Here is a 57,671-nt window from a genome sequence, read left to right on the forward strand (position 1 = left end):
AGTTATCAGTTATCAGTTATCAGTTATCAGTTATCAGTTATCAGTTATCAGTTATCAGTTATCAGTTATCAGTTATCAGTTATCTAAATGTATTCTTAAAAAAGAGTTTATTAAAGTAATTATTCTTAATTGTTCTTGATTCTCGTTGTTCTTAATATTGAAAATAGAATCTTTCCTATCTCATCGGCCTTATCAAACAAATTTTTAAAACTGATAATATCTAAATCACCGCTGTCTTTTAATAGTGATAACCAATATTTGGTTTCTAAACACTCTTTATATGCAATTGACATTTTTGACGAAAAATCTGCTTTTGAAATTGCTCCATTTGCCTCAACTATATTTGCTCCAACCGATGTTCCGCTTCTTAATAATTGTTTTGATAATATAAATTCTTTTTTATCACTCATTAATCTCCTACTCAACTTTACTATTAACAAAGCAAAATCATAAGACTTATTTTGTAATGGATTATTCTCTAATTTCATAGCTATTATTCTTTATTTCTTTTACATTTTTATCATTGTCAACTGATTACTGATAATTATTCATTGAAAAAATCAATTATTGATTTTTTTAGGATTCTGTTTTACAAAGGCCGCCCAACCAGTGTAGTTCTTTCCTCCTACTTTGGTTCCTGAATTATAATAATGACAAACCGCTGCCGCTAAACCATCAGTTGCATCTAAATTCTTCGGAAGTTCTTTTAGATTCAATAAAGATTTTAGCATTAAAGCTACTTGCTCTTTGCTAGAAGTTCCTTTTCCTGTAATCGCCATTTTTATTTTCTTAGGCGCGTATTCCGTAACTGGAATTTGTCTCGACAATCCTGCTGCCATGGCTACTCCTTGCGCACGACCCAATTTTAACATCGATTGTACATTTTTTCCATAAAACGGCGCTTCTAAAGCAATTTCATCTGGATTATACGTATCAATCAATTCAATGGTTCTTTCAAAAATGATTTTTAGCTTTAAATAATGATCATCGTATTTTTTTAGAAGTAGCTCATTCATTTGAACAAATTCCATTTTTTTTCCAATGATCTTAATAATTCCAAACCCCATAATAGCGGTTCCTGGGTCAATACCTAATATGATTTTTTCTGTCTTCAAATTTTCGTACTTTGTACAAACACAAAACTAATCATTTAAATTGTTTATGGGCGTTTTTGGTTTACGAACATCTAATCCGGCTTTTAACCGATACTTCTGGAAAAAATCGAGGTACTACTCAAAAATCAAAATGTCGATTGGAGGTATTTTACTAAAATCTCTTTGTATGCTCAGTTTGGTTGCTTTAACTGCAAGTTATACTTGGCATTTATTTTTTAGTGGTGTAAATACCAAATGGTATACGGCTATTGGTGGATTTATAGCCATTACTTGTAGCCTGTTTATCTCCTTTAAACACAGTGCTGCTAAATATGTATTACCCATATATGCTTTGGCCAAAGGCTTTTTCTTAGGAGGCATTAGTGCTATTGCTCATCAACGTTTTCCAAATCTACCCTTTCAAGCTATTGGAGTAACCATTATTACTTTTTTTGTTATGCTTAGCTTATATAAATGGCGAGTAATTAAAGTTACCAAAGAATTTAGAGCCATTATTATTACAGCAACCATAAGTATTTTTATGTTTTATTTTATTGGGTGGATTTTATGGTTCTTAAAAATCGAGGTTCCGTATTTATGGGGTACTTCTTGGTTTGCCATTGCTTTTAATGTGATTGCAGCTTTGGTTGCTTCGTTTAGCTTACTATTAGATTTTTATTATATCGACAAACAAGTTGGTCGTTACCCTAAAGAACGTGAATGGCTAGCGACTTGGGGGTTATTAATTACCTTAATTTGGTTGTATGTAGAAGTGTTGCGTTTATTAAAGAAATTAGCCATTCGTTTTTAGGTTTATTTTTTCTTGTTATATTTAAGACCAATTTAAAATTATAAGTTATGAAAAAATTAGAAAACACATTAGACAAACTTGCTAAAAAATCTCTTACGAAATCGCAACTTCTTAAAATAAATGGAGGAGATAAATGTGCAGAAACCACGTCAAGAGGCACTGAAAATATTATCGAAGGATGCCCGGACAATTCAGGAGGAGGAGTTGAAGGACCGGGTGTAAAAACTTCCAGAGGCACTGAAGTAGTTATTGATTAATAGAAAAAATAAAAACACTCTAAAATATTTTAGAGTGTTTTTATTTTAATCTTATTCCACAAATACCTGCTCTTGTTCCATTTATTTTCATTCTTATTCATAAATTAATACCTAGCTGTTTTTTATTTACTACTTTTCGGTTGTCTAATCATTCAAAAAACAGTAATACTATGAGTACACTAAAAAAAATTGACGGGATTACAGTAACAAAAGGAGCTACAAAAGCAGCCCCTGAAGATTTTCCAGATAATAATTATTTAATTCCTCCCAAGAATGTTGTTTTCATCTATGATAGTCATGACACTTTAAGCGTATCTATTGATGTTGAAATTGATTCTAATTCAACTACTCCACCTACTTTAAATACTATTAATAATGAATTTAAATATATTCAATATTTTGTTGAATATGATTATCCGTATGAAAAACCTAAAAATGTAACTACTTGGACCCTGACAGGACAATTTAGTACCTTTCCTTCTCCATCTCCTATAGCTACTAATACTGTAGAAGTATTTACAAGAGATGAAAATAATGACATTATTGGTGATACAGATGATCCAAAAACTTCAAGAGGAACTAAAGTAGCAGTTAAATCTGGAACTGGAGAAATTTAGTTCTACAATTTAAAAAAACGCTTAACTTAAAGTTTAAGCGTTTTTTTTTAATTTGCAATCTAATCACTGATTGTAAATTATGAAATCTTTTCCTCTGTTCTTTTTAGCCTTTTTCATTTTACATAACTTATTCTCTCAAACTAAATCAAAGGATGATTTATTAAAAATTGAGATTCAAAAAAAAATATCTCCTTTTTTAAAAAACTCTAACCTTTTAAAAGCTTCTAAATTCTATTTTGAGAAAAACTGGGATTCAACAATTGTATATACAGATAAAGTTTTAAATTTATCAAAAGGCAATTCTCATTTAAACAATTACACACATTTTTTTAGAGGACATAGTTTTAAAAATAAAAAGTTAAACAACGAGGCGGAAATTCAATTCAAACAAATCTCTAAAGACTTTGAATTCTACTATATTGTAAAAATGTACTTAGGAGAATTAGCTCTAATAAATAAAGACTACGAAAAAGCAATTTCAATTCTAAAGGAACTCACTAAACTATCTAATGAGAAATACTCTTATATTAAAAGAAAAAATATTCTTAATAACATAGGAATCTCCTATTTATTACTTAAAAACTTCAAAGATGCCGAAATCTATTTTAAAGAGAGTATTAAAAATGAAAAAGACACCATTGAATTAATCGGTAATTATATAAATATTGCTAATCTATATTACGAACGTTATATAGATAATATTGCCATCAAACACTTTAACAGAGCTTATAATTTATCTAAAGCAGTTAAACTATTAAGCAATGTATCAAACACGTATGATTATCAGAAAAATAAAGATATTTTAACCGAAAAAGAAAGGACTGCTTTTAATATGTCAGTAGTAGAAGAAAATCGCAAAGACTTTGAAAAAGCTTTGATGTATATGAAAGAAGCTCAACAATGGAAAGACTCTTTAAACGACCAAAATAAAATTTATGCTGTTGCTCAAAAAGAAAAAGAATTTGCGGTACAACAAAAACAAAACGAGGTTGATATTTTACAGGTACAAAATGAATTGAAAGAAACCCAACGAAATATCTTTTTATATTCTGCTCTTGGATTGTTCATTCTATTGGGTATTGCAGTTTATTTTTATAGAGAAAAGGTAAAATCAAACAAAATTATCGCTTCTCAAAAAGAAACTTTAGATGAACTCAACACAACCAAAGACAAACTTTTTTCTATTGTAAGTCATGATTTACGTTCTTCTGTAAATGCTTTAAAATCGAGTAACAAAGTACTTATTGATAATTTAGAGTCTAAAAACCTAACTGCCCTAGAAAACTTACTTCAAAAAAATAGTAGTATTGTAAATGGTGCCTATGGTTTGTTAGATAATCTTTTAAACTGGGCTTTACTACAAACCGAACAACAGTATTTTTATATAGATAAACATCGTTTGTTTATTATCGCAGAGCATGTGTCTTATAACTATCAGCCTTTACTATTAGAAAAAGAGTTGTCTTTTGAAAATACGGTTTCTAAAAAAGAGGTCATCTACGCCGATCAAGAGTCTCTTAAAATTGTATTGAGAAATTTGTTAGACAACGCCATTAAATTTTCTAAACCCAACGGGAGTATTAAAATATATTCTAGAAACTCTTCTGAAGATTATTGCGATTTGGTTATTGAAGATACCGGATTAGGAATGAGCGAAGAAACCCGTTTAAAATTATTAGAAGATTCTGTTCTTTTAAATAAAAAGGAACATGAAGATGTGATTGGAACTGGTTTAGGATTGCAATTATGTAAATCGATGATTAAAAAGAATCACGGAAAATTTGATATTGAGAGTGAATTAGGAAAAGGTACCAAAATGATTGTATCTTTACCTAAAACACCTCTTAATGGATAATGTAAATATTTTAATCATTGAGGACACTCCTCAAGAAAGCGATCGATTAGTTAAAGTACTTGCAGACAATAACTATACGGTATCTGGGATTGCCCGTAATTTTAAAGATGCTTTGGCTTTATTTTATAAAGTAAAAGTAGATATTGTGATTATTGATATCTTCCTAGACGGAGTACCCGACGGAATTACCTTTGCAGAAACCATTAATACCGTACCAGAAGCTTCGAAACCTTTTGTGTTTTTAACTAGTAGTACCGATCGTAAAATATTTGAACGCGCCAAGCTTACCCAACCTTTTAGCTTTTTAATGAAGCCTTTTAATGAGTTAGAGGTTTTGTATGCCATAGAAATGGCTGTGGAGAAGTTTTACGAGCAAGAAGATGTATTTATTACGGATGAAGAGGATACTGTTATTAGCAACGATTACCTATTTATTAAAAAAGGAAAATCCTTAAAAAAAGTACTACTTTCTGACATTATTTATATTGAGGTAGAAGAAAAGTATTGCAATATTATTACCTCTAATGAGAAGTTTGTTATTTTAATTTCTTTGAAAAAGATTTTGCAGTTGTTGGACAATACCAAATTCTCTAGAACTCACAGAAACTTCATTGTAAACATTGAAAAGATTACCGAGATTGTTCCTACCGATAATTTAATTGTACTACAAGAAAACCATACGGTAACCCTTAGCGAACGTTATAAAGATATCATCAAACGATTCCGTACTTTAAAGTAATACGTACGTCATTGCGAGGAGGCACGACGAAGCAATCTGCTCTTTGACTACTAAAAACAAACTCTGAACGCATATCTAAAAGATTACCTCACTCCTCCTTGTTGCATTCGTAATGACCTTATCTGTAAGTTCGAGTGGTTTTCCTGAATGCAACGAAGAAAAATTATATCGAGAACCATTCTTACTTTCTTTCTTCTCGATACTAAATTATATTCCGCCCCGCTTCCTATAATTTCACTCGGAGTGACATTGAAAACTAACTTGTCTTTGAAAAGATTACCGCACTCCACTTTGTTCCGTTCGTAATGACTCAGCACCGTCATAGCGAGGAGGTACGACGAAGCAATCTGCCTCTTGACTACTAAAAACAAACCCTAAACTCCTATTCAAAAGATTACTTCACTCTGCTTTGTTTCATTCGTAATGACCTTATCTGTCAGTTCGAGTGATTTTTCTGAATACAGTGAAGGAAAAATTGTATCGAGAACCTTTTCTACTAAATCTCTTATCGATACTAAATTACAATGCGCCCCGCTTCCTATAATTTCACTCGGAGTGACATTGAAAACTAACTTGTCTTTGAAAAGATTACCGCACTCCACTTTGTTTCGTTCGTAATGACATAGCACCGTCATTGCGAGAAGGCACGACGAAGCAATCTGTCTTTTGGCTACTAAAAACAAACCCTGAACGCATATCTAAAAGATTACTTCACCCCACTTGGTTTTGTTCGTAATGACGCTGTATTCTCATTATATATTAAATTCTCACAACTAATAACTAAACTACCATATTCCAACAATTCCCTTTTTTATGGAAAAGAAATCCGCTCTTATTCCATTTTAAACTTTTCACCTCCCATTCTACTGTAGTTTTACATCAGAAATAACAACCAATTATTATTTCTTTTAAAACACTATTAACCAACCTAAACCTTAGAAATTATGTCAAATTCTATCAACATTACAAAGTGCGATAATCAATTAATTTTAGTTGCAGTAAACAACGACAACACAAACGAAACTGTTGAAATCTGTAACATCGTAAGTGGAAACAACAATACTGTAAACGTTACCATTGAAATCGAAGAAGGAACTTCTGCTGAAACAGTTAGATTAAATGGTCTTCAACAAGATTTATCAGGAACACATAAAATCCAAGTTCCAAAAGGAAACTACTCTTTAGTTTACTCAGGAATTAACTGGGGAGGACCATACAACTTCCAATTCAGTGTAAATGGAGGACAGCCTTATCAGTTATTAAACAAAGCGGACAAACCTTTAAATGGAGCAATTTGGTCTTTAGGAAACTTAGATACTATTAAGTTTGACGTAAAAACTCCAGCAACTGTATAATCAATAAAATACTAACCAAACTTTAAAACAAATTTATTATGGCTACAAAAGCAAACACAACAACACAAACGGTTTATTTCAAAGGAACTATGGGAGAAGTCGCAAATCCTTTATCACCATTATTAACGTTCTCTCTTTTAATTCACCCAGAAGAAAATACAGTTGATGGAACAGTAAAACTAACTATAAGCAATGGAGACGAGGAAGTATACTCTGGTCAAGTAACAGGAGTTACTCATGCTACTGGGCTTAATGACGTTGTTAGGTTGATCAGTATTAGAGGAAACTTTCCTCCACAAAACAAACTTAGCACAATAGTACTTCCTTTTGAAGCTCATATGGCTTTAAATTCAGATTGGAAAGGTTCAGGTGGAATCACTTTTAGAGGTAAAAACTATGAAAATCTTCCAATAAACGGAGATACTTTTAACCTATAAACTCAACTAAATCAATAAGCTCTTTGCTTATCACAAAGAGCTTATTTCTCTCAACTAATTTAACTAACCAAACTACTACATACTATGAGCGTTTTAACTATAAAATTTAACAAAGGAGAAGTAACCGAAGAAAACATTTACATCGGTTTTGTTTCTGGAAGTACAGATGATGCGTTTAACATCAGTTATAAAGCTGGAGAATTTGAACCTCTTGAAGTTGATATTAAACCATTAAACACCGAAGCTGGTGATGGAAATTGGTATTCTTACGAAGAACTAAAAGAAGGTGTTCAAGTAACGAACTTTAGTGGAAGAATTTATGTTTGTTACGGACAAGCTTGGACCGTACAAAATGCCTACTATGAACCTGCACAAAACATTACCGATCCTAATTTCTTTTTAAGATACGACAAAATGGAACTTACGTTTAATGGAGCTGCTACTGATGTGGCTGATTTAACAAGTATCGATTATTGGAGTATTCCTATGAAGTTAGAAACTTCATTAGATGGTTTAATTCCTGTACAAACCGATTATGGTTTAGAACCTGGCGTTACTTCAAGCCAAGTGTACAACGCTCTAAATGGGTTAACACAGACTCCAAAGTCTGGATTAGCCAACGCAAAACCTGCTTTAGTCCCAGGAGATTTTACGCAACACTCAAATCAACCAGGATCTGGATTTGCAAGAATTATTGGTCCATCTTCATATCCACCAATTGGCGGAGTACCTATTACACCATATCATTTGTTTGAATCGTATTTAACGTATTTAAACGACAATTTCGGAACATCTCCTAAAGCAGGAGCAGTTAGTATTAACGGTTTAGGAAAAGGTACTATTGCAACTATTGCAGGACATTTTAATGGTGTAGGGCCTAACGTACCAACATCAGGTCCACAAAGCGCTCAAGATTACAACTTAACGGCTTCTATTGATGATAGTTTAGATATTACCTTAAGTGGAACTGTTGGAGGAAGTACTGTAACTATGGTATATAAAAAAGGTGATTTAATTAATCCTGATGGAATCTATGGTGCCAATGCTATGTTCTCTTTAAATGGAGCTGCTAAACAAAGTCCAGCAAATGATGTATACGGATGGATTACTGGCGATTTATTAGCTGGTTTTAATATTGGAGCAATTGGTTCTACAACTTCTATTAGTGGTACGGCAGCAGGTGCTATGAAAAGTAGTGATTGGTTTAGTAAAATACCAAACATAGAACTATTTGGAAATTTACAGAGTAACGATGCCTACTATAATGAGTACGCAGCTACTTTACAAACATTATCGCAAGCATATAACTTTGCATATTCAGATCGTTTCTCTGCGGTGCAGGTTTCTTTAAACCCTGCAAAAGTAAATACACTGGAAGTATCATTTTTTGATGTAGCTACTTTAGCATAACACATACCAAAAAACAATTCAATAATAACTAAAACAGATTCAAAATGTCAAACAATACAGCAACATCACCAATTAAAGGTATTAAAAGAATGGGAGGTCTTGAAATCTCTTACAATATCGATACCACAACTAATATCATTACCACTTCATCAAATTTTGATGGATTAGAATTAGGAAAGGGAACTATGAATCCTGAAAACCCTAAACAAACTTTATGGAAAAATACAGGGATACAACAATTTAGTGGAGAGCTTACTACCAACTACTTCAATTCTTCAATAGAATGTACATTTGAAATTACCGAGTATGGTCAAGTTGTTTATAAAAACAAAGAAACTGTTGTTAAGTGGTAACTATTTATAAACCTAAAATAAAACTAATCTTATGAAAACTTTAGACAAAAAAGAAGTCTCTGTTGATTATGAAGTAATCGTATCGGAGCCAAAAACAACAGAAGAATTTGTTGAATTTTTAAGAAGCCAAGGCTTTAAAGGAAATGTAGGTGTGAATCCTAATTATCCTCAAAAAGTTTGGTTAGGACCTAACCCAAATATTAAATAGGTTACTATATTCTAAGTGAATATGAGTTTATATAGTATGCGCTTCTTTTAGTTAAGAAGCGCATATTTCATATATTAAAACCATTATTTTACTTCAACAGAAGTAAACTGAAATGTACTTCCGTTAAATAATCCTTTGTCTGATAACTTTAATGCTGGTATTACCAATAGTGCCATAAAAGACAAGGTCATATAAGGCGCTCTTAAAGAACTACCCATAGCTTTCGCCATCGCATCCAATTCAGCATATGCCTTTCCTATTTCTTCTGCTGGTTTATCACTCATAATTCCTGCTACAGGTAAAGCAACCACTTTTTCTTCTGTATTAGAAACAGCACAAATTCCACCTTTGTTTTCAATTAACAAGTTTACTGCTTTGCAAATTGCTTCATCTGAAACTCCAACAGCAATGATATTATGAGAATCATGTCCTACAGAACTTGCAATAGCTCCTTCTTTTAATCCGAAGTTTTTTATAAATGCTATAGAAGGCTCTGCATTTTTATAACGGTTTACCACCGTCATTTTTAACACATCGTTTTCAGTATTTGAAACTAGGTTTCCATCTTTAATTAAAGAATCTACTTCAATTTCATTGGTTACCAACTCTCCATCTAAAGCTTCAATTACTCTGATTTTTTCTGATGCTGAATGAAATTCAAAATCACTTACCTCCTTTTTATCTGTATCAAAATTATTTAATACTTCAAAATCTACATGCTTTACAAACGATTTTCCATTCTCAGCAACCAACTCTCCATCGATATAGGTTTTGATTACGTTGAATTTTTCTAAGTCTTCCACTACAATAAAATCAGCCTCGTCTCCTTCTTTTAATAACCCTACATCTAAATTATAATGTTTTACAGGATTTATACAAGCTGCCTGCAATACTTTGAATACATCCATTCCTTTGGCTACCGCTCTTTCACAAAGTTGATTTAAATGGCCTACTAACAAATCATCTGGATGCTTATCATCAGAGCAGAACATCATATTTTCATAGTGTTCTGGAAGTAGATCAATCAATGCTTCAAAATTCTTAGCTGCACTTCCTTCACGAACAATTACCTTCATTCCTTTTTGTAGCTTTTCTAAAGCCTCCTCATAAGTAAAACATTCGTGATCGGTATAAATACCAGCAGCAATATATTTGTCTAAATCTTCTCCTCTAACTCCCGGTGCATGTCCATCTACAGGCTTGTTGTAATGTTTCGCCCAAGCTATCTTTTTTAATACTTCTTCATCTTGATAAATAACTCCAGGGTAATTCATCATCTCTGCCAAATACTTAATATCTGGGTTCTCCATCATTTTTTTGATGTCATCAGAATCAATTACAGCTCCTGCACTTTCAAAAGAAGTTGCTGGTACGCAAGAAGGCGCTCCAAAATTAAATTTTAACGGTACCTTCTTTCCGTTTTCTATCATAAAATCAACTCCTTTTACACCTAATACATTGGCAATTTCATGCGGATCTGAAACTGTAGCTACTGTACCATGTGTTACCGCTATTTTAGCAAATTCTGAAGGTACCAACATAGAACTTTCTATGTGAATATGTGCATCTACGAAACCAGGTAATATATAATTCTCTATAGAATGATCTGTTTCTTTAACAGCCACTATTTTCCCATTGGCTACCTCAACTTCTCCTTTAAAAATTCGTTTGTTTTCTATATCAACTATATTTCCTTGTATTTTCATATGATTCAAAATTAAGACTGCTAAAATAGGTAGTATTTCTGCATAAAAAAAGCATCCAATTGGATGCTTTTTATTTTATCTATTATTTAGCGCTTGGTGGCCCTCCTGCTAAAATCTCTTCGTTTGCATATTCTTCAAACTTCTTAAAGTTTTCTCTAAATGAATCTGCTAACTTATGAGCTGTTTTATAATATTCTTCGTCATTATTCCAAGCTTGACGTTGGCTTAATAATTCTGAAGGTATTCCAGGACATTGTCTTGGTTGTGCTAACCCAAATACAGAGTGAATGTGGTAATTCTCATGAGTAATCTCTTGAGGTAACCCACCAGTTAACGCTGCATTAATCATAGCACGTGTGTACTTTAATTTCATTCTATCTCCTACTCCGTAAGGTCCTGCAAACCATCCTGTGTTTACTAACCATACGTTTACACCAGTTTCTTTCATCTTCTCACTTAACATTTCTGCATAACGAGTTGGGTGTAATGGCATAAATGGTGCTCCAAAACAAGCTGAGAAACTTGGTTGTGGCTCCGTAACTCCTGCCTCAGTACCTGCTACTTTTGCAGTATAACCTGAAATAAAGTGATATGCTGCTTGCCCAGGTGTTAATCTTGAGATCGGAGGTAATACTCCAAATGCATCTGCTGTTAAGAAGAAAATATTCTTTGGATTCTTTCCTATAGATGGTGTTTGAATATTCTCAATATGGTAAATAGGATAACTTACACGTGTATTTTGAGTAATAGATGTATCGTTGAAATCTACTTTCTTCTCTCCATCCATTACAATATTCTCTAAAATTGCTCCTCTCTTGATAGCACCATAAATTTCTGGCTCTTTTTCTTGAGATAAGTCAATTACTTTTGCATAACAACCTCCTTCGAAGTTGAATACTGAATTCTCAGAAGTCCAACCATGCTCGTCATCTCCAATTAAACTACGGTTTGGATCTGTAGATAAAGTAGTTTTTCCTGTTCCTGATAATCCGAAGAAAATAGCAGTATCTCCTTCTTTACCAACATTTGCAGAACAGTGCATTGGTAAAGTATTTTTGAATACTGGTAAGATAAAGTTTAACGCAGAGAAAATTCCTTTTTTGATTTCTCCTGTATATCCAGTACCACCAATTAACGCTACTTTTTTACTAAAGTTTAAGATAGCAAAGTTATGCTGACGTGTTCCATCAACTGCTGGATCAGCCATAAAACCTGGAGCATTAACTACAGTCCATTCTGGAGAAAAATCTTTTAATTCTTCTGCTGTTGGACGTAAAAACATGTTATAAGCAAACATGTTACTCCATGGATATTCGTTTACTACTCTAATGTTTAATTTATAGTCTTCATCTGCACATGCATAACTATCACGTACAAAAACCTCCTTACCAGAAAGGTAAGCAGTTACTTTATCGTATAATTTATCAAATTTGTCTGAATCAAATGGAATGTTGATATCTCCCCACCAAATTTCATCCTTCGTGATATCATCTTTAACGATGAAACGGTCCATGGGAGAACGTCCTGTAAACTCTCCAGTTTTAACAGCTATCGCTCCAAAACTAGATTCTTCTCCTTGTCCTTTTTCAATTGTAATATCATGTAACTCGTCTGAAGTCAATTGATAACGCACGGTAGCATCTGTTATACCAAGATTGTCTATCGAAATCGTTTTCGCATCAAGATTTGTCATCTTAAAATATTTTAGTTGTGTTTTATTTTCGACAAAAATAGTTCTTTTTGTCTAAACTCATTAATCATAGAAAAATTTTATCAACTATTCTTTTTTGATAACTTTTTCGACGAAACGTAAACAAAGTAAAATCCACCCTACAATTAACAAAACTCCTCCTAAAGGTGTTATAAACCAAATACTTTTGGCAGGCACTCCTCCAAGGTAAATAGTATAAATAGAACCTGAAAACAATAGAATACCCCCTATCAAAAATGTACTTATGGTTCTTTTTTGTTTTTCTGAAAAACCTGCAAACATGTTTACAAAAAGCAAGAGTAACACATGAAAAAACTGGTATCTCACCGCTGTTTCAAAACTTTGCATAGCTTCTGGACTTAATTTTGATTTTAATGCATGCGCTCCAAAGGCTCCTAGAATTACTGCGATTACTCCTAAAACGGATGCTATTGTTAAATTTTTATACATTTTATCTATTTTTGTTTAATTTTAAACTTTTTTAGCGATATTGTCGCCTCAAACATTAGATAACAAAAGTACATTATAAATGAGAAAAATATTAATTATAGGTGCAGGTAGATCGAGCTCTTCTCTAATAAAATACTTACTAGATAAGTCGTCAAACGAAAACTTACATATTACTATTGGTGATGTTTCTGTTGAAAACGCACAAGCAAAAATTAACAACCACCCAAATGCAACTGCTGTTCAATTAGATGTTTTTAATGAAGAACAACGTGTTGAAGCTATCCAAAATGCAGATATTGTGATATCAATGTTACCAGCTCGTTTTCATATTGAAGTTGCTAAAGATTGTGTTACCTATGATAAACACATGGTAACTGCTTCTTATATTTCTAAGGAGATGCAAGCTTTAGATGAAGCTGCAAAAGAAAAAGGATTAGTATTTATGAACGAGATTGGTTTAGACCCAGGTATTGATCATATGAGTGCTATGCAAATTATAGATAGAATTCATGATCATGGTGCTAAAATGTTATTATTCGAATCTTTTTGTGGTGGTTTAGTAGCTCCAGAAAGTGATACCAATTTATGGAACTATAAGTTTACTTGGAATCCAAGAAATGTGGTTTTAGCAGGGCAAGGTGGAGCTGCCATGTTTAGACAAGAAAACACATATAAATACATTCCATATCACAAGTTATTTAGAAGAACTGAGTTTTTAGATATTGAAGGACATGGAAAATTTGAAGCGTATGCTAACCGTGATTCTTTATCATATACAAACGTTTATGGTTTAGATGATATTCCAACCATGTATCGTGGAACGATTAGAAAAGTTGGCTTTTCTAGAGCTTGGAACGCTTTTGTTCAATTAGGAATGACAGATGATACTTATACGATTGAAGATTCTGAAAATATGAGCTATCGTGATTTCACCAATCTTTTCTTAGCGTATTCTCCATCTGATTCAGTAGAATTAAAGTTCCGTTCGTATTTAAAAATTGATCAGGATGATATTATGTGGGATAAGTTCTTAGAGTTAGATTTATTTGATCCTACTAAAAGAGTGGAATTAAAGAATGCTACTCCTGCTCAGATTTTACAGAAAATTTTATCTGAAAAGTGGACTTTAGAAGCAGATGATAAAGATATGATTGTAATGCATCATAAATTCGGATACCAGTATAAAGAAGAAAAACGCCAGATAGAAAGTAGTATGGTTATTAAAGGTGATGATCAAACCTATACTGCTATGGCAAAAACCGTTGGTTTACCAGTTGCAATGGCTGCTGTACGTATTTTAAATGGAGAAATTACTACTCCTGGAGTACAATTACCAATTACTAAAGAGGTATACGAACCAATCTTAAAAGAATTAGAAGATTACGGAATTACTTTTGTGGAGAAAAAAGTTCCTTATTTAGGATATAATCCAGAAAGTGTAAAAGGATAGTTTCCCCTAAAAAACTATATTAATTCCTCAAATTTATTAGTAAATTTGGGGAATTATTTTTATCAAAAAAAAGCATTGAAAAAACACACATTGATTATGAAAAAAACAAAAAACTCATTCGTATTTTCTAAAACAAACTTTATTCATTCCTTATTATTGGTATGCATATTTTTAGTACTAAGCAGTTGTTCAAGCAACACTGAAAATGCAAATAGTTCAGGTGGTGGTTCAGTTACTATAAAACCAACAAATATTGTACATGAAGGAAGTATTGTTCTTAAAAATCAACAACAACTTAACGCTTTTGCACAAAAAGGCTATACCAGTGTTAATGGAACCTTAACAATTGGAGAATTCCCTAAGTGTGACATAACTTCATTAGAAGGATTAAAAAGTTTAACCAAAATTAATGGCTGCCTAATTATTATAGGTACGATTGATTTAAACTCTCTTCAAGGATTAAACAATATCACATCGACTGAATGTATATCTATTACAGATGCAAAAAAACTAACAAATATTGACCCATTAAAAAACTTAAAATCAATTATTGATAATGATTTAACCGATGGAGTTTGGATGTCTATAATATCTGGAAACGATAATCTAATTGATATAGATGGGTTAAGTGGTATTGAAAACTATGTAGGCGCATTACAAATATTCAATAACAAAGCCCTACTTAACCTTGATGGATTAAAAAATATAAACTCATTTAATACTTTTAGCGTGGCAATAAGACAAAATGAAAGTCTTAATAACCTTAATGGGCTATCAGCTGTTAATTCTATAGATAATGTTTTAGAAATTTCTGATAACGAAAATTTAAAAAGCCTTGATGGTTTAAATAATTTAAATTCTGTAAAAAGGTTTTGTCATATAACAGGGAATAGTAAATTAAAAAACCTATGTGCAATAAAAGGTTTAGCTAATAATGGAGAAAATTTCACTTTAGATATTCGCAGTAATGGATACAATCCTACTCGACAAGATCTAATTAATGGAGACTGCCTTCAATAATTACTTCCAACAACAATTAAGTTTAAAGTAAATTAAACGATAAACACTCAAAACTATTCACGAAGACAACTATTCTTGCAAGGAAAACTTCCTTATTTTAAGGATGAAATCTTGAAAGAATTAAAAGATAATTTATTTAGAATATTAAAACTATTTTAAATCAATTCCAATTTCAAACTATCAAATTCATATTTTTTTTTATCACAAATGAACAGTTCTAAACTTATAAAAGGTCTTGCACTATATTTTTTCGTAACAATTATAATTTCTTGTTCGAGCAATGAAATATCTCCTAAGATAATGATTGAAAAGATATCACCTCAATCTGCTGGTATTGGAGATGAAATTACCATTCAATTTTCTGGATTACCAAAAAATACTCAAATAGATCATTCTTCAGTAAAGTTTAATGATATTGAAAGTGAAATTACAAACATCTCAAATAATGAAATAAAATGTATAGTCCCGCCTCATGCAAAGGATGGAGAAATTTCGATAAAAGTCAATAATTATTCAACGACTTCTTCTGAAAAATTTTCAGTAAAATTTAAGAAATACCCTCAAATACACTACTTCTCTAAAGGGAGTTTTGCCTATGGAGGGTTTAGTTTACGAAAGTTAAATTATAATAAAGATGAAAACACTTATGACGAACAACTTATTTCTCGTTCTCCAAAGTTTTCAGATCGAATAAAAAAAATAGTCTATAACAAAGAACATAAACAGTTTATAATTTACATAGGGCAATGTCCAGGAGCATATTTTACCTATAATTTAAATACCAAAAGGTGGAATTACTATAATATTTATTCTTCTTGTTCTTCTTCACATGCAAATGGCGTAATAACAATATTTATAGATTCTAATCAAAATAAAACATATTCTTTTATGGATAAAAGTTTTGATAGAAACTTATACCTCTCTGAAATAGATAATGAAGGTAAAGTAATAAACATTAAAAAACTTGGAGAAAATTTATATTCTTCTTACATAGAATCTAATCTCTTTATTCCTTCGAAAAATGCTGTTGTTTATTTTGACACTGAAGATGAAAAGTATTTTTTACACGAAATGAATACTACAACAAATGAATTCACTAAAAAAGAGGTTAAAGTAAATACGGACGAATTTGACTTACTTGCTAATACAAAACTATTTTATTTAAAAAAGAGTAATAGCGTCCTTATTGTAAATTCAGACTCTGACAGTGTATTTCAATTAAACTTAAATAACTATACCGTTAGCAAAATAAACACCTCAGGAGAACACGTAAGTTTTATTCACTCAATAAATATTTCACCAAGTACGGACTATTTAATTATCAATAATATTCGTGGTTATATTATGGATTTAACAAGTTTCAAAATAGAAAAAATAAATAGCTCCATGAACAAAAACGTAGAGGTTAAAAAAGAGGATGATTTTATAATAATAGATTAAACACTTAACTTACATCTTTAAATAAAAATCTTTGGTAAGATTTATATAGGCATCAGTATACTGGTGCCTTTCTTTTTCTATAACCAATTCCTCTTCTTCTACTGAAGTTTCGTTAAAAGTAAAGGCCAATAGACTTCTTTTAATTTCTGTAGTTTCATTTCCACGTACTCGACATACTTTTTTAGGAAATAACCCTTCTTTTTTTGCCAATTCTACAAAGCTAGCTTCCTCTCTAAAAGGAATAATTACCGAAAATACTCCATTTTCAGATAAGATTTTAGAAACCCCATTGATTAAAGATTCAAAAGATAATGACGAGGTAAATCTTGCTTTGTTTCTAGCTTCATCTTCCGATTCAAAATCGTCTGTATAAAACGGTGGATTGGATACAATAACATCGTACTGCTCTTCATCTTCAGCCATTTCTTCAGCAAATTCATCGAAAGAAGCATTATAACAAAATAGTCTATCTCCCCAATCAGATTGCTCAAAGTTTTCTACTGTTTGTTCATAGGCATCCTCATCAATCTCAACAGCATCAATGGTCATGGCATCACTACGTTGTGCTAACATTAATGCAATCACTCCGGTACCAGACCCTATGTCTAGCATCGTATCTGGATATTCTCCTAATGCACACCAAGCTCCTAATAAAACTCCATCAGTTCCAATTTTCATTGCTGTTTTATCCTGATGCACCGCAAACTCTTTGAATTGAAATGGCTTCATTTATAAAATCTTATCTAAAAACTTTTCAGCATTAAAAAACAAGTACAATACAATGATTAAAAGAAGCACCAAAAACAATCCTCTTTTCGGATTGGTTCGCTTTCTATTTCCAAATCTTCTTTCGAACTTCATTTCTATATTATTTTACGCTTCGAAGATAGATATTCTATTCTGAACAGAATTAAAAAAGTAAGGTTTTCGTTATTCATACGCCTAAACCATCAAACAACATTTATGAATAGATTTCTTCTTTTAGCTTTACTTATCAATTTCTCTTTATCTGCCCAAACCACTACTAATAAAGCCGAAAAACCTTTTTTAGTTTTTCAATTGTTTACCTCTCAAGGATGTAGTAGCTGTCCTCCTGCAGATGCTTTACTAGAGAAAGTTAAAAAAGAAAATCTTAATAAAAACGTGGTTGTTTTATCGTATCATGTAGACTACTGGAATTACATTGGTTGGAATGATCCCTTTAGTTCTAGAGCATTTACCAAAGTGCAATATGCCTATGGGAAGAAGTTTAAAAGAAACCGTGTGTATACACCTCAATTGGTTGTAAATGGAAGAGATCATTTTGTAGGATCTAATCAAACAAGAGTTAAAAAAATATTAAACAAATATGCTTCTAGTATTTCTGAAAACACCATTACCCTAGATCAAATTAAGAAACAAAATAACTTCCTCTCAGCAGCTTATTCAATCAATGGTACTCTTGACGACAAAAATATTGTGATCGCTCTCGTGCTAGAACGTAAATCTACCTTTGTTAAAAAAGGAGAGAATAGAAACAAAGAAATTACCAATAGTAATATTGTTTTAAACCAACTAGCACTACCACTTTCTTCTTCTAAGGGAAAGATTAAGATTGAAATTCCTGAAAGTTATACGGATGAAAGTAATTTAAGACTGATTGCTTTTATACAGAAAAATAATCTAGAAATTACGGGTACCACACAGCACCAGCTCTAATTAGTATGGTATTAGATTCTATTAAATAGAGGGTTTAGTAGCACGGAGCATTTCACGTTTCCCTGGAGGACCAGGCAATCTTTCTACTGAAAAACCAACTGCTTGCATAGCTCTTCGCACGCTACCTTTAGCAGCATAGGTTACTAAAATTCCATTAGGAAGTAATGCGTCATACATTTTTTTGAAGATTTCTTCTGTCCAAAGCTCTGGTTGCACTCTTGCTCCGAAAGCATCGAAATAGACTAAATCAAAAGTATCTTTATCTTCAATATCTTTAAAAAACTGTTCTCTTTTAGTTAAGTTAAAGTCTGCAGTAATCTGGTGTTTCTCCTCCCATGATACAGCATGTATCTTATCAAAGATATTTTGTTGATTTTCTGCTTTTAATTCTGCTACATAGTTCAATTTATCAACTTCTTCTTCGGCAACAGGGTAGGCTTCAATACCTACATAATCAATCTTTTTTTGAGTCTCTAAAAAAGTAATAAAACAATTCAACCCAGTTCCAAAACCAATTTCTAAAATTGCTACCTCATCTTTCTCTACTATTTCTAATCCGCTTTTTATAAACACATGATATGCTTCTTGAATAGCGCCATGTTTAGAATGGTATTGTTCATTCCAATCTGGTAAATGAATGGTAGTTGAACCATCAGATGTTATAATAATTTCTCTTTTCAAATTATTTAATTAATAATTTTTCGATTCTAGGTATGGGTCCTTTACATTTTACTTGGTGGCATGCCAGACAAGATGCTACAGCATTATTAAACTGTTCTTTTCTCTCTTCCTTAGATACTTCAAAAAGAGCTCTATGCTCTCGTTCAAAATATTTTGCAAAGGCAAGAAAATTCTCATCAAAATCTGTACTATCTGTAAGTTTTGCAGTGTGTATTTTAATATACTCTTTATTAAAATCACCAATCTCTTCTCCTTCAATAATTTTTGTTCGAACTTCTTTGTTCTTAGCAAGCATATTTCTCATTAGCTCCGCCATTTCAGATGTTTTGTACATCTGAAAATTAGACGGAACTTCTTTTACTATCTTTATTCTTTGAGTTTCTTTTTTCGTTTGACAGCTTACTATCAATCCTAAAAAAAGAGCAATCAAAATCTTACTCTTCATCTGCTTTTGCCTCTAACAATACTCCATCTGCTAAGAAAGAATACGTTACTTTAGGTTCAACTATTTTAGCTATTTCTTCTTCTGATTTCCCAGCATCTTTAGCATAGTGTTGTAATTCTTCTACAGATACTTCGCTCTTAAACGCTTTTCCATTTAAAATCACTTTGCTTTCAGCAGAATTAAAAGGCATAAAAAATGCATAATCTTTAAACTTCACAAATGATGTTTTTTCATTATCTAAAGGTACCTTAATCCAACATCCTTTTTTCTGACAAACTTCTGCAATATTACTAGCAAATTTTACATTTAAAGTATCTCCAACATTCATGCTTTCAAACTTCTTTGCCATCTCATCTTTAGTGATAGCATTATCAGCTGAAATTTCCTTTCCAAAAGAAACATATGCTTCTGTTTTTACTTCTTCCTTCTTTTCTTTCTCTTCATTCTTTTCAACTTTGCATGCTGTAAGTAAAAACATTAAAGACAGACTATAAAACAGTATTTTTTTCATTATCAATAATTTAGTTAAATCAATACAACAAAGATAGCTAATATTAAAATAGCTTTCACTAATAAACCGCTAATTATCAATGTACTTTTTGTACCTTCGTAGCGCTTCTTAAATGCAATTTTTATGAACATTAACACACAACTAATAGAACAATCTAAAATCGACACTGTTGATTTTAATAATTTAAACTTCGGAAGAGTTTTTACAGACCATATGTTGGTTTGTGACTTTAAAGATGGAGTCTGGCAAACACCAACGATATCGCCATATGCTCCTATAAGTTTTGAACCTTCTGCAAGAGTATTTCATTACGGTCAGGCTGTATTCGAAGGAATGAAAGCTTTTAAAGATGATAATGATGATGTTTTCTTATTTAGACCAGACGAAAACTTTGAAAGATTAAATAAATCTGCAGAACGTTTAGCGATGCCTCCTGTTCCAGAAAATGTATTCATGGAAGGGTTAAAACAGTTATTGAAAATAGATAATGATTGGATTAAAAAAGGCCTCGGAAACTCTTTATACTTAAGACCATTTATTATTGCTACTGAAGGTGCTATTGCAGCATCACCAGCTGAAGAGTATAAATTTATCGTTATCTGTTCTCCTGCACAGTCATATTATGCTGGAGATGTAAGAGTGATTATTTCAGAAAAATATAGTAGAGCTGCCGATGGTGGTGTTGGTTATGCAAAAGCTGCAGGAAATTATGCTGCTCAATTTTACCCAACAAGCTTGGCTCATAAAGAAGGGTACCAACAAATTATATGGACAGATGCTAATACACACGAGTACTTAGAAGAGGCTGGTACTATGAACATCTTTTTTAGAGTAGGTGATAAATTAATTACTGCTCCTAATAATGATCGTATTTTAGATGGTATTACCAGAAAATCTATTATTCAAATCGCTAAAGACAACAATATTGATGTTGAAGTAAGACGTGTTTCTGTTAGCGAAATCAAAGAAGCTGCAAAAGCTGGAGAATTAAAAGAGATTTTTGGTTCTGGTACGGCTGCTGTTATCAATCCTATTAAAGGTTTTAAGCATAATGATTTCAAATTTGAATTACCTGTTTTAGAAAATTCTTATGCTTCAAGTTTTAAAGAAAAACTGTTAAATATTCAGTACAATAAAAGCGAAGATAATTACGGGTGGCGTGTGAAAATTTAGTTTTTTTGTTAAAAAACACTATATTAGTAGTAAGAAAAACTCTTTTTCATAACAAATAGGGGTAAAATATGAAAAACCTAATTCCGGCATTATTAGCAACCATCTTAAGTTTTGGAGCTACCACTTTTGCATTGAATACGTTAAATACTGATGCATTAACAAAAAGTAGTTCAAACACTAAAGTTGCTAAAGAAAAAACTGCCAAAAGCGACAAAAAGAAAACGACCAAAACAAGTAGTAAAAAAACAACTTCTAAATCTACAAACGAAGCTGACAACATTCAAAAAAGTTTTGATAGTTGGAATGCTTATACCAAAGAAAATGTAGATTTAATGTCAACCTTCAACGCTTTAGATGAAAAGGGAGATGACATTAAAAAAAGTATCTTTTTAACCTTGTTAAGAACAGGAGCTTATATTCCTGTAAAAACAACAAAGAACGATAAAGACTATTACCAATTAACGGCTTTAAACTCAGATGCTGATGCAAAAATCAAAAAATCTATTAAGAGTAAAGCTTCTATTGCGCATAGTTATTTTAAGATGGAAGGAAAGAAACTTCCTGCCTATGACTTTGTAGATTTAAAAGGAAAATTTCACAACAAAGCAGATACCAAAGGTAAAATACTCGTTCTAAAATGTTGGTTTATTACTTGTAAAGTTTGCGTTGAGGAGTTTCCGGAATTAAACGCTTTAGTAGATAAATATAAAGATGAAAACATAGATTTTGTAAGTTTAGCTTTTGATGAGAAAGAAAAACTTGTAGAGTTTTTAAAGACGAAACCATTTAAGTTTTCTACCATTCCACTACAAAAGGATTATATGTCTAAAAAATTAAAAGTGAAGCAATATCCTTCACATTTAATTGTGGATGCCGATGGCAAGATTTTAAAAATGGTGAACAATGTAAAAACACTAACTTCAGAACTAGAAAAAATCTTAGAAAAATAAAAAAAGTCAGCTTTATGCTGACTTTTTTTATTTTTCTAAAATCTCTTGAATATTTGGCTTAAAGTAATTAGGCCCTTTTAAGACTTTTCCATCTTCCCTATAAATAGGTTTTCCGTCTTCACCTAACTTACTCATATTACTTCGTTGTATCTCATTAAAAACTTCTTCTATCTTATGTTGCATACCATGCTCTATAATAGTTCCACATAAGATATATAACATATCTCCTAGTGCATCTGCTACTTCCACCAAATCGTTATTCTGAGCAGCTTCTAAATACTCTTCATTTTCTTCTTTCATTAAATTAAATCGAAGCATGTTTCTATCTTCTCCAATGTTAGCCGTTGGCTCATTCTTAATTCCTAATCCGAATGCCGAGTGAAACTCGTGTACTGCGCTTATTTTGTTTTTCATTCTTTTACCTATCTATATAATTCCTAATTCTGTTTGTACTTTTTTAAAATCAAATGAGTTCCAATCTTCAATATGACTTTTAATTCCTTCTTCCTTAAAATCAGCCAAGTTTTTATTTCTAATTCCTAAGAAATGTAAATCTAAGTTTTTAGCTGTTCGTAAATCCCAAATTCCATCTCCTACCGAAATAATACTTTCAAAATCCTCTACATTAAAGTAATTTTTTGCTTTATTAATTGCAGCTGTCACAATTTCCTCTCTCGTATAAAAACTACTTGCTGTTTCTACTACATCAGGTATAAAATTTATTTGGGCTTGTTGTAATTTTATGAGTGCTGGCTCTAACAATGAGCCTGTAGCAAAACAAATAGCATAATTGGTTTCTTTCATAAAAAAGTCTATGATATTCCCTGCTCCTGAAATTTCTTCCGTTTCTGATAACTTAAGTAAATGAGCCGTCATTTTCTCTTCAAACGGAGGCATTAATGAGAAGTCAAATTCTTTATTAAAATTACGCTCGTAATTTTTCTTTAGAATATAACTATCTGTCATGTTTTTATAAGATTTCCAATCTTTATTAATCTCGGTAATCCCTGAACTAATCATTGCTTCTACAAACGCTGTTTGATGCTGATTCTCACTTTTAGTTAGTGTATCGTCTATATCAAAAACGATTAAATTTTTCTTTTCCATAAATTATGTTGCCATTTTTAACATCCAAGAAGGAACTAGTTTTAATACCCAAGCTATCAATCGCCATCTTTTTGATATATAAGCCACTCTCCTTCTCTTCTTTATTGCCGTATAAATTTGTTTTGTTGCTTTCTCTAAAGGAACCATCCAAAAAATACCATCACCTAATGCCATTGCCGTATCTACAAACCCAGGTCGAATGTCTGTTATAAATACTTTTTTAGATTTGATAGATTTAGTTTTGATATATAAACTTTCTAAATACGCTTTTTGATAAGCTTTTGATGCAAAATATGATGGTGCAGCTCTATTTCCTCTTAAGGAAGCAATAGAAGAGATTCCTACTAGATGACCAAACTCTTGTTCTCTAAATAAGTTATAGGCCAAATCATATAGCTTCGTTACCCCCACTACATTCGTTTGAATGGTTTCGTTTTCTATTTCCCATTCTAATTTGGAGTTTACAGACCCTACTCCTGAAGATTGAATAATAAGATCAACACTACCAAACTCTTCCACTATTTCATGAAACACCTTCTCTAACTCCTCTACTTGTTGAATATCATTTTGCTTTACCAATATTTGCTCTGGGTAAGCATCCTTCAGTGCTTCTAGTTTTTCTAATCTACGACCAGTTATAGCAACTTGATAGTTGTCTTTTATCAATAACTCAGTCAAGGCTTTTCCTATCCCAGAAGTTGCTCCAAAAACAATAGCTTTCTTCATTCGTATAAAATTAAGTATGGTTTATATTATTCTGAAAACAAGTTCAGAATAGGCTACAATTTACAAATAGTATTTCTACAATTATCTCATAGATTCTATGTAATTTTGCTTAAAAATATAAAATATTATGTTTACACTTATTGCTGCTAAAATGTTTACTACTGGTCGAATTATATTTGCTAGTATTTTTGTAGTTGCTTTTATTGCTCTAATGCTTTTTAGCTATAGAAAAGATGCAAATAACAACAAAAAGCATTATCAAAACGGAGCCTTATACGTAGCTATTGGAATTATTACCGTTATTGGTTTATTATTTCTTTCTAAATTTTTAATCAAAGGTTAGTTCATAGGTAATACCTCATCTAACTTATCATGATCTAAAACAGTATATCCTTCTTCATCAAAACTAAAAGAACGGATGTATTTTACTCCTGATTTAAGGTCAGCAAAATCATACGAAGTAATTTGATATACTTTTTGTCCAAATGACTCTTCATGATATTGAATAAGCACATACAGCTGTGCTTCTAAATTCTCTATTTCTTTATCTGAATATTTAAACAAAGGGCTTTTCTCATCTATTTCGTGTACAATGGTCCAAACTGTTGGTAAGTACATTATTCTATCGCGTTCAAGTTTTAATCGATAGAATTCTCTTTGATACTCTCCTTCTTTATTTTTTTCATTTACTGAAAGTGTTACTGTTATCTCTGGCTCGATCATAACCGTTTTTCTACTATTCATTAAACGAAACATGATTGCTCTATGTTCTTTAAAATCTCTTAAAATTACTGTTTCACTAAAATGAATGGCTGCTTTTGCCTTTGAAAACCTTCCGTACAACAGCCCTGTTATAAATGAAAAGCTCAATAGACCTATCATAGCTTCAAAAGCTGCAATCATATTTGCAGTTATTCCTTGCGGTGCAATTCCCCCATACCCTACAGTTGTTAAAGTTTGTGCACTAAAAAAGAATCCGTTTAAAAAGTCATCTAAAAAATTACCTTTCGATGGTGTTATTTCTTCAATACCGATTGCCATGTATACAAAACCAAAAACAATATTCAACAAGGTATAACCTAGCAGCACAAATAAAAAAAACTGCCACCAAGTAAGCTCTATAAAAAACGTATATAAATCGTCTATATTAAACTTCTTGTTTAAGTGAATTACATTAGAACTTCCGTCTTTATTTACAATTCCTTGGATATTTTTCTTTGAATTATACCCTAATCCAGGGTCTTTAATCTTCTTTGCCATACTACTTACTTTCTGATTTTAAAAATACAAAAAACCGACACTTTGTAAGCATCGGTTTTTAAATTCAATTATAGCTCCCTTTTAAACGATTCTTAATTAAAATCAGAATAACGTTTATAGGTATGCTTAGTTCTTTGTTGGTAAGAAGCTATAGTTCTTAGCATAAAACTTCATTTGTTCTTCAAAAGTTTTAGGCTGTGCTATTTTAATATCTGTAATCTTTCCTTCTGCGTCCATTACAGGCTCTAAAACTGGATTTACAAATCCACTATAAGGAGCTGATGTAAATTGCTTATTACGATCTAATACTTCTTTATGAATTGCTTGATCTACTTTTACACCATACCCTTCTACTAAAGCCTTCGCAGCTTCAAAATCTCCTTCAGACTTAATTCTTTGTGCTTCTTTTAATAAGCTTCCGAAGATATCACGTAACTTCATATAATCGTTTACTACAAAAAATGTTTTACCATCTTTTACTACTTTTTCAATTACGTTGTCTTCCTTTCCTTGCTCAAAAGCCCAAGCTGATACCCATTGACGGTTTACCATGTGATCTTCTTCAATATCATCACCTAAATTGATACGAATTAACTGCGTCATTAATCCATTTCTAATATATCCGTCATAAGCAGCCTTTCCTACTTTTTGCCAATCATCTACCAATCCTAACTCTTGCAATTTTGGATCCATTAAATAATACAACCCAACTAAATCTGCTCTACCTTCTTCCATCGTAGAAGCATAGTTCTTTAAGGTTTCTTTTGGCTGTCCAATTCCGTCATTAATTTTTCCAGAAGCATGACCAATTACCTCGTGTAATGCCGTGTGTAATTTATCTGCTAACTTTCCGTATTTAATCTCTAAATCAATTTCTTCTTGATCGTGAGCAAATTCTTTTAAACGTCCAGTTCCTCCAGCATTGTTATAAGAACCAATAATGTTTCCTAATGATACCGACTTAGATCCATGCTCTTGACGAATCCAGTTATTGTTTGGTAAGTTTACTCCAATTGGTGTACTAGGTGATGCATCTCCTGCTTCTCCTGCAACGTTTACCGTTTTGTAAGAAACTCCTACAACATTTTGTTTTTTATGTGCTGGAGATAAAGGTGAGTTATCTTCAAACCATTGTGCATTGTCTGACAATACCTTCATCTTTTTAGACATGTCAAAATCTTTAATTTCAACAATTGTCTCGTAAGAACCTCTATATCCTTTTGGATCATTATATACTTCAATAAACCCGTTAATCCAATCAATATTTCCTTCGGTAGATTCAACCCAAGCAATTGCATATTGATCCCAAGTATCTAAGCTTCCAATTTTATAATACTCAATTAATAATCCTAAAGCTTTTGCTTGCTTTTCATTTTCTGCAACTCCTTGTGCTTTTTCTAACCAATAAATAATTTTATCGATTGCAGCTCCATACATTCCACCAGACTTCCATACTTTTTCAACAAGCTTTCCATCTTCTTTAACTAATTTAGAGTTTAATCCTGCCTCTACTGGCTTTCCTTCTGGACCTTTGTATGCAGTTTCATAAAATGTTTCTACATCTTCACTAGTAATATCTGGTCCGTAAAAGTTAACTGCAGATGCCAATACATTATCAACTCCTGCCTTTTTGTTTACTTTTTTATTGTCTTCATCATTAAAGATAACCGCTAAAGCTTCTGCTGATAATTCAGTGTTTGTTTCTTTTAATAATCCTTCTAAATATTCTTTAGAGAACTCAGCTTTGATCTTATCATTTGAATAATGGTGGTGAATTCCGTTTGAAAACCAAACACGCTTTAAATAAGTCGTGAACTTTTTAAATTCTTCTGAATTTCTATCTCCTTTAAATTCGTCGTTTACTTTTTCTAAAGCTCTTCTTATTTCTAAGTTATGACGGTAGTTTTGATCCCACATAATATCACGCCCAGCTAAACCTGCTTGCGTTAAATAATACACTAACTTTTTTTCTTTAAGTGTCAATTGATCAAAACCTGGAATTTGATATCGTAGTACTTTGATATCAGCAAATTGCTCTACTTCGTATTCGAAAGCTTTTTCTTTTTTTGTTGCTACCTGTGGTTCTTTTTTATTTTCTATGACACAGGAAACCAATAAGCTTGCTGCTACTGCAGTGCAAAGCATATATCTTAATTTCATTGTATAAATATTTAAATTGATTTGTTGGAGGCTAAAGGTACAAATTATACTTCGTTATAGCGGAAACAATCCGTTGTGTGATCATTTACCATGCCTGTAGCTTGCATGAATGCATAGATAACTGTTGAGCCTACAAATTTAAATCCTCTCTTTTTTAAATCTTTTGAAATCTTATCAGATAATTCGGTTGTTGCTGGTACATCTTCTCTTTTTTCAAAGGCATTTTTAATTGGCTTCCCATCTACAAACCCCCAAATATATTTTGAAAAAGAACCGTATTCCTCTTGTACTTTCATAAAAGCCTCTGCATTACTAATAGTCGCCTTTATTTTTAATTTATTTCTAATAATTCCTGCATTTTGCAGCAACTCATTAAACTTATCTTCTTCGTACTTGGCTATCTTTTTATAATCAAAACTATCAAAGGCTTCTCTAAAGTTTTCTCGTTTTTTTAATACGGTAATCCAACTTAATCCAGCTTGAAAGGTTTCTAGTATTAAAAACTCAAATAAACTATCATCATCATATACCGGTACTCCCCACTCTTTATCATGGTATTCAATATATAAAGGATCTTCGCTTACCCAAAAACATCTTTGCTTCATTTTTATTTGTTTTTTGTTGAAAATTACTGTTAAACAAGTTAAAAATCAATGAAAAACGGAATAATTTTTGCAACTTTATCTTTAAAGTTTTAGCGATTATGAAAAAATTACCACACATATTATCATTAGTTATTATTGGGTGTATTTTATTTGCCTGTGCCTCAAACCCAAGTAAAGTTTCTTCTAACCAAAAAGAAGAACCCGTTGTAATAAAAAACGATAGCTTAGAATATGAGATTATTATTATTGATCCTGGGTTTACTAATTTTTTAAATACTGCCGCTAGACCCGTTGGTTTTTACTCTCAAACTTATTTAGAAAATAGAAATCGTTTGTTAGTTCCTGTTTGGAATTACCGTGTACAAACACCAAGTCAATTTAATCCGAATATTTATGAGAATATCATCAACTATCAACCTACCATTAATTATGGTTATGATGTAAATTATAAGCTCTATAATTATTTTGTATTTGCCCAGCGAAAATACAATATGAATTTAGGGGTATTTGGAAGCACTTTACCGCGTTAATGCTATCTAATTGATAAGCATTAAATAACGTATATTTGCCCCAAAAAATAAACCATATGAATTTTTTAAGAAATTTATTAGCCTCTATTTTGGGCTTCTTTATTGCCTTATTTTTAATCTTTGTATTCTTCTTTATTATAGCTGCTATTGCAGGAAGTGGTGATGAAGTTGTTGTAGATAGTAATTCTGTGCTAGAAATCGATTTGTCTACAGCTCTTAAAGATTATGCTCCTAAAGAGGATAACCCTATTGCTGAAGCCTTAGAATTAACTGATGAGAAACTATCGTTAAATAAAGTTTTAAATGCTATTGAAAATGCAAAAAGTGATTCTAAGATAAAAGGAATTAGTATTCAATCTACTTTAGTTTCAGCTGGTATTGCTCAAACCCAAGCGATTAGAAAAAAGTTAGAAGAATTTAAAGAGAGTGGAAAATTTGTATATGCATATAATGATTTTTATACTCAAAAGAATTATTACTTAAGTTCTGTTGCAGACAGTGTTTTCTTAAACCCTGCAGGTACTATTGACTTTAAAGGTTTAGCTACTGAGATTTTATACTATAAAGATTTTGAAGATAAATACGGTATCAAGATGGAAGTAATTCGTCATGGTAAATATAAGAGTGCTGTAGAACCTTTTTTATCTAATGAAATGAGTGAAGCTAACAGAGAGCAAACCACTTCATTTTTAAAATCTATCTGGTCTCAAATTACCAAAGACATTAGCAATACTAGAAATATTTCTGTAGAAGATTTAAATACGATTGCTGATAATTTAAACGGAAGAACTCCTACCCTAGCTCAAGAAAACAAACTTATAGATGGTATTATTTATAATGATGAATATCTTGATAAGTTAGATACGGCTATTGGTACTGAAGCAAGTACTATTTCTTTAGAAGAATACATTCAGGCTGGAAAAGGATATATTTCTTCAACAGCTAAAAACAAGATTGCTGTTATTTATGCTCAAGGAGAGATTATTTATGGTGAGGGTGACGAAGATCGTATTGGTCAGGGACTAATTAATAAAGCTATTCGTAAAGCTCGAGAAGATGATAAAGTTAAAGCCATTGTTTTACGTGTAAATTCTCCTGGAGGTAGCGCCTTAACTTCTGAATTAATTTGGCGTGAATTAGAATTGACTAAAAAAGAAAAACCAATTGTAGTTTCTATGGGTAATGTTGCCGCTTCTGGTGGATATTATATTGCTTGCAATGCAAATAAAATTATTGCAGAACCAACTACGATTACAGGTTCTATTGGCGTATTTGGAGCAATACCAAATGTACATGAACTTGCCAATGATATAGGAATCAATGCAGAACAAGTTTCAACTAACAACAGCCCAAGTTATAGCGTTTTTGAACCTATGAGTAAAAGGTTTTACGACGTAACAAAAGAAGGTGTTGAAGATATTTACAAAACGTTCGTAAACAGGGTTTCTGAAGGTAGAAACATGACCTTTGAACAGGTTAACGAAATTGCTCAAGGTAGAGTTTGGTCTGGAACGGAAGCAATTGCTAATGGATTGGTAGATGAATTGGGTGGTTTAGAAACGGCAATTATGGCTGCTGCGGATTTAGCAGAAATTGAAGACTATAAGATTAGAAACTATCCGAATTATCATACAGATATAAAAGACGCTTTTAAGTTATCTCCTTTTGGTAAAGTTTCTAAAGAAGATATTATTAAAGAGGCTCTTGGAGAGGAAAACTTTAGACTATATAATAATATCAATCAACTACGAAATCTAAAAGGTATTCAAGCGAGGCTTCCTTTTATAATCGATATTAAATAAACTAAAAAAACCTCGAGAAAATTCTCGAGGTTTTTTATTTATAGATAGTTTACTTGTCTTCTAGATAGTTCTTGATCTGCTTTTTTACGACTTCTTTCACTACTACATCTTCTTCTAAAAAAAGCTCCAATAGTACCGACTTCACCTTATCTTTAAATTCGATTTTAGTATACTCTAGCGGAGTGTCGTTAAGAATGGCTGTTTTATCATTTTCTAAAAACATACTTCCTTTACCGGTTAACAACCATGTTGGGTCTATTTCGGGAAATGTTTGTAGAATTTTGTTTAACACATTACTTTTAAATGCAGATTTTCTTCTTATAGCAGAACCTATAGAGTTGTTAGAAACATTGATCAACTCTTCGAAAGACCTAATATTTAACCTTTTATGAATAATTATTTCTTCAACTCTTTTATATGTTTCATCGATAAACTCACTCATCAAAACAATAACTTTTTTCTAATTTATTTGAATTTTGTTTTCTTTTCAGAATTTTGTTCGTATCTTTGTTTTATCACAAGTACAAGACACGTACAAATATAATTTAATTGTGACGTGTTTTATAAAAAATTAGCTAGAGTTTTTATGATTACAAACACACAACGAAATGAATTAGAAAAAATTAAACCTCCCAAATACAGGGAGAAGGTACAGGAATACTTAACGCAACAAGGCCATCATTTTTCTTTAGAAACGATACAAAAGGTATATTCTGGCAAAAGAAGCAACTTGATTGTAGCAAAAGGTATTATTATTGTTTTTAACGAATACTTTAAGGAAAAACAGTCTGTACATTTAAAGCTCAACAATTTAATTAACCAAATTAACAAAGATGATAAGCCTATGAAGAAATAAAAACAAACAAAACGCTAAACCTACTTACACAAAGCACACTTTATAGTTTTTACTCCTTAAACCTATATTTCTCTCCACTTTTAAGGATTAACTAATGTAAACCCTCCTCACTAAAATTTTAACAAACACATAATTCTCTGTAGTACAGATACTACGGACAGGGATTATACACACCAAAATTATACGAAAACAACACTTTTTTCTAGAAGCATGGTACAAACCGTGTTTTCTAGACAGGTGTTATACACGCTAACAAAATTCTAATCAGAAGAGAAAATAGAAAACTGTCATTAAAATTGGGGTACTTCTGCTTAGCTATTCTTTTGTTATAGCCAGAGAGACTTTAATTTTATTTATGAAAGGGAAGAATCAAAATACTCAAAAAGACATTATAGTAAACATCTTAGTAAATGCTAATACCTTTGTTACTAAATGTAACAACTTTCTTAACAACATGCTAGATTATAGCATTGAAAGCCTACAAATTGTAGAGGAGGAGATTTTAGAAAAAGTATCTAAAAATCTACAAAACTATGATGAAATTATGCAATCCTTCATCATCAATCAAACCGGAAGTTACATTTTTGAGGTAGCAAGAAGGAATTTTGGAGGAAAATACTATTGGTATGATCCTTTAAATCAACCAATGTTAATTACGGGTCAGCCCATTTTTGAGGTTTCAATGGTAGCTTTTGAAAAAGTAAAACAACGAATAGAAAACGGTAGCAAACACAATATACCCTTCTTTTTTAAAGGGTACACTCACAGCGTAAGAACAGCTAAACAAGGTGATCAAATAATGATATATTAATATCGTATTCCTACAAAAACGTAACTAATGCTTCATAAAAACCTTTAGGATTTTCTGCATGAAGCCAGTGCCCTGCATTGGCCACTGTTTTAATGATTGCTTTTGGAAAATGTGCTTTTATCAAAGGTTCTTCATCGGTAGAAATATACCCTGAGTTTGCTCCTCTTAAAAACAAGGTTTCTCCTTCGTACATTGTAAAAGAAGGCAAAGCTTCTCCTACTTCGCTATTGTTTTCTGTGAGCGATTTTAAATTAAAACGAAAAGCCAATTCCGTTTTATCCTTTCTGTACACGCTTTTTAATAAAAATTGACGTACTCCCGGCTCAGGTATTAATTCAGCAAGTTTTTCATCTACCAACTTTCTTGAGTTTTGTACAGCAAAATCAACAGAGTTTAATGCTGCTAAAATATCATGATGATGTGGCGGATACATTCTTGGAGAAATATCAGCCACAATTAACTTCGTTACAAGTTCTGGGTATTCGGTAGCAAAAAGCATGGCCGTTTTCCCTCCCATAGAATGACCTAGTATATAAACATTCTCTAACTCATGATGGGCAATGTAATTATATAAATCTTCTACCAACAACTCGTAATCAAAGGCATCTGCATGGAAACTTCTTCCATGATTTCGTTGATCTATCAAATGTACTTCATATCCATCTTCAGCTAAAGCATTCGCATGAGTTTTCCAATTGTCACCCATTCCAAAGTACCCATGAAGAATCAACAAAGGTTGTCCGTTTCCTACAATACGTGAATGAAGAATTTCCATAAATTATTTTAATCTGTGTAAATACATATTTACCACATTCTGAATTCCTAAATAGATACTTTCAGAAATTAAAGCATGCCCAATAGACACCTCTGCTAAATGAGGAATATTTTGTTTGAAAAACGCAATATTCTCAAGGTTTAAATCATGCCCTGCATTGATTCCTAAGCCTAAATCATGTGCTAATATAGCAGCCTCTGTATATGGCCTTACAGCATCTTTATTTCCTTTTTCAAACTCAGAAGCAAAATGCTCTGTGTACAACTCAATTCTATCAGTTCCTGTCTTTGCAGCTGCCTCAATAAGCTTTAGATCGGTATCTATAAAAATAGAAGTTCTAATTCCTGCATTTTTAAATTCACTAATAACCTCTTGTAAGTATGATTGGTGTGTTACCGTATCCCAACCTGCATTTGATGTTAATACATCTTCTCCATCTGGTACTAGGGTTACCTGTGTAGGATTCACCGCTAAAACCAAATCCATAAATTGTTGAATTGGATTTCCTTCAATATTATACTCTGTAGTAACAATTGGTTTTAAATCATAAGCATCTTGATAACGAATATGACGTTCATCTGGTCTTGGATGTATTGTAATCCCCTCAGCCCCGAACTCCTGAACATCTGTTGCTACTTGTAATAAGTTAGGTACATTACCTCCTCTCGAATTACGCAAGGTGGCTATTTTATTAATATTTACGCTTAACTTTGTCATCTCATAAATTTAAGATGCAAAGGTAACGCATTCCAAGATTTTAAACTATATTCGTAGTAATGAATATTAATGATTTCATATTAAAAGAAATTAAAGCACTTAAACTAAGTAATACCGTAAAAAGTGCTCAACAAATGTGTAAGGATTTACCTATTACACACATACCTATTGTTGAAAATGGAAAACTCATAGGTTGTTTACCTGAGAGTGATATTCAAACAATTGAAGATAATAACCAAACACTACAAGAATATTCTTATTTACTAGATCATTTCCATACACACGAAAAAGCTACATTACTAGATTTAGTTGTTTTGTTTGCCGATAATGATTGTAACCTAATTCCTGTATTAAACAAGAACATGAATTATATTGGTTACTATGAACTAGGTGATATTCTGGATGCTTTTGCTGATAGCCCATTTTTGCACAATGAGAGTGAAACACTGATTATTGAGAAAAACAGAACTGATTACTCAATGAGTCAAATAGCTCAAATTGTTGAAGCAAATAATGCGCAGCTATTAGGACTTTATATATCCTCTCAAAATCAAGATAACGTGCAGGTTACCTTAAAAGTCACTTCTGAAGAAGTAAACGAAATCATTCAAACTTTTCGTAGATACAATTATAATGTTGTTACGCAACATGAAGATGATACCTATTTGGAAGAGCTTAAAGACAGAGCTGAATATTTGAGACGATACTTAGACATGTAAAATTGTCTTTAAACTAATCAATTTTTATTACGTGAAAAAAGTAGCCATTTACGGACAATCCTATACGATTACAGCCGAGAAAGAAATACAAATATTATTAACTTCTTTAGAAAAATATAATACCGAAGTATTTTTTGAAAAAAGTTTTTACAACCTATTAACAGAGAATAATTCTTTACACAAGACCTACCCTGTTTTTTCTCATTTTAACGACCTTACCAATGATTTTGAATGTATGTTCACTATTGGAGGTGATGGTACTATTTTAAGAGCAGTAACTTATATTAGAGATTTAAACATTCCTGTAATGGGTATCAATACCGGAAGATTAGGGTTTTTAGCCACTGTACAAAAGAATCAGATTAAAGAAGCAATTGAACAGCTTGTTAATAAGGAATATCAAATTCAAGAAAGAACTGTATTAGAAATAGAAACCAGTCCGAAAACTAATGAGTATTCAGAATTAAACTTTGCTCTTAATGAAGTAACCATTGCAAGAAGAAACACTACCTCTATGATTGGTGTTAGAACCTATCTTAACAATGAATACTTAACCAATTACTGGGCAGATGGTTTAATTATAGCAACTCCAACAGGGTCTACAGGCTATTCGTTAAGCTGTGATGGACCAGTGATATTACCAAATGCTAAAAATTTTGTTATAACTCCTATTGCTCCGCACAATTTGAATGCGAGACCTATGGTAATACCAGATAATACTACCATTGAATTAGAGGTTAGTGCTAGAGAAAAGGATTTTTTAATTTCTTTAGATTCAAGAATTACCACCGTACCTCAAGAAACAAAAGTTAAAATAAAGAAGGCCAATTTTACTATAAAAAGCATACAGCTTAACAAGCAATCTTATTTAAAAACTCTTAGAAGTAAACTCTTGTGGGGCGAAGACACCAGAAATGAATCTATTTAATCAAAATCCCCTTACAATAAAACGCAGAAAAAAAAGTTAATCAAAAAAGACATATCATTAACTTTTTAAAGCAAATTCAATTATCTATATTTGCACGCTATTATTATAATGGGAAAACGTATTTTATTTATATTATTGTTAAGTTCAGTAAGCTTTTTACAAGCTCAAAGTCATGAAATTGGGGTTTTTCTTGGAGGCTCTAATTACGTCGGTGACATTGGAAGAACAAACTATTTATACCCTAACGAATTTGCTGGGGGTATTGTGTATAAATACAATCTAAACCCAAGAATAGCCCTAAGAGGAAACTACAATCTAATTCCAATTTCTGGAAATGATCAAGATTCAGAAAATCTATACAGACAACAATTCGGAAGAAGTTTTACCAATACGGTTCACGAATTTGCTGCTGGTGTAGAATTTAACTTTTATGAATATAATATTGCAGACTACAGAACTTCATTTACCCCTTATATATTAGCACAGTTTGCAGCTATTAATTACAAAAGTCCTGGACGTTTAATTAACGCAAATACTATTGAGTTAAAAAACACTTTTTCTTATGCTCTCCCTGTAGGAATAGGTATTAAAGGAAGGTTAAGTGATGATTTAGCCTTTGCTTTAGAAACTGGTGCCAGGTACACATTTACAGATAAACTAGATTATAGTACAAGCGAAATTCCATCATTAGATTTCGAAGGAAATGGAAATGACTGGTATTTTTTCACAGGTATTTCAATTGTTTATACCTTTGGAAGGCCAGCTTGTTATAGCGGATTAACAGAATAAACATATGTCAGAACTACTACAAAGCATTAATTTACAAAACACGCCAAATCATATTGCCATTATTATGGATGGTAATGGTCGATGGGCAAAAGGTAAAGGGATGCAACGTGTATTTGGACACAAAAATGCTTTAACAGCAGTTCGCGAGGCCGTTGCAGGAGCCTCAGATGTTGGAGCTAAATTTATTACACTATATGCTTTTTCAACTGAAAATTGGAATCGTCCAAAATTAGAAGTTGATGCCTTAATGAGTCTTTTAGTTAATTCTCTAAAAAAAGAACTCCCTAATTTTCAAAAAAACGGAATAAGAGTAAATAGCATAGGTAATATCGAACAATTACCCTCAAAAGCAAGAAAAGTTTTATCTGAAGTTATTAAAGCTACCGAAAACAATTCAACAATCACCCTAACTTTTGCATTAAGCTACGGAGCGAGAGAAGAAATTGTTAATGCTATCAAAAACATATCTAAAAAAGTTGTTAATAACGAATTAGATATTGAAAAAATAGACGATAAAATTATAAATAATCATTTATATACGTTTAATTTGCCCGACGTTGATTTGATGATCCGCACAAGTGGAGAACAAAGAATAAGTAATTTCTTATTATGGCAAATGGCATACGCAGAACTTTATTTTACGGAGGTTTTGTGGCCGGATTTTAGAAAAGAACATCTTTTTAACGCAATATTAGATTACCAAAACAGAGAAAGAAGATTTGGAAAAACCAGTGAACAGATTGAAAGTAATGAATAGATATTCGTTTTTTATTGCATTTTTATTAACCGTTTTTACGGTAAGTACGCAACAAGCACAAGATATAACTCCTAAGGACAGTACGCAGACCAATGTTATATCATACGAAAAGGGTAAAGAATATATTTTAGGGGGAATAGCCGTTACTGGATTACAAAAATTTAGTGAACAAACTGTTAGAGTATATACCGGTTTAATTATCGGTCAACCTGTTAAATTACCAGGAGATAAACTTACCAGTGCCATTAAGAAATTATATGAGAGTAAACAGTTTAGTGAGGTAGATGTTTACCTTTCTAAAAGAGATGGTAATACCGTGTACTTACAATTCAATGTTATTGAATTACCACAACTTACCAATGTTACTATTACTGGTGTGAGTAAATCAAAAGCTAGAGAGTTACAAAAAGAAACCGACCTGAAAAAAGGAACAATGGTTACCGATAACCTTATTGTTACTACCAGAAATTTCATTAAGAAAAAGTACACAGACAAAGGTTTCTTAAAAACCAAAGTAACTTTAGATACTAAAAAAGATACTACCGATATCAATACAGTAAGTATGAAAATATTTATTGATAAAGGAAACCGTATCAAAATTAAAAACATTACGTTTAAAGGTAATGAAGCTTTTTCTGATGGAAACTTAAGAGGTGCCATGAAAAACACTAAACGTAAAATGATTGGTCGTTTCTGGAAAGCTTCTAAGTATATCTTAGATGATTATAAAGAAGATTTAGAAAAAATATTAGAGAAGTATAGCGAAAAAGGATATCGTGATGCTCGAATCATTTCTGATAATCTTACTTGGAATGATGACAATACAATTAACTTAGAAATTGCAGTAGAAGAAGGTAGACAATATAGATTTGGAGAAATTAAATTCATCGGAAATCAAAAATATACTGATGAATTCCTTCATCAATTCTTACGTATTGACAAAGGAGATCTTTATAACGGAAAAGTATTAAAAGAAAGAATTTCTGGTGATGGAACTCCAGATTCTCAAGATATTCAAACATTATATCACAACACTGGTTATTTATTCTCTCAAGTAAACGCAGTTGAAACACAGGTAAAAAACGACTCTATTACTGTAGAGATTCGTATTCGTGAAGATGAGCCTGCAACTATTAAAAAAGTAACTGTTGTTGGTAACGAAAAAACCAATGACCATGTTATTTTTAGAGAATTAAGAGTAAAGCCAGGTGATTTATTCAGTCGTCAAAACATTATTAGATCTATTCGTGAAATTGGACAGTTAGGTTTCTTCGACACGAATGTTACTCCAGATGTAAAACCTAATTATCAAGATAAAACTGCTGATATTGAGTTTAGCGTAACTGAAAAAGGAGGAAGTCAAATAGAACTTCAAGGAGGATACGGTGCTGGATCATTTATCGGTACATTAGGTTTATCTTTCAACAATTTCTCTATTAAAAACCTTTTCAATAAAGAAGCTTATAGACCATTACCTATGGGAGATGGACAAAGCTTATCTTTAAGATTACAAGCAGCAAGAACATACGAAACATATAGTTTATCTTTTAGTGAACCATGGTTAGGAGGAAAAAGACCACAATCTTTATCTTTCTCTCTATATTATTCAAATCAGTTTAGATTTGATTTCCGTACCAATCAAGTTTTAAAGGACCAAAATTTAAGTATTATTGGAGCCTCGATTGGATTAGGAAAGAGGTTACAGTGGCCAGATGATTACTTTACACTTTCACAAAGTATCAGCTACCAGAGAATTGCCTTAAACAACTATCAATATAGAGTAGGTTCTTCTAATGATATTTTAAATCAAGGAAACTTAAACAATTTAGCATATAATATTGCTTTAAGCCGTAATTCTGCAGGACCAAGTTTAATCTTCCCTACATATGGTTCTGAGTTTACTGTTAGAGCTAAAGCAACTTTCCCTTATTCACTTGTAAACGGAAAAGACTTTACAGCTCCAGACAACCCAACAGATCAACAGAGAAACGATTATTTAGCTGATAAATACCAATGGTTAGAATACTATAAATTATCTGCAAAAGGTAAGTGGTATACCGCACTGGCAAATAAATTAGTTTTAATGTCTAATTTTGAAGTAGGATATTTAGGTTCTTACAATAGCAAGTTAGGATTAACTCCAGTAGAAAGATTCTTTGTTGGAGGTGATGGTATTGCACAAGGACAGTTAGATGGACGTGAAATTGTAGGATTAAGAGGATACGAAAACAATAGTTTATCTGATTTAGACGGAGGAGCTATTTATAATAAATTCCAGTTAGAATTACGTTATTCTATTACAGATAAACCTTCTGCATCTATTTATACATTAGGATTTTTAGAAGCAGGTAATTCTTATAGCAATTTTAGTGAATTTAATCCGTTTAAACTTAAACGTTCTGCTGGACTAGGTATTCGTATATTTATGCCTGCCTTCGGATTATTAGGAATTGACTTTGCTCATGGTTTCGATCCATTACCATTAGTAGACCAATCTCTAAACCCAACAAAGTCTGGCTGGCAAACACATTTTATTATTGGAAGACAGTTCTAAAAAACCTTACATTTGTAATGTGTCTGGTTTTTGGCACGGTTTTTTCTAAACACATTATACAAGATGAAAAAAAACATTTTATTAATCGTTCTTTTATTTACTAGCATTTTTAGCTTTGCTCAAAAAAATCAGCGTATTGCGTATATAGACATGGAGTATATTCTTCAGAATATCCCAGAATATATTACCGCTCAAAATACACTTAATGATAAGGTTGAAAAATGGAGAAAAAGGTTAGATGACGAAGCACGAAAGATAGAAGTTTTAAAAACCGATTTAACCAATGAAAAAGCAATTCTAACGAAAGATTTGATTGATGAACGTGAAGAAGACATTACTATTAAACAAGAATCTTTACGCAGATTAGAATCTTTATATTTTGGTCCAAATGGTGACATGTACAATCTTAGAAAGCAATTAATAAAGCCTGTACAAGATCAAGTATACAATGCGGTTCAAAATATAGCATCAAGAAAAAAGTATGATTTTGTTTTTGACAAGTCAAGCGAGTTGGTGATGCTTTATTCAAATAAAAAACACGATATTAGCGACCTTGTTGTAAAATTGATAAACATTGATCAAAGAAAACAAGAAAAGAAAGATAAAATTGCTGCTAAGAAAGAATTATTAAAAAACAATAATGTATCTGAAGAACAAGCAGCAAAACTTGCTAAGAAAGAAGAATTAAAGAAGAAGAGAGAAGAAGCAAGATTAGCTAGAATTAAACAAATAGAAGAAACCAGAAAAGCTCGTTTAAAAGAAAGAGCCGATAAAAGAAAGTTACTTTTAGAGAAAAAAGCAGCGCTTAGAAAAGCTCAGGAAGAAGCTAAAAAGAAAGCTGAAGAAGAGGCAAAAAAGCGTAAAGAAGAAAAGGATAATAAAGACAATTAATCAAGAATAAAAACAATTATTTAATTAAAACAACAAAGAATGAAACATTTAAAAACGTTATTATTAGTTGCAATTTTTACAGTTGGTTTGGGTGGTGTTGCGAATGCACAAAAAATAGCACATATTAACACTGATAAATTATTAGCTGAAATGCCTTCAACAAAAGCAATGAAAGCTGATTTAGAAAAATTAAACAAGACTTACCAAGACGAGATTGAAGGAATGTTTAAAAAATATCAGGCTAAAGTAAATAAATACGAAGCAGAAGGAAAGAATCAAACAAAAGAGGTTAACATTAAAAGAGCACAAGAAGTTCAAGAAGATGCTAGAAAGATAGAACAAGCTAGACAAGCTGCTGCTCAAGAAATGCAAAAGAAGTACCAAGAAAAAACGTTACCTATTTTAAAGAAAGCAGAAGAAGCTATTAAAGCAGTTGCTGCTGAAAAAGGAATCATCTACGTATTAGATGCTGCTCCAGGTAAAGGATTAATCGTTTACGACAAAGGAGAAGATATCTACGGTGCTGTAAAAGCGAAATTAGGATTCTAATTTTAATAAAAAATATATATAAAAGATCCTGCTATTTTAGCAGGATTTTTATTTTTGTTAAAAATGAGCAAAATTATCAATTCACCCATAGGAATATTTGATTCTGGCATTGGCGGAACATCCATCTGGAAAGAAATCCACAGCTTACTACCAAATGATGATACTATTTATTTAGCAGATAGTATCAATGCTCCCTATGGACAAAAATCAAAAGAAGAGATAATTTATCTTTCAAAAAAAAACACAGAGTTTCTACTTAACAAAAATGCTAAAATAATTGTCGTAGCATGTAATACTGCTACTACTAATGCAATTAAATATTTAAGAGAAACTTATAAAGTTCCTTTTATTGGTATTGAACCAGCTATAAAACCTGCTTCATTACAAACACAATCGAAAATAATTGGAATTTTAGCTACGAAGGGAACTTTGAACAGTGAGTTATTTGAAAAAACTTCTTCACTTTTGGACAACAATATTAAAATTATTGAACAAGTTGGTGAAGGTTTAGTTGACCTTATTGAAAATGGGCAAATAAACACTCCTGAAATGACTATTCTCTTAAAAAAGTACCTTACCCCTATGTTAGATGCAAAAGCTGATTGTATCGTACTAGGATGTACCCATTATCCTTATCTTATAGAAGCTATTAACAAGATTACGAATCATACAGTAAATCTCATTGATTCAGGCGAGGCTGTTGCCAGACAAACTAAAAAAGTACTTGAGTTAAATAGTTTAATGCATACTCAAACAAAAAAAACAGCTTCACATTTATTTTATATCAATAAATCCAAAACTGTTTTAGAAAATATTTTAAAAGATACTAAGGCCAATATAAAGGTCGAAGAACTTTCTTTTTAGAATAAACTTCCGTTGATATTAGGACAAGCTGAGGCTCTTCTCTTTCTACATAAAATGTTCATACCTAAAGAAATCTGGTGAAATCCTCCATTAGAAAAAACAATGTCTCCAGTTTGCTGTGTATAGGTATAAGAAACCATAAACTTTTTAAAGTTAACTCCTACAATAGGAGTAAAATATTGAGCTTCTCCAAAAACGCTTCCGTCAAAACTAGTTCTATATGATAATGCCGCCCAGAATTGGGTATTTCTAATCATCTTATAAACCTTAAAGTTAATATCGGCTACCTTTTCACCTGTTTGTTCTTTATATTGAAACATTACAGATGGCTCATATTGTAATACATCTTTTTCCCCAAAAAAGTAACTTCCTCCTAAAATATAGTTTCTAAGATTTAACGATTCAAAATTATCGTTTAATCCATCTTTAGCAGCTAAAAACAAATTCTTTATCGTAAAATACGATGCAAACCCTTTATAGTGGTAAGCCATTCCAAAATCTGCATTGTAATAAAAATTACTTTCAATAACCTGTGCTACCTCTCTATCAAATCTAAAAGTTCTTTGATCTACTTGATTTTGTACAAACGACATCGATAGTCCGAAAGACAACTGATTAAACAAGCTCTCACTCCCCATATTTAAGTGGTAAGCGTAGGTACCTTGCAGTCCTATTTGAGAATGATATCCATTACTATCATTAAATAGAATAAAACCATAAGCTGAATTGGAATCATTTCCTGTTTTTGCATGATAACTCAACGTTTGTAAACTTGGGGCATCATCTACACCAAACCATTGCTGACGTGCGGTAAATCGAATCTTACCACACTCCCCTACTCCTGCTGCTGCTGGATGTAATAAATATACATTGTCTGATAAGTAATCAGCATAAATAGGCAACGTTTCCTGAGCAGAAACTCTTAACGATAAACCTAAAATCAATAAAACTACTATTTTCTTCATAGACCTAACTAGATAAAAAGCCTTCAAAGATAACCAAGCTAAATAATATATACTGTTAAAATCAAAAAAACTACGTTTAAAATATTTCATTCAAAAAACCAATTAATGCATAATTCTATAGGAAGAAGGCGTTAATCCCTTCAATTCCTTAAATTTTCTATTAAAATTTGAAATGTTTTTAAATCCAGATTTATCAGATATCTCAGTAATTAAATAGTCTTTGTCTTGCAACAACTTACACGCTTTTTCTATTCTTAATTCATTTAAAAAGCTAAAATAAGTTTTATTTGTTCTTTGTTTAAAGTACCTACAAAAAGCATTAGAAGTCATATTTGCTATCTCCGCTATTTCCTCTAAATCTATCTTTCTATTAAAATTAGTCAGCGTATAATCCATGATATCACGCATTCTTTTTCCTTCATTATCTGTATAATTCTTATTATATATAAATGAAGAAAGTGACTTGGTTTCTGAACTTAAAATAACATCTATAACCTTAATAAAAACAATAAACCGCTCTAAATCCCTACTTTTTGGTAATTTTAAAAATAGTTTTTCTAATTTCTCCTTACTAGAAATGACTCTAAAACTCGTTTTAGACTTACTAAAAAAAGTTCCCATTTCTTTAAAATCATCCAATTTAAAAAAGCTCTCTCCAAAAGAGTTTTCAGTAAAAAACAACGAGATCATAAAGGAGTTCTTTACTACCGAAGTATCACTTTTAAAAACATGTGGTTGGTTACTACCAATTACAAGAATATCACCTTTTTTATATTCTTCAATAGAATCTCCAACAACTAAGGTTCCCTCTCCTTTTACAATAAAACATAATTGAATTTCTTCATGCTGATGAAACTTATCATAAAAGTATGCTCCTTTATCTTCTTGATAGATTAATCCTATGTTTTTTGCTTTCGGTATTTTAAACGGTAATACTTTCATTTTATGATGATTTACCTCAAACTTATAAAATATACACCAAAAATAACACTAAATAAATCATAAAGGGTAATATTGTATCATTACCAGTTAAAAACTAACAAAAAACAAGCCTAGTTAAAACATAACTTTGCCCCCAAAACAAGTATTATGATAAAATGGGAAGGCGTAATGCCAGCTGTAACAACTAAGTTTACATCAGATGATACATTAGACTTAGCTATGTTTGAAGTAAACATTAAAGCACAACTAGATGCCGGGGTACATGGAATAATTTTAGGAGGAACTCTTGGTGAAGCTTCAACATTGTCAGATAATGAAAAAAGAACCCTAGTAAGAGAAGCTGTTCGTATTGTAGAGGGTAAAGTTCCTGTGATTATCAATATTGCAGAACAAACTACTAAAGGAGCTATTGAAGCTGCTCAAAAAGCAAAAGAAGATGGTGCTGCTGGACTAATGATGTTGCCTCCAATGCGCTATAAAGCAGACGCAAGAGAAACCGTAGAATTCTTTAAGCAAACAGCAAACTCTACAGACTTACCAATTATGGTATATAACAATCCTGTAGATTACGGAATTGAAGTAACACTTGACATGTTCGAAGACTTATTAAATTCTTGTCCAAATATCCAAGCAGTAAAAGAATCTACTAGAGATTTATCAAACGTAACTCGAATTAAAAATCGTTTCGGAGATAGATTAGCAATTTTAAGCGGTGTAGACACACTAGCTTTAGAAAGTCTTTTTATGGGCGCTAACGGATGGGTAGCTGGATTGGTTTGTGCATTTCCAAGAGAAACTGTTGCCATTTATGAATTGCAAAAAGCGGGTAAAGCTAAGGAAGCATTAGAAATTTACCGTTGGTTTTTACCATTGCTAGAATTAGATATTAATGCTAAATTAGTACAAAACATTAAACTAGCAGAAGTAGCAACAGGTATAGGTACAGAAAATGTAAGAGCACCGCGTCTACCGCTCATAGGAGAAGAACGAAAAAAAGTTTTACAAATTATTGAAGAAGGAGTTAAAAACCGTCCTAAGTTACCAGATTATAAAAATCTAACATTGGTGGTATAAATTAAAGTAGAGATCTTATTCTCTACTTTTAGTGTTTTTAAATAAAGCTTCATTAAAACAAATTAACATGACAACAACGACCTCAACAATCACAGGTAAAAATTATATAGGAAATAAACTTTCATCAAACGGAACCAAAACGCATAAGACTTTTAATCCTCAATTGAATCAAGAAAATGAAGCTGTGTTTTTTGAAGCAACTCAAGAAGAGGTTAACGAAGCTGTAAACTTAGCTCAAAATGCTTTTTTAGAGTATAGAGATTACTCTGGAACTCAAAAAGCAGCATTTTTAAACGCCATTGCAGATGGAATTTTAGACTTAGGTGATGAATTAATTCAGACGTACATGTCTGAATCAGGGTTACCAGAAGGAAGAGCTATTGGAGAGCGAGGTAGAACTGTTTTTCAATTACGCATGTTTGCTGAATTAGTAGCAGCAGGATCATGGTCTAACGCAACAATTGATACTGAGGTTGCAGATAGACAACCTTTACCAAAGCCTGATTTAAGAAAAATAAATATTCCTTTAGGGCCTGTAGTTGTTTTTGGAGCTAGTAATTTTCCATTAGCATATTCAACAGCAGGTGGAGATACTGCAAGTGCACTTGCCGCTGGATGCCCTGTCATTGTAAAATCACACCCTATGCATTTAGGAACTGGAGAGCTAATTGCTTCTGCAATTATTAAGGCAGCACAAGATACAGGAATGCCAAACGGTGTGTTTTCAAATGTAAACTCAACCGGAATTGAAGTGGGACAACAGTTGGTTACACATCCAAACGTAAAAGCTGTTGGTTTTACCGGAAGTATCAATGGAGGAAGAGCTCTATTCAATTTAGCTGCAAATCGTGAGGAGCCGATCCCAGTATTTGCAGAAATGGGAAGTATTAATCCTGTAATTATAACCCCTACTTCTATTTTAAATAGATCTGAGGCTATTGCTTCTACTTATGCAGGTTCAATTACCTTAGGAACTGGACAGTTCTGTACAAACCCAGGGTTATTGTTGACTATTGAAAATGAACAACTAGATACTTTTATTAAGGACTTAGGTGAAAAAACTACAGCAATTGCACCGCAATGCATGTTGCATCCAAATATTAAAAAAGGATATTTAAATAATAAAGCATCAGTTACCGCTCAAGAAGGAGTTAGTGTTGTTTCTGAGATAACAAATGACAATACCAATGCTAATTATGCTCCTACTCAAATAGCTACTATTTCTGGAGCTGATTTTATAAACAATCCTAAGACACATTTAGAAGTATTTGGTCCTTTTTCACTTATAGTAAGATGTAAAAACGAACAAGAACTTATACAGATAATCAACAAGTTAGAAGGTCAATTAACAGGAACCATTATAGCGGAAGAATCTGATTATAAAAACTTATCTGGAATTGTTTCAGCGCTTCAAAACAGAGTTGGAAGAATTATCTTTAACGGAGTTCCTACTGGTGTAGAAGTTACTTCTGCAATGACACATGGAGGACCGTATCCTGCTTCTTCAGACAGTCGATTTTCTGCTGTTGGAATTAGTTCGATAGACCGTTGGGTAAGACCATTTAGTTATCAGGATTTCCCTAATGAATTATTACCTAAAGAACTAAAAAACAGCAATCCACTAAAAATTTTACGTTCAGTTAACGGTAATTTTACAAAAGAGGCAATAAAATAATAAAAATTAAGAATTTCTTTAGACGTCCCTTCGGGTAAAACCATTACCTTTGCCGTCGTTAAAGAAATTGATAACTAAGCCGGCTTAGCCTATCTAGAACAGTTAAATATGAAGGGATTTAACTCGGACAGAAGGCTACAGTTGGCAGTTCAATTTTAACATGAAAAAAACTTTTTTTTGCGTTGACGCGCATACCTGTGGAAATCCCGTTAGAGTGGTTGCAGGAGGAGGTCCTAACTTAGTAGGAAATAATATGAGCGAAAAGCGTCAACATTTCTTAAAAGAATATGATTGGATTCGTAAAGGGTTAATGTTTGAACCTCGTGGTCATGATATGATGAGTGGTTCCATTTTATATCCACCTAGCGACCCAAATAATGATTTTGGAATTTTATTTATTGAAACTTCAGGTTGCCTTCCTATGTGTGGACATGGTACTATTGGTACGATTACTATTGCCATTGAAGAAGGATTAATCACTCCTAAAATTCCGGGAAAAATTAAAATGGAAGCTCCTGCTGGGCTAGTTGAAATCGAATATCTACAAACAGATAAAAAAGTTAACTGGGTTCGCTTAACTAATGTAAAAAGCTACTTGGCAGCAGAAAACTTAACTATTGAATGTCCTGAACTTGGAGTAATAACTTTTGATGTAGCCTATGGCGGAAATTATTATGCTATTGTAGATCCTCAGAAGAACTTTTCAGGAATCCAAGGTTTTACAGCTTCAAAAATTATTCAATATTCACAGGAAGTTCGAAAAAGAATTAATGAGAAATATCCAGACATGTTTGTGCATCCTGAAAACGATACGATTAGAGATGTTTCACATATGCTATGGACAGGTGATCCGTTAGACCCAACATCTTCAGGAAGAAATGCTGTTTTTTATGGAGACAAAGCCATTGATAGAAGTCCATGTGGAACAGGAACTTCTGCTCGAATAGCACAATTACATGCCAAAGGAAAATTAAAAAAAGGAGAAGAGTTTATTCATGAAAGTTTTATTGGCAGTAAGTTTATTGGCCGTATTGAAGAAGAAACTACTTTAGATGGTAAAACAGCCATTGTTCCAAGTATTCAAGGATGGGCAAAAGTATACGGATACAATAATATTATTATTGATGATGAAGATGACCCGTATGCTTACGGCTTTCAAGTTATTTAATTATGAGTAAAAATGTAATCATTGTAGGAGGTGGAATTATCGGAATGTGTTCTGCTTATTATTTGCAAAAAGAAGGACATCAAGTTACCCTCCTAGATCAATCAAATTTTAGCAAAGGAGCCTCCTATGTTAATGCTGGGATTATTACTCCTAGTCATATTATTTCTTTAGCTGCTCCTGGAATGATTAACAAAGGAATTAAATGGATGTTTAGTTCTACTAGTCCGTTTTCAATTAAACCACGTGTTGATCTTGATTTTATAAAATGGTCTTGGCTTTTTAAAAAGGCTTCGACACAACAAAAAGTAGAAACATCAATTCCTATTATAAAAGACATTAATCTTTTCAGTAAAGAATTGTACGAAGAAATGCAAAATAGTAACGAATTTGACTTTTTTTACAAAGACAAAGGCTTGCTAATGCACTATCAAACAGACAAAGCTGGAGAAGAAGAATGGAAAGTTGGACAACGTGCCATAAAAGAAGGACTAAAGGTTGAAAATTTAACCAAAGAAGAAGTTCAAAAGTTAGAACCGGAGGTAGATTTAAATATAAAAGGTGCGGTATATTATCATTCAGATGCGCATATGAGTCCGAATGAATTTATGCAACAACTTAAATTATATTTAGAAAACAAGGGTGTTCAATTTATAGCCAATGAAGAAGTTATCGATTTTACCACTTCTAATAATACTATTAGCTCTATAATTACCAAAAACCAACAAATTTCTGCTGATGAGTTTGTTATTGCTACAGGATCATGGACGCAAAAGCTATCCAAAAAACTAGGTGCAAAAATACCTTTACAAGCTGGAAAAGGTTATAGAATTAATGTCACAAAAGAAACAGGAATAAAAATACCTGCCATTTTAATGGAAGCTAAAGTTGCAGTAACTCCAATGGATGGGTATACTCGTTTTGCGGGAACTATGGAAATTGCAGGCATCAATGAAGATATTAACCTAAAACGAGTTCAAACGATCGCAAATGCTTCTAAAAACTACTACAACGGTTTAACTATAGATAAAGAAGCCATTGAAAATACACAGTCAGGATTGCGTCCTTGTTCTCCAGATGGATTACCTTATATCGGAAAGTTATCGAACCTTAAAAATGTTACTGTAGCAACCGGTCATGCTATGATGGGATGGAGTTTAGGACCTGCAACTGGTAAACTTGTTTCCGAAATAATTTCCAACAAAAAAACAAGTTTGAACATACATCCTTTTAGCGTTGAAAGATATCACTAAAAAAGCATAAACTTTATTATAGCTCATTTAAAACTAAAACATAAAAACTCGAAGCAAAAGCTTCGAGTTTTTTAGTACTATAGTACTGGGGATTTAGGAAAGGGGGAGTTATTTTAGGCTTTCTATTGCGTTTTTTACATGCTCGAAATATTCCATTTTATAATTAGCCAAATGAGACTGAAGCTTATAACATCTATTATCTTTTTTATAATAGAAGTAATAATATTTATATGTCTTCCCTTTTTCATTAGGCTTTGTTGTATATGAAACACCAAAAGCTCCATTTTTTAAAGTATACTTTACAATATCATCATGTTCTTCCAGGGCTTTTGCCAAAAAATCTACATCGTTCGGAAAATACGTTTCTTCTATTTCTCTACAAATCACTGCTCTCTTCTTTTTCCCAAAAAATATGGAGGCATTATCTTCTACAACTTTATTATAAGTATCATATAGCTTTGCTTCAGACTCATAAAGAGATATTTCTAAATTAGTCCTCGGAATTTTTCGAATCACTAATTTCTCTTCTTTACAAGAAACGGTAACAATGGATAATAAAATAATTACTATTAAAAATTTAGTTTTCATAATTATATGTATCTATTTATAGACTTGTTTCAAATTGTTATTTTACTTTTTTACAACTCAGTGGTGCAGTGGCTCCAACGGTATGTTGTCTAAGGGAAGAAGCATAACGTCCTCCACCTTGATATTTTCTTATAAAACCAAAATTTCTATAACCACATCCTTCATCACTCTTATACAAAAGGTCTCCCTCAATATATTTCCCTTCTATATTCCCATATCTATCTTTTAGAATAGTCCAATCTAAAGTGATTATAGCACGTCTAAAATCTACATCAGACCAATTATTTTTGGAAGCCCATAACCTAACTTGCATTAACATCTCTCTTTCAATACTGGTATCCTTACGTACTGCAGTAGGCACTTTCTTACTTTCTAAAGCTTTACTAGCTATAGTTTTAGACATAGCTAACAAAGATTCTGTACCCGAAGTTGCATCATAGTTAAAATATCCTGAAATAATTTCTTCTTTCTGTTCCATTTCTCCATCAGTTAATGAAACTCTTATTCGATGTTTTTTACTTTGTAAACGATTCCCCATACGCTTTAGTAAAAACACACTACCTTTTTTATCCATAACTGAAGATTCTACGGAAGCAGGAATAAATTGAAATATAACATAGTTTTTATCCAAATCGTCTTTATATAAAGACTTTACAGTACATTGATTTACTATTTCATTTTCTTTAGGCAATCTATCTTTGTCATTTTTATCAACACCAACGGTAATCCAATAATGTGTTTTTCCATAAGCATCATAAAAAGAATTTGTTAGTCTTTTAAAGTATCTGTTAGCATTAAAAGCACTTGGTAAATAAGCTACTGCCCAAACTTCTTCTCCTACTTTAAATGAATCTTTAATTAGCGTTTTATCTTCTTTACCCACTTCAGGCTTTTTAGAAAAGAACACTATCTTCCCTACATTTTCTTTATGAAAATCAGAAGTAGGATTTTTCAAAAAATATTTAGTGGCTTTTTTCTTTTTCTTGGTAAAGACATTACTTTTTATTCCTAACTTATTTTTAGCTTCACGCAAAGCTTTCTTCGAGGTAGCTAGCGCAATAGTAGCATTAATCTGGTCATTTTTGTTAAGCTCTAGAAGCATCAAAGCTCCTTTTTCACTGGTTAAAACAAAATTACCTTTTGTCGATTCATAGCTTCCTTTATTTCTTAACAACGGATTAAAAATATAGTTGTAATTCCCTCTATGCGTTTGAAAGGTAGCTTTAATTGTATTATCATCTCTTAGAACAAGATCAATAGCACTAATAGCTTGGTTCGAGGTGTAATATTTCCCTGTTTGATAGTTTTGAGCAATTATTTGTTGTGTAAATACAAATAATAGTATGTAAATAGTATTTTTCATTTTATATTTTCAATTAGACTAATCTTATTTCTTTTTTGTCAGATGGATCTAAAGCGGCACTTTTAACATCTACTTCCGCCTTAATGAAGTAAGCTGATTTTTCATTATTAGCAAACTTGGCTAGACTTCCTATTTTCCCTAAGGTTCCACCCTGTTCTTTTAAGTTATCGGCGTTTGATTTTAAGAGTTCAAATGGCAGCTGAAAATCAAAAGATTTGTTTTCTCCTGTTTTTATAAAAAAACTAGTATTCATTGTAGTTTCTCCCAACTCAAAATCTCTTACCGTTTGATTGTCTCCTCTTCCTCTGGTAAATTCTTCTATAAAAACGAAACGTATATTTATAATCTCTTGATCACTTTTAGTGGTTAAAAGAACACTTCCTTCAACAAGTCCAGAGTTTCGATCTACTTGACCTGGCACAGATAATTTTACCTTAACTCCACCTATTCCTAGTTTGTTTTTAATAATTTGTAATAACTTCATATAATTTTATTTTGACACATATTTTTGCAGGGTAAAAGTATTTTAAGTGAGGCTATTAGCTTTCACCCTTAAAGGGTGATTTTTATAAAAAAAGCCCACTATTTAAAGTGAGCTTTTCTAATTGTAATACTTTACCCTTCAAAAAAGTACTACTAACAATCTTTAATCTTTTAAGTATAAATTTTCTTATTTTTCAATAATGAAATTACAAGATGAATAGTTTTCATCTTTATAAAATTAAGGTTCAAAACTACTTTGAAGAGCACAAACAGACTTCACCCCAAAAGGGTGATTTTTCTATTCTTAAATTATAGATATTTGTAACTCAATCTAGATACGTGTTCAAAGCCATAAAAACATATAGTTATAAAGTAATTATTCTTATATACTTATTGAATATGAGCATCGTTTATGGGCAAAAAACTGTTTATAAACACTACACCACAGAAGATGGATTACCTCATGACATTACCTATCAAATTATTCAAGATTCTGAGGAATATATTTGGTTGGGTACGGATGATGGGTTGGTGAAATTTAATGGAAAAGAATTTATTGTCTTCGGAAGTGAAAAAGGATTAAAATCTAACTATGTAATTGATGTAGAAGAGGACAGCATTAATAACCAAAAAATTATAGGTACTTGGGGTAGAGGATTACATATTTTAAAAAATGACAGTATCTATAAAAATGACCTTCCTTCTAAAGATTACTCGAAAATTCATAAGGTATATAAGCTAAATGATTCTTTGATATACGGTGCTACAGGAACCAGTAAACAACTATTTTATGATTTAAAAAACAATCAGAAAATTGCTCTTTCTATAGAATATAAAGGTGAGTTTTTGCAGCTGGTTGATCAGATTAATATTCAAAAAGTGGTGTTAGACATAAATCAGAATTATATTGAAGATACCTTATATATCTATGACTCTGAATTGAATGTAGCTACAAAAGATGAAGTCAAAGGGATTTATACTTTAGATGGTTTTGATCTTAAGAAAGAAAATTTAAAGGAGATTAATAATACTCCTATACATGCGCTAACAAAGCAACATGATTATCTAGTAGCTGCTTCATTCGACACTGTCTTTTTTTATGATCAAAAAAAGTTTTTAGAAAAACGAAAACTTAATTTACCTTCAGGAAAAATAATTCAAATAAAGCTTTTTAAAAAGAGCCTATACTTTGTTTTTATTAATAAAAATGATGGGTTAAGAGAGTTTTACAAGTATGATATTGAGAATGATTTCCTAACCAACATCTCAAAAAAAATCACCATTAAAAGTTCTGTTTCAGATTTTATGTTTGATAACAAATCAAATTTGTGGATTACTACTTATGGCGATGGAGTATACCAACTACCCAACACAAGGAATGCTTTTTTTGATAAAGGATACTTTTCAAAATCAGACTTGAGAGATGTGGCTTCTTGTGAATTAGGAGTTTTTGCCATTGCTCCAAATGTTATCTATTCTATAGATAGTTTCGACACGGTATATTTAAATAAAATACCCTTCCATACAGAGGTTTTTCAAATCAGAAACAACACACAGCTTCAGTTAATTATACCAAACTTAGAGAAATCAGCATTCAACCTCTTTTTTAAAGGCATTAAAGTAAATAACAGAAGCAGCAAGGAATATGATTTTATAGAGAAGAATAAAAAATATAAGCTGATTTATAATCGGGTTGAAATAGAAAATAAACAAGGAGAGCTTACGAAAAAACTTGTGCATTTCGATGTAGGGACTTTTATTCAAAGTGCTGCAAAATACAAAGAACAAATTTTTGGAATCTATGGTAGATTGGGTATTTACAGTATCAATACCAAAGAGAATAAAATTTCACATTGGAATAAAAAAATGGGTATTGAAGCTAATATGTTTACTGATATAGCCATTCAAAACAATGTTATTTGGGTTGGTACAAATTCTGGGGTATACAAAGTTTCTAATGACTCTGTTACCTGTTATACCGTTAATAATGGCTTATCTAGTAACCACATTAATGATTTGTTTGTTGATGAACATGGAGTTTTATGGATAGCGACTCAAAAAGGATTGAACGTTTTTAAAAACGATGTTTTTTATACTATTGATAAAAATTTAGGGCAAAAATCATCTTCTGTAAAGAAAATAACTGAACATAGTAATTATTTATATGTTGCAGGAAACAGAGGGCTTTTTAAATATGATAATTTAAAACCTTTTGCTCCATCATTGCATACCGACTTAAAAGTAAGTCAAACAAATGAAGTATTCAATATTGTTCCTGTAAATTTCACGAATCCAAATACGGTGAAAATTCAGTATACATTAAATGAAAATGATTGGGTAAATGTGTTGAATCAAGAACTTAGTTTTAAAAATATAAGTCAAGGGAATCACAAATTAGTGTTTAGATTTAAAGATGGTTTAAGTAACTGGAACTATACAAAACCACACAAGTTTAGTATCATAAACCCATGGTATGAACAATTATGGTTTTATATTTTGTTAATTTTTAGTGTAGCGGGTTCTATCCTTCTAATTGTTTATAATCAACTTGTAAAAGCAAGGAAGAAAAATGAAATTTTTCAAAAGACCATACATGAAAGAGAAAAGCTACAAGAAGATTTAAGAAATGTACGTCATCAAATTGCACAAGATTTTCACGACGATTTAGGAAATAAATTGGCTAGTATCTCTATGCTGTCTAACTTATCATTAAAAAAGACCTTACAAGAAAGTAACCTCTACCCTAGTCTACTTCAAATTAATAAAGATGCCAATTCTTTATATGCGGGTATGCGAGACTTTGTGTGGTCTTTAGATTATAAAAACAATGAGCTAAGAGAAGTTCAAATCTATTTAAATGATTTTGGCGAAAAGTTGTTTGAATATTCTGATATCAATTTTAAGAGTAGTAACAATGTAGCAAAACTAGATGTTACGCTTCCTCATTATTGGAATAAACAATTAGTACTGGTATTTAAAGAAGCAATGACCAATACCCTAAAACATAGTAAAGCTAGTGAAGTATTATTTTCACTCTATTTACATGATGATATTCTAGAAATAAAACTTGAGGATAATGGAATTGGATTTGACATAAACGCTACTGAAAGAAAAAACGGGCTACGAAACATGAAAGAAAGAGTACTATCGATTAATGGAGAATTAAACCTAGAAACAAGCAATGGTTTTAGGGTTTATTTTAAAGGAAAAATTAATGAGTAAAATGAAAACCAAAGTTGTTGTTATTGAAGACAATCAAAGTCTTTTATTATCGTTTAAAGAAATTATCAATACTTCAGAAGAATTCACTGTAACTGGGGCATTTTCTAATTGTGAAGATGCATTGTTATATTGTAAAAAGAATGACCCAGAGATTATCTTAATAGATATTAAGTTACCGGGAATAAATGGAATAGAAGGTGTAAAAAGATTCCAAGTTCAAAACCCAAATGCTAAAAGCATTGTTATTTCTGTATATGAAGATTCCGATTATATTTTTGACGCTCTATCGGCCGGAGCTATTGGTTATTTAACCAAAAACACCGGCCCTGAAGAGCTCATTAATGCGTTAAAACAAATAAAAAATGGAGGGTCTCCTATGAGTGGTAATATTGCTAGAAAAGTAATTGCTTATTTTCAAATACCTAAACAGGATGAATTAACAACACGAGAGAATGAAGTGGTAAAACTTTTAGCAAAAGGAAAGAGTTATTCCACCATTGCTGAGGAATTGTGTTTGTCTATAAATACCATCAAAACACATACCCGCAATATTTATGAAAAACTACATGTAAGTAAAAAAGAGGAACTAATTGAAAAGTTAAATAATAAATACTAATACCTCTAATTGCTATCTTTTTCTAAGAAAGTTACTATAAAAGGTGTCCTTTACAGTGGATACAAAAACCCAGTTCTTCTTAATCTTATTTTAATCTTCATTCTATACATCTTTTTAAAGATCGAAGTTATTTTATCAAAATATCGCCCTTTTAGGGTGAACTCAAATCATGATAATAAAAATACTTTTGTAGGAAATAACTTACTATAAAATTATAAGAAAGATGATTAACTGTCCTAAATGTCAGGGGAAAATATTAGGCAGAAAAAAAAGAACTTTTTTCGAAAAACTAATGCGGTATAAAAAAAAGTACAAATGTTTTAATTGTAAGAATTACTTTTTCACCTGAGAAAACATCAATTATATTTATTTCAAATAATTGAATATAACAACAAATAAAAAGGCTTCACAGAATTGTGAAGCCTTTTTTAGTAGCGGGAACAGGACTCGAACCTGTGACCTTCGGGTTATGAGCCCGACGAGCTGCCTACTGCTCTATCCCGCGATTTGCGGTTGCAAATATACGATCTTTTCTAGATAAAATCCAAATAAAATCGCATTTATTTAATGATTACTTTTTCCTTTGAAGGATATCTTCTAAATTCCCATGCTAAAAAACTCAATCTATCAATAACTTTAGGCTACAACAAAAAAACAATGAAATCAGAAAAAACAGTTAACATCGTTCATTTTGCCCTTGCATACTTACTTAGCTTTACTTGTTTATACGTATATCTCTATTTCGATTTTGACTATTTTATGATTATCTTTTTACTACTATCATTTCTTAGTTCTCCATCGCTTTTAGGTATTGTTACACTTCGTTATTTCAGCTTTAAAAGAAAATTCTCCGTTCATGAAATGATATACATTTTGTTGTCTATGTTTCTATTCATGTTAACTTTTTTAATTTTTAAGAAATTATCATACGACCCGAGAAATTTATTTCCAGTTTTTGAAGAGCCTTATTATTTGATTTTTCTTTTATGTATTGTAGCTAATTTACTTGCCTTTTTATATTTGAAATTGATTCAAAAAATTAGCATAAAAATGAAAATATAAAAAAAACATTATAATTTAATTAACGAACTAGTATATCTTACATCATATATTAGCGAGTTCATAATAGCTCAACAATTATTTAAGCTTTCAACATAGCATCAAGAATGAATCAAAGCGCGCTAGACATTATAATGATTACAAGCGTAATTATTGGATATTTTTTAAGTATCTCATTGGTCATGAATTCTTTTTATAAAAGTCGTGCGAATAATTATCTTTCGATATCATTATTCCTGCTAGCCACCTTAACTTTATTAGTATGGGGAGATGTTCATATGACTTCCCTTAGTGTTCAAATTTTAGGCAACTTTAGATTAGACCTACTTTTTGCAGCTACTTTGTTTACTTATTTTTTAATTCAAATTGACCATGAGCTTCTTAACGAAAAAAAATACAAGTGGATATACTTTCCTTTTATTGCTTCTATCGTTCTAGAAATCCCCATATATGCGTTCAATCTATATAATTCCATTCTTGAAATTCTAGCTTTTTTAATCAGAGACTTTGTTTCTATTGGATTTAACATACATTTAATTCTTAAGAGTAGAAAACTAATACAAAATTCAACCACTATTTCAGATGATAAAAAACATTGGTTACTAAGATTAAATCTCTTTATTATATGCCTTATTACCATTTGGATTTTAACAAGAGTGGAAGCCTATGTATTCCAATCATTTCATATTATATATATCCAATGGATACTTATGTCTTTATGCTTATGGTGGGTATTATACTACGGAATACTTAGACTACAAGTAATAGAACAAAAAGAAGAAATACATAGTTATTTAGTTTCTAAAAAGACACGTGATCTTCAACCCAAAAAGAAAATAAAAACAGATACTACCTCTAAAATTATAAGTCAGCTTTATAAACTAATGGAAGATGATGAATTGTATAAAAACCCTCTTTTAAGCAGATTAGATTTGGCGACTAAATTAGGTACAAGCGAAGGGTATCTATCTCAAATCATAAATCAAGAAATTAATAAAAGTGTTATTCAATTTGTAAATGAATATAGAATTGAAACCGCAAAAAACTTACTTCACGACCCTGTTTTTAACAAATATTCTGTAGAGGCAATCGGTTTAGAGTCTGGATTCAAATCTAAAAGTGCTTTTTACAATGTTTTTAAAACTAATTTAGGAATGTCTCCAGGAGCTTATAGAAAACTACAAAAAAAGTCCTAATTCGTTAATTCTTATTATTTCAGTACTTCTTATTTTTAAAAATCAACTTTTATCTTCTTTTCAAATATACTTTTGAACCTCTTAATTATAAATTTAAAAAGATGAAAAAAGTATCATGGTTTACGACCCTAATTATAGTTTTAGGGCTTACAAATTTAAATGCACAAGAAACTAAATTTGGTATTAAAGGAGGGTTAAACTTTGCACAAATTACAGGTGCTAATTCACTAAAATCTGACCGAAAAACAGATTTCAACGTAGGTGTTATGGCTGAAATACCTATCTCTGAAAAATTTTCT

Annotated in this window: 61 protein-coding genes and 1 tRNA gene (1 of these 62 running past the window's edge); 37 read left to right on the forward strand and 25 right to left on the reverse strand. The window is 31.6% G+C overall.

What is annotated here, in order from left to right:
* Positions 1–125: 125 nt before the first annotated feature.
* Positions 126–488 (reverse strand): four helix bundle protein, encoded by a 363-nt coding sequence (locus tag Q0873_RS12705; RefSeq protein WP_299107848.1) that lies wholly within the window; start codon positions 486–488, stop codon positions 126–128.
* A gap of 72 nt (positions 489–560) precedes the next feature.
* Positions 561–1,115 (reverse strand): crossover junction endodeoxyribonuclease RuvC, encoded by a 555-nt coding sequence (gene ruvC, locus Q0873_RS12710; RefSeq protein WP_299107850.1) that lies wholly within the window; start codon positions 1,113–1,115, stop codon positions 561–563.
* 46 nt (positions 1,116–1,161) lie between these two features.
* Here ruvC and Q0873_RS12715 point away from each other — a divergent pair, with 46 nt between their 5' ends.
* From Q0873_RS12715 to Q0873_RS12760, 10 genes are all read left to right on the forward strand, one after another.
* Positions 1,162–1,905, forward strand: coding sequence for a Bax inhibitor-1/YccA family protein (locus Q0873_RS12715; protein ID WP_299107852.1), 744 nt, complete (start codon positions 1,162–1,164; stop codon positions 1,903–1,905).
* A gap of 47 nt (positions 1,906–1,952) precedes the next feature.
* On the forward strand, positions 1,953–2,162 hold the full coding sequence (locus Q0873_RS12720) for a hypothetical protein (protein ID WP_299107854.1): 210 nt from the start codon (positions 1,953–1,955) through the stop codon (positions 2,160–2,162).
* A 170-nt stretch (positions 2,163–2,332) separates the two neighbouring features.
* The gene (locus tag Q0873_RS12725; RefSeq protein WP_299107856.1) at positions 2,333–2,779 is read left to right on the forward strand and encodes a hypothetical protein; all 447 of its coding nucleotides are present in this window, start codon (positions 2,333–2,335) and stop codon (positions 2,777–2,779) included.
* A gap of 79 nt (positions 2,780–2,858) precedes the next feature.
* The gene (locus Q0873_RS12730; protein WP_299107858.1) at positions 2,859–4,634 is read left to right on the forward strand and encodes a tetratricopeptide repeat-containing sensor histidine kinase; all 1,776 of its coding nucleotides are present in this window, start codon (positions 2,859–2,861) and stop codon (positions 4,632–4,634) included.
* On the forward strand, positions 4,627–5,373 hold the full coding sequence (locus Q0873_RS12735; protein WP_299107861.1) for a response regulator transcription factor: 747 nt from the start codon (positions 4,627–4,629) through the stop codon (positions 5,371–5,373). The genes Q0873_RS12730 and Q0873_RS12735 overlap by 8 nt, the downstream gene beginning before the upstream one ends.
* A 944-nt stretch (positions 5,374–6,317) precedes the next feature.
* Positions 6,318–6,728 (forward strand): hypothetical protein, encoded by a 411-nt coding sequence (locus Q0873_RS12740; RefSeq protein ID WP_299107864.1) that lies wholly within the window; start codon positions 6,318–6,320, stop codon positions 6,726–6,728.
* A 38-nt stretch (positions 6,729–6,766) separates the two neighbouring features.
* A complete protein-coding gene (locus tag Q0873_RS12745) occupies positions 6,767–7,165 on the forward strand; it encodes a DUF1842 domain-containing protein (RefSeq protein WP_299107867.1) in 399 nt (132 codons plus the stop codon).
* A gap of 84 nt (positions 7,166–7,249) precedes the next feature.
* Positions 7,250–8,575: a beta-1,3-glucanase family protein gene (locus Q0873_RS12750; protein ID WP_299107870.1), complete on the forward strand. Its 1,326-nt coding sequence runs from the start codon at positions 7,250–7,252 to the stop codon at positions 8,573–8,575.
* A gap of 44 nt (positions 8,576–8,619) precedes the next feature.
* A complete protein-coding gene (locus tag Q0873_RS12755; RefSeq protein ID WP_299107873.1) occupies positions 8,620–8,928 on the forward strand; it encodes a hypothetical protein in 309 nt (102 codons plus the stop codon).
* Between the two features lie 31 nt (positions 8,929–8,959).
* Positions 8,960–9,136: a hypothetical protein gene (locus Q0873_RS12760; protein WP_299107876.1), complete on the forward strand. Its 177-nt coding sequence runs from the start codon at positions 8,960–8,962 to the stop codon at positions 9,134–9,136.
* An 83-nt stretch (positions 9,137–9,219) separates the two neighbouring features.
* Here the strand turns inward: Q0873_RS12760 and ade are convergent, their stop codons facing one another.
* The 3 genes from ade to Q0873_RS12775 all read right to left on the reverse strand — a co-directional run bounded on the left by ade (position 9,220) and on the right by Q0873_RS12775 (position 13,003).
* A complete protein-coding gene (gene ade / locus Q0873_RS12765) occupies positions 9,220–10,842 on the reverse strand; it encodes an adenine deaminase (RefSeq protein ID WP_299107879.1) in 1,623 nt (540 codons plus the stop codon).
* Between the two features lie 82 nt (positions 10,843–10,924).
* On the reverse strand, positions 10,925–12,535 hold the full coding sequence (gene pckA / locus Q0873_RS12770; protein WP_299107882.1) for a phosphoenolpyruvate carboxykinase (ATP): 1,611 nt from the start codon (positions 12,533–12,535) through the stop codon (positions 10,925–10,927).
* A gap of 84 nt (positions 12,536–12,619) precedes the next feature.
* Positions 12,620–13,003, reverse strand: a complete 384-nt coding sequence (locus tag Q0873_RS12775) for a DUF423 domain-containing protein (protein ID WP_299107885.1) — start codon at positions 13,001–13,003, stop codon at positions 12,620–12,622.
* Positions 13,004–13,082: 79 nt separating this feature from the next.
* Here Q0873_RS12775 and Q0873_RS12780 point away from each other — a divergent pair, with 79 nt between their 5' ends.
* The 3 genes from Q0873_RS12780 to Q0873_RS12790 all read left to right on the forward strand — a co-directional run bounded on the left by Q0873_RS12780 (position 13,083) and on the right by Q0873_RS12790 (position 16,913).
* The gene (locus tag Q0873_RS12780; protein WP_299107888.1) at positions 13,083–14,453 is read left to right on the forward strand and encodes a saccharopine dehydrogenase C-terminal domain-containing protein; all 1,371 of its coding nucleotides are present in this window, start codon (positions 13,083–13,085) and stop codon (positions 14,451–14,453) included.
* 96 nt (positions 14,454–14,549) lie between these two features.
* Positions 14,550–15,473, forward strand: coding sequence for a hypothetical protein (locus Q0873_RS12785; protein ID WP_299107890.1), 924 nt, complete (start codon positions 14,550–14,552; stop codon positions 15,471–15,473).
* A gap of 300 nt (positions 15,474–15,773) precedes the next feature.
* The gene (locus Q0873_RS12790) at positions 15,774–16,913 is read left to right on the forward strand and encodes an IPT/TIG domain-containing protein (protein WP_299107892.1); all 1,140 of its coding nucleotides are present in this window, start codon (positions 15,774–15,776) and stop codon (positions 16,911–16,913) included.
* A gap of 9 nt (positions 16,914–16,922) precedes the next feature.
* Here Q0873_RS12790 and Q0873_RS12795 read toward each other — a convergent pair whose 3' ends face one another.
* Positions 16,923–17,642 carry a methyltransferase gene (locus Q0873_RS12795; RefSeq protein WP_299107894.1) on the reverse strand — a complete coding sequence of 240 codons (720 nt, stop codon included), beginning with the start codon at positions 17,640–17,642 and terminating at the stop codon, positions 16,923–16,925.
* Entirely contained in the window at positions 17,643–17,774 is a 132-nt protein-coding gene (locus tag Q0873_RS12800; RefSeq protein WP_299107897.1) for a hypothetical protein, read from the reverse strand.
* 102 nt (positions 17,775–17,876) lie between these two features.
* On the opposite strand from Q0873_RS12800, the gene Q0873_RS12805 reads away from it, so the two are divergent.
* Entirely contained in the window at positions 17,877–18,611 is a 735-nt protein-coding gene (locus Q0873_RS12805) for a DUF1223 domain-containing protein (protein WP_299107900.1), read from the forward strand.
* Positions 18,612–18,632: 21 nt separating this feature from the next.
* On the opposite strand, the gene mnmD is transcribed toward Q0873_RS12805, so the two are convergent.
* From mnmD to Q0873_RS12820, 3 genes are read right to left on the reverse strand one after another with little or no spacing between them, the layout of a single operon-like run.
* Positions 18,633–19,292: a tRNA (5-methylaminomethyl-2-thiouridine)(34)-methyltransferase MnmD gene (gene mnmD, locus Q0873_RS12810; protein ID WP_299107902.1), complete on the reverse strand. Its 660-nt coding sequence runs from the start codon at positions 19,290–19,292 to the stop codon at positions 18,633–18,635.
* A 1-nt stretch (position 19,293) separates the two neighbouring features.
* Complete coding sequence (locus Q0873_RS12815) at positions 19,294–19,737, reverse strand: hypothetical protein (protein WP_299107904.1); 444 nt, start codon at positions 19,735–19,737, stop codon at positions 19,294–19,296.
* A complete protein-coding gene (locus Q0873_RS12820) occupies positions 19,727–20,248 on the reverse strand; it encodes a DUF4920 domain-containing protein (RefSeq protein ID WP_299107905.1) in 522 nt (173 codons plus the stop codon). The genes Q0873_RS12815 and Q0873_RS12820 overlap by 11 nt, the downstream gene beginning before the upstream one ends.
* A gap of 123 nt (positions 20,249–20,371) precedes the next feature.
* On the opposite strand from Q0873_RS12820, the gene Q0873_RS12825 reads away from it, so the two are divergent.
* Positions 20,372–21,421 (forward strand): branched-chain amino acid aminotransferase, encoded by a 1,050-nt coding sequence (locus Q0873_RS12825; RefSeq protein WP_299107906.1) that lies wholly within the window; start codon positions 20,372–20,374, stop codon positions 21,419–21,421.
* A gap of 68 nt (positions 21,422–21,489) precedes the next feature.
* A complete protein-coding gene (locus Q0873_RS12830) occupies positions 21,490–22,371 on the forward strand; it encodes a TlpA disulfide reductase family protein (protein WP_299107907.1) in 882 nt (293 codons plus the stop codon).
* 27 nt (positions 22,372–22,398) lie between these two features.
* On the opposite strand, the gene Q0873_RS12835 is transcribed toward Q0873_RS12830, so the two are convergent.
* From Q0873_RS12835 to Q0873_RS12845, 3 genes are read right to left on the reverse strand one after another with little or no spacing between them, the layout of a single operon-like run.
* Positions 22,399–22,785 carry a nucleoside triphosphate pyrophosphohydrolase family protein gene (locus tag Q0873_RS12835; RefSeq protein ID WP_299107908.1) on the reverse strand — a complete coding sequence of 129 codons (387 nt, stop codon included), beginning with the start codon at positions 22,783–22,785 and terminating at the stop codon, positions 22,399–22,401.
* Between the two features lie 12 nt (positions 22,786–22,797).
* Positions 22,798–23,478 (reverse strand): HAD family hydrolase, encoded by a 681-nt coding sequence (locus Q0873_RS12840; protein WP_299107909.1) that lies wholly within the window; start codon positions 23,476–23,478, stop codon positions 22,798–22,800.
* 3 nt (positions 23,479–23,481) lie between these two features.
* On the reverse strand, positions 23,482–24,204 hold the full coding sequence (locus tag Q0873_RS12845) for an SDR family NAD(P)-dependent oxidoreductase (RefSeq protein WP_299107911.1): 723 nt from the start codon (positions 24,202–24,204) through the stop codon (positions 23,482–23,484).
* Between the two features lie 127 nt (positions 24,205–24,331).
* Here Q0873_RS12845 and Q0873_RS12850 point away from each other — a divergent pair, with 127 nt between their 5' ends.
* The gene (locus Q0873_RS12850) at positions 24,332–24,547 is read left to right on the forward strand and encodes a hypothetical protein (protein WP_299107912.1); all 216 of its coding nucleotides are present in this window, start codon (positions 24,332–24,334) and stop codon (positions 24,545–24,547) included.
* On the opposite strand, the gene Q0873_RS12855 is transcribed toward Q0873_RS12850, so the two are convergent.
* From Q0873_RS12855 to Q0873_RS12865, 3 genes are all read right to left on the reverse strand, one after another.
* Positions 24,544–25,464 carry an ion channel gene (locus Q0873_RS12855; protein ID WP_299107913.1) on the reverse strand — a complete coding sequence of 307 codons (921 nt, stop codon included), beginning with the start codon at positions 25,462–25,464 and terminating at the stop codon, positions 24,544–24,546. The genes Q0873_RS12850 and Q0873_RS12855 overlap by 4 nt on opposite strands.
* A gap of 126 nt (positions 25,465–25,590) precedes the next feature.
* Entirely contained in the window at positions 25,591–27,624 is a 2,034-nt protein-coding gene (locus tag Q0873_RS12860) for a dihydrofolate reductase (RefSeq protein WP_299107915.1), read from the reverse strand.
* Between the two features lie 44 nt (positions 27,625–27,668).
* Positions 27,669–28,229, reverse strand: a complete 561-nt coding sequence (locus Q0873_RS12865; RefSeq protein ID WP_299107917.1) for a DNA-3-methyladenine glycosylase I — start codon at positions 28,227–28,229, stop codon at positions 27,669–27,671.
* Between the two features lie 98 nt (positions 28,230–28,327).
* Here Q0873_RS12865 and Q0873_RS12870 point away from each other — a divergent pair, with 98 nt between their 5' ends.
* Together Q0873_RS12870 and sppA are read left to right on the forward strand one after the other, a co-directional pair.
* Positions 28,328–28,759 carry a DUF6146 family protein gene (locus tag Q0873_RS12870; protein WP_299107919.1) on the forward strand — a complete coding sequence of 144 codons (432 nt, stop codon included), beginning with the start codon at positions 28,328–28,330 and terminating at the stop codon, positions 28,757–28,759.
* 56 nt (positions 28,760–28,815) lie between these two features.
* Positions 28,816–30,561 carry a signal peptide peptidase SppA gene (gene sppA / locus Q0873_RS12875; protein WP_299107921.1) on the forward strand — a complete coding sequence of 582 codons (1,746 nt, stop codon included), beginning with the start codon at positions 28,816–28,818 and terminating at the stop codon, positions 30,559–30,561.
* A 49-nt stretch (positions 30,562–30,610) separates the two neighbouring features.
* Here sppA and Q0873_RS12880 read toward each other — a convergent pair whose 3' ends face one another.
* Positions 30,611–31,003: a hypothetical protein gene (locus tag Q0873_RS12880; RefSeq protein WP_299107924.1), complete on the reverse strand. Its 393-nt coding sequence runs from the start codon at positions 31,001–31,003 to the stop codon at positions 30,611–30,613.
* 144 nt (positions 31,004–31,147) lie between these two features.
* Between Q0873_RS12880 and Q0873_RS12885 the strand changes: the two genes are divergently transcribed.
* Both Q0873_RS12885 and Q0873_RS12890 read left to right on the forward strand, forming a co-directional pair.
* Positions 31,148–31,417 carry a hypothetical protein gene (locus Q0873_RS12885; RefSeq protein ID WP_299107927.1) on the forward strand — a complete coding sequence of 90 codons (270 nt, stop codon included), beginning with the start codon at positions 31,148–31,150 and terminating at the stop codon, positions 31,415–31,417.
* Positions 31,418–31,772: 355 nt separating this feature from the next.
* The gene (locus tag Q0873_RS12890) at positions 31,773–32,228 is read left to right on the forward strand and encodes a hypothetical protein (protein ID WP_299107930.1); all 456 of its coding nucleotides are present in this window, start codon (positions 31,773–31,775) and stop codon (positions 32,226–32,228) included.
* 10 nt (positions 32,229–32,238) lie between these two features.
* On the opposite strand, the gene Q0873_RS12895 is transcribed toward Q0873_RS12890, so the two are convergent.
* Entirely contained in the window at positions 32,239–33,003 is a 765-nt protein-coding gene (locus Q0873_RS12895) for an alpha/beta fold hydrolase (RefSeq protein ID WP_299107933.1), read from the reverse strand.
* Between the two features lie 3 nt (positions 33,004–33,006).
* Positions 33,007–33,720, reverse strand: coding sequence for a pyridoxine 5'-phosphate synthase (locus Q0873_RS12900; protein WP_299107936.1), 714 nt, complete (start codon positions 33,718–33,720; stop codon positions 33,007–33,009).
* Positions 33,721–33,779: 59 nt separating this feature from the next.
* Here Q0873_RS12900 and Q0873_RS12905 point away from each other — a divergent pair, with 59 nt between their 5' ends.
* From Q0873_RS12905 to murI, 8 genes are all read left to right on the forward strand, one after another.
* Positions 33,780–34,439, forward strand: a complete 660-nt coding sequence (locus Q0873_RS12905) for a CBS domain-containing protein (RefSeq protein ID WP_299107938.1) — start codon at positions 33,780–33,782, stop codon at positions 34,437–34,439.
* 31 nt (positions 34,440–34,470) lie between these two features.
* Positions 34,471–35,367, forward strand: a complete 897-nt coding sequence (locus tag Q0873_RS12910; protein WP_299107941.1) for an NAD kinase — start codon at positions 34,471–34,473, stop codon at positions 35,365–35,367.
* Between the two features lie 108 nt (positions 35,368–35,475).
* A complete protein-coding gene (locus tag Q0873_RS12915; RefSeq protein WP_299107943.1) occupies positions 35,476–36,156 on the forward strand; it encodes a DUF6089 family protein in 681 nt (226 codons plus the stop codon).
* Positions 36,157–36,160: 4 nt separating this feature from the next.
* Complete coding sequence (locus Q0873_RS12920; RefSeq protein ID WP_299107946.1) at positions 36,161–36,913, forward strand: isoprenyl transferase; 753 nt, start codon at positions 36,161–36,163, stop codon at positions 36,911–36,913.
* Positions 36,906–39,467: an outer membrane protein assembly factor BamA gene (gene bamA, locus Q0873_RS12925; protein ID WP_299107948.1), complete on the forward strand. Its 2,562-nt coding sequence runs from the start codon at positions 36,906–36,908 to the stop codon at positions 39,465–39,467. The genes Q0873_RS12920 and bamA overlap by 8 nt, the downstream gene beginning before the upstream one ends.
* A gap of 63 nt (positions 39,468–39,530) precedes the next feature.
* Positions 39,531–40,358: an OmpH family outer membrane protein gene (locus tag Q0873_RS12930; protein ID WP_299107950.1), complete on the forward strand. Its 828-nt coding sequence runs from the start codon at positions 39,531–39,533 to the stop codon at positions 40,356–40,358.
* Between the two features lie 39 nt (positions 40,359–40,397).
* The gene (locus Q0873_RS12935) at positions 40,398–40,907 is read left to right on the forward strand and encodes an OmpH family outer membrane protein (RefSeq protein WP_299107952.1); all 510 of its coding nucleotides are present in this window, start codon (positions 40,398–40,400) and stop codon (positions 40,905–40,907) included.
* Between the two features lie 63 nt (positions 40,908–40,970).
* Complete coding sequence (murI, locus tag Q0873_RS12940; protein WP_299107954.1) at positions 40,971–41,771, forward strand: glutamate racemase; 801 nt, start codon at positions 40,971–40,973, stop codon at positions 41,769–41,771.
* On the opposite strand, the gene Q0873_RS12945 is transcribed toward murI, so the two are convergent.
* Complete coding sequence (locus tag Q0873_RS12945) at positions 41,768–42,736, reverse strand: type IX secretion system membrane protein PorP/SprF (protein WP_299107956.1); 969 nt, start codon at positions 42,734–42,736, stop codon at positions 41,768–41,770. The two genes, murI and Q0873_RS12945, sit on opposite strands and share 4 nt — an antisense overlap.
* 102 nt (positions 42,737–42,838) lie before the next feature.
* The gene (locus Q0873_RS12950; RefSeq protein ID WP_299107958.1) at positions 42,839–43,678 is read right to left on the reverse strand and encodes an AraC family transcriptional regulator; all 840 of its coding nucleotides are present in this window, start codon (positions 43,676–43,678) and stop codon (positions 42,839–42,841) included.
* Between the two features lie 144 nt (positions 43,679–43,822).
* Between Q0873_RS12950 and Q0873_RS12955 the strand changes: the two genes are divergently transcribed.
* The 4 genes from Q0873_RS12955 to Q0873_RS12970 all read left to right on the forward strand — a co-directional run bounded on the left by Q0873_RS12955 (position 43,823) and on the right by Q0873_RS12970 (position 48,845).
* Positions 43,823–44,752 (forward strand): dihydrodipicolinate synthase family protein, encoded by a 930-nt coding sequence (locus Q0873_RS12955; protein WP_299108493.1) that lies wholly within the window; start codon positions 43,823–43,825, stop codon positions 44,750–44,752.
* Positions 44,753–44,819: 67 nt separating this feature from the next.
* The gene (locus Q0873_RS12960) at positions 44,820–46,427 is read left to right on the forward strand and encodes an aldehyde dehydrogenase (NADP(+)) (RefSeq protein WP_299107960.1); all 1,608 of its coding nucleotides are present in this window, start codon (positions 44,820–44,822) and stop codon (positions 46,425–46,427) included.
* 160 nt (positions 46,428–46,587) lie between these two features.
* Positions 46,588–47,595 carry a 4-hydroxyproline epimerase gene (locus tag Q0873_RS12965; protein WP_299107962.1) on the forward strand — a complete coding sequence of 336 codons (1,008 nt, stop codon included), beginning with the start codon at positions 46,588–46,590 and terminating at the stop codon, positions 47,593–47,595.
* A 2-nt stretch (positions 47,596–47,597) separates the two neighbouring features.
* The gene (locus tag Q0873_RS12970) at positions 47,598–48,845 is read left to right on the forward strand and encodes an FAD-dependent oxidoreductase (RefSeq protein ID WP_299107964.1); all 1,248 of its coding nucleotides are present in this window, start codon (positions 47,598–47,600) and stop codon (positions 48,843–48,845) included.
* Positions 48,846–48,953: 108 nt separating this feature from the next.
* Here Q0873_RS12970 and Q0873_RS12975 read toward each other — a convergent pair whose 3' ends face one another.
* Genes Q0873_RS12975 through Q0873_RS12985 form a run of 3 tightly spaced genes read right to left on the reverse strand, consistent with a single transcriptional unit; the run spans position 48,954 to position 51,280 of the window.
* Positions 48,954–49,433 (reverse strand): hypothetical protein, encoded by a 480-nt coding sequence (locus tag Q0873_RS12975; RefSeq protein ID WP_299107966.1) that lies wholly within the window; start codon positions 49,431–49,433, stop codon positions 48,954–48,956.
* A gap of 37 nt (positions 49,434–49,470) precedes the next feature.
* Entirely contained in the window at positions 49,471–50,796 is a 1,326-nt protein-coding gene (locus tag Q0873_RS12980) for a hypothetical protein (RefSeq protein ID WP_299107968.1), read from the reverse strand.
* A 13-nt stretch (positions 50,797–50,809) separates the two neighbouring features.
* Positions 50,810–51,280 carry a sporulation protein gene (locus Q0873_RS12985; RefSeq protein ID WP_299107970.1) on the reverse strand — a complete coding sequence of 157 codons (471 nt, stop codon included), beginning with the start codon at positions 51,278–51,280 and terminating at the stop codon, positions 50,810–50,812.
* 398 nt (positions 51,281–51,678) lie between these two features.
* Here Q0873_RS12985 and Q0873_RS12990 point away from each other — a divergent pair, with 398 nt between their 5' ends.
* Both Q0873_RS12990 and Q0873_RS12995 read left to right on the forward strand, forming a co-directional pair.
* On the forward strand, positions 51,679–54,501 hold the full coding sequence (locus Q0873_RS12990) for a two-component regulator propeller domain-containing protein (RefSeq protein WP_299107972.1): 2,823 nt from the start codon (positions 51,679–51,681) through the stop codon (positions 54,499–54,501).
* A 1-nt stretch (position 54,502) separates the two neighbouring features.
* Complete coding sequence (locus Q0873_RS12995) at positions 54,503–55,117, forward strand: response regulator transcription factor (protein ID WP_299107974.1); 615 nt, start codon at positions 54,503–54,505, stop codon at positions 55,115–55,117.
* A gap of 432 nt (positions 55,118–55,549) precedes the next feature.
* Here Q0873_RS12995 and Q0873_RS13000 read toward each other — a convergent pair.
* Positions 55,550–55,622: transfer RNA gene (locus Q0873_RS13000), tRNA-Met, on the reverse strand.
* Positions 55,623–56,283: 661 nt separating this feature from the next.
* Here Q0873_RS13000 and Q0873_RS13005 point away from each other — a divergent pair.
* The gene (locus Q0873_RS13005) at positions 56,284–57,372 is read left to right on the forward strand and encodes a helix-turn-helix domain-containing protein (RefSeq protein ID WP_299107976.1); all 1,089 of its coding nucleotides are present in this window, start codon (positions 56,284–56,286) and stop codon (positions 57,370–57,372) included.
* A gap of 101 nt (positions 57,373–57,473) precedes the next feature.
* Positions 57,474–57,671, forward strand: the 5' portion of a protein-coding gene (locus Q0873_RS13010) for a porin family protein (protein ID WP_299107978.1). Its footprint extends 354 nt past the window's final position; the window shows 198 of its 552 coding nt (coding positions 1–198); its start codon is at positions 57,474–57,476; its stop codon lies beyond the right edge, outside the window.

Source organism: uncultured Tenacibaculum sp., assembly GCF_947498805.1.
Taxonomy (GTDB): domain Bacteria; phylum Bacteroidota; class Bacteroidia; order Flavobacteriales; family Flavobacteriaceae; genus Polaribacter.

Excerpts from the sequence above, each read along its gene's own strand:
- Q0873_RS12705 (WP_299107848.1), bottom strand. The coding sequence starts at position 488 with ATGAAATTAGAGAATAATCCATTACAAAATAAGTCTTATGATTTTGCT.
- Q0873_RS12715 (WP_299107852.1), top strand. The coding sequence starts at position 1,162 with ATGGGCGTTTTTGGTTTACGAACATCTAATCCGGCTTTTAACCGATAC.
- Q0873_RS12720 (WP_299107854.1), top strand. The coding sequence starts at position 1,953 with ATGAAAAAATTAGAAAACACATTAGACAAACTTGCTAAAAAATCTCTT.
- Q0873_RS12725 (WP_299107856.1), top strand. The coding sequence starts at position 2,333 with ATGAGTACACTAAAAAAAATTGACGGGATTACAGTAACAAAAGGAGCT.
- Q0873_RS12730 (WP_299107858.1), top strand. The coding sequence starts at position 2,859 with ATGAAATCTTTTCCTCTGTTCTTTTTAGCCTTTTTCATTTTACATAAC.
- Q0873_RS12735 (WP_299107861.1), top strand. The coding sequence starts at position 4,627 with ATGGATAATGTAAATATTTTAATCATTGAGGACACTCCTCAAGAAAGC.
- Q0873_RS12740 (WP_299107864.1), top strand. The coding sequence starts at position 6,318 with ATGTCAAATTCTATCAACATTACAAAGTGCGATAATCAATTAATTTTA.
- Q0873_RS12745 (WP_299107867.1), top strand. The coding sequence starts at position 6,767 with ATGGCTACAAAAGCAAACACAACAACACAAACGGTTTATTTCAAAGGA.
- Q0873_RS12750 (WP_299107870.1), top strand. The coding sequence starts at position 7,250 with ATGAGCGTTTTAACTATAAAATTTAACAAAGGAGAAGTAACCGAAGAA.
- Q0873_RS12755 (WP_299107873.1), top strand. The coding sequence starts at position 8,620 with ATGTCAAACAATACAGCAACATCACCAATTAAAGGTATTAAAAGAATG.
- Q0873_RS12760 (WP_299107876.1), top strand. The coding sequence starts at position 8,960 with ATGAAAACTTTAGACAAAAAAGAAGTCTCTGTTGATTATGAAGTAATC.
- ade (WP_299107879.1), bottom strand. The coding sequence starts at position 10,842 with ATGAAAATACAAGGAAATATAGTTGATATAGAAAACAAACGAATTTTT.
- pckA (WP_299107882.1), bottom strand. The coding sequence starts at position 12,535 with ATGACAAATCTTGATGCGAAAACGATTTCGATAGACAATCTTGGTATA.
- Q0873_RS12775 (WP_299107885.1), bottom strand. The coding sequence starts at position 13,003 with ATGTATAAAAATTTAACAATAGCATCCGTTTTAGGAGTAATCGCAGTA.
- Q0873_RS12780 (WP_299107888.1), top strand. The coding sequence starts at position 13,083 with ATGAGAAAAATATTAATTATAGGTGCAGGTAGATCGAGCTCTTCTCTA.
- Q0873_RS12785 (WP_299107890.1), top strand. The coding sequence starts at position 14,550 with ATGAAAAAAACAAAAAACTCATTCGTATTTTCTAAAACAAACTTTATT.
- Q0873_RS12790 (WP_299107892.1), top strand. The coding sequence starts at position 15,774 with ATGATTGAAAAGATATCACCTCAATCTGCTGGTATTGGAGATGAAATT.
- Q0873_RS12795 (WP_299107894.1), bottom strand. The coding sequence starts at position 17,642 with ATGAAGCCATTTCAATTCAAAGAGTTTGCGGTGCATCAGGATAAAACA.
- Q0873_RS12800 (WP_299107897.1), bottom strand. The coding sequence starts at position 17,774 with ATGAAGTTCGAAAGAAGATTTGGAAATAGAAAGCGAACCAATCCGAAA.
- Q0873_RS12805 (WP_299107900.1), top strand. The coding sequence starts at position 17,877 with ATGAATAGATTTCTTCTTTTAGCTTTACTTATCAATTTCTCTTTATCT.
- Q0873_RS12815 (WP_299107904.1), bottom strand. The coding sequence starts at position 19,737 with ATGAAGAGTAAGATTTTGATTGCTCTTTTTTTAGGATTGATAGTAAGC.
- Q0873_RS12820 (WP_299107905.1), bottom strand. The coding sequence starts at position 20,248 with ATGAAAAAAATACTGTTTTATAGTCTGTCTTTAATGTTTTTACTTACA.
- Q0873_RS12825 (WP_299107906.1), top strand. The coding sequence starts at position 20,372 with ATGAACATTAACACACAACTAATAGAACAATCTAAAATCGACACTGTT.
- Q0873_RS12830 (WP_299107907.1), top strand. The coding sequence starts at position 21,490 with ATGAAAAACCTAATTCCGGCATTATTAGCAACCATCTTAAGTTTTGGA.
- Q0873_RS12835 (WP_299107908.1), bottom strand. The coding sequence starts at position 22,785 with ATGAAAAACAAAATAAGCGCAGTACACGAGTTTCACTCGGCATTCGGA.
- Q0873_RS12840 (WP_299107909.1), bottom strand. The coding sequence starts at position 23,478 with ATGGAAAAGAAAAATTTAATCGTTTTTGATATAGACGATACACTAACT.
- Q0873_RS12845 (WP_299107911.1), bottom strand. The coding sequence starts at position 24,204 with ATGAAGAAAGCTATTGTTTTTGGAGCAACTTCTGGGATAGGAAAAGCC.
- Q0873_RS12850 (WP_299107912.1), top strand. The coding sequence starts at position 24,332 with ATGTTTACACTTATTGCTGCTAAAATGTTTACTACTGGTCGAATTATA.
- Q0873_RS12855 (WP_299107913.1), bottom strand. The coding sequence starts at position 25,464 with ATGGCAAAGAAGATTAAAGACCCTGGATTAGGGTATAATTCAAAGAAA.
- Q0873_RS12860 (WP_299107915.1), bottom strand. The coding sequence starts at position 27,624 with ATGAAATTAAGATATATGCTTTGCACTGCAGTAGCAGCAAGCTTATTG.
- Q0873_RS12865 (WP_299107917.1), bottom strand. The coding sequence starts at position 28,229 with ATGAAGCAAAGATGTTTTTGGGTAAGCGAAGATCCTTTATATATTGAA.
- Q0873_RS12870 (WP_299107919.1), top strand. The coding sequence starts at position 28,328 with ATGAAAAAATTACCACACATATTATCATTAGTTATTATTGGGTGTATT.
- sppA (WP_299107921.1), top strand. The coding sequence starts at position 28,816 with ATGAATTTTTTAAGAAATTTATTAGCCTCTATTTTGGGCTTCTTTATT.
- Q0873_RS12880 (WP_299107924.1), bottom strand. The coding sequence starts at position 31,003 with ATGAGTGAGTTTATCGATGAAACATATAAAAGAGTTGAAGAAATAATT.
- Q0873_RS12885 (WP_299107927.1), top strand. The coding sequence starts at position 31,148 with ATGATTACAAACACACAACGAAATGAATTAGAAAAAATTAAACCTCCC.
- Q0873_RS12890 (WP_299107930.1), top strand. The coding sequence starts at position 31,773 with ATGAAAGGGAAGAATCAAAATACTCAAAAAGACATTATAGTAAACATC.
- Q0873_RS12895 (WP_299107933.1), bottom strand. The coding sequence starts at position 33,003 with ATGGAAATTCTTCATTCACGTATTGTAGGAAACGGACAACCTTTGTTG.
- Q0873_RS12900 (WP_299107936.1), bottom strand. The coding sequence starts at position 33,720 with ATGACAAAGTTAAGCGTAAATATTAATAAAATAGCCACCTTGCGTAAT.
- Q0873_RS12905 (WP_299107938.1), top strand. The coding sequence starts at position 33,780 with ATGAATATTAATGATTTCATATTAAAAGAAATTAAAGCACTTAAACTA.
- Q0873_RS12915 (WP_299107943.1), top strand. The coding sequence starts at position 35,476 with ATGGGAAAACGTATTTTATTTATATTATTGTTAAGTTCAGTAAGCTTT.
- Q0873_RS12920 (WP_299107946.1), top strand. The coding sequence starts at position 36,161 with ATGTCAGAACTACTACAAAGCATTAATTTACAAAACACGCCAAATCAT.
- bamA (WP_299107948.1), top strand. The coding sequence starts at position 36,906 with ATGAATAGATATTCGTTTTTTATTGCATTTTTATTAACCGTTTTTACG.
- Q0873_RS12930 (WP_299107950.1), top strand. The coding sequence starts at position 39,531 with ATGAAAAAAAACATTTTATTAATCGTTCTTTTATTTACTAGCATTTTT.
- Q0873_RS12935 (WP_299107952.1), top strand. The coding sequence starts at position 40,398 with ATGAAACATTTAAAAACGTTATTATTAGTTGCAATTTTTACAGTTGGT.
- murI (WP_299107954.1), top strand. The coding sequence starts at position 40,971 with ATGAGCAAAATTATCAATTCACCCATAGGAATATTTGATTCTGGCATT.
- Q0873_RS12945 (WP_299107956.1), bottom strand. The coding sequence starts at position 42,736 with ATGAAGAAAATAGTAGTTTTATTGATTTTAGGTTTATCGTTAAGAGTT.
- Q0873_RS12950 (WP_299107958.1), bottom strand. The coding sequence starts at position 43,678 with ATGAAAGTATTACCGTTTAAAATACCGAAAGCAAAAAACATAGGATTA.
- Q0873_RS12960 (WP_299107960.1), top strand. The coding sequence starts at position 44,820 with ATGACAACAACGACCTCAACAATCACAGGTAAAAATTATATAGGAAAT.
- Q0873_RS12965 (WP_299107962.1), top strand. The coding sequence starts at position 46,588 with ATGAAAAAAACTTTTTTTTGCGTTGACGCGCATACCTGTGGAAATCCC.
- Q0873_RS12970 (WP_299107964.1), top strand. The coding sequence starts at position 47,598 with ATGAGTAAAAATGTAATCATTGTAGGAGGTGGAATTATCGGAATGTGT.
- Q0873_RS12975 (WP_299107966.1), bottom strand. The coding sequence starts at position 49,433 with ATGAAAACTAAATTTTTAATAGTAATTATTTTATTATCCATTGTTACC.
- Q0873_RS12980 (WP_299107968.1), bottom strand. The coding sequence starts at position 50,796 with ATGAAAAATACTATTTACATACTATTATTTGTATTTACACAACAAATA.
- Q0873_RS12985 (WP_299107970.1), bottom strand. The coding sequence starts at position 51,280 with ATGAAGTTATTACAAATTATTAAAAACAAACTAGGAATAGGTGGAGTT.
- Q0873_RS12990 (WP_299107972.1), top strand. The coding sequence starts at position 51,679 with ATGAGCATCGTTTATGGGCAAAAAACTGTTTATAAACACTACACCACA.
- Q0873_RS12995 (WP_299107974.1), top strand. The coding sequence starts at position 54,503 with ATGAAAACCAAAGTTGTTGTTATTGAAGACAATCAAAGTCTTTTATTA.
- Q0873_RS13005 (WP_299107976.1), top strand. The coding sequence starts at position 56,284 with ATGAATCAAAGCGCGCTAGACATTATAATGATTACAAGCGTAATTATT.